This is a genomic window from Crenalkalicoccus roseus, assembly GCF_004761865.1.
Classification (GTDB): domain Bacteria; phylum Pseudomonadota; class Alphaproteobacteria; order Acetobacterales; family Acetobacteraceae; genus Crenalkalicoccus; species Crenalkalicoccus roseus.
This window is the reverse complement of record NZ_SJDM01000002.1, coordinates 328888-378325: the sequence shown is the minus strand read 5'-3', so window position 1 is coordinate 378325 and position 49438 is coordinate 328888. Positions and strand designations below refer to the sequence as shown.

The window sequence follows — 49438 nt, the reverse complement described above, 5'->3', positions numbered from 1 at the left end:
CTAGGCCCGAGTAGCTCTGGCTGGAATCGGCTTGTGATTAGCTGCGGCGCGGCGTGGTGTGATTCGTAGGTGTCCAGCTTGGGCTGGAGGCTGCGATGGCGTGGCGTCGGGGGCAGGCCTACGGGCAGGACCTGCGGGATCGGGTTCTGGCGGCAGACGGCGAGCCGATCCGCGAGGTGGCCGAGCGGCTCTCGGTCAGTCCGTCCTATGTCGTGAAGGTGCGGGTGCGGCTGCGCGAGACGGGTGAACGCGAGGCACGGCCCCAGTGCAACCAGGTGCCGCTTCGGCTGGCACCGATGCTTTCGGCACTCCGCATGAGGGCCACGTCAGATGCGACGGTGGCCGAGTTGCGGGCCTGGGCCGAGACCGAGCATGGGGCGCGGGTCAGCCATCAGGTGATGTGGAAGGTGCTCACCCGGCTCGGGCTGACGCTCAAAAAAAGCGGCTCCGCGCGGCCGAGCAGGACCGCCCCGACATAGCCGAGGCCCGCCGCGCCTGGACTAAGGCTGCTCCCCGTCTGGACCCGGCCCGCCTGGTGTTCCTCGACGAGACCTGGGCGACGACGAACATGGCCCGCACCCATGGCCGGGCGCTCCGCGGGCAACGCCTGCTCGCCGCCGTGCCGCACGGCCATTGGCACACGACCACCTTCCTCTGTGGCCTGCGCACCAGCGGACCCGTCGCGCCGCTCGTTCTGGAAGGTGCCATCAACGGTCGCGCCTTCCGCGCCTATGTCGAGCAGATGCTCGCGCCGACGCTCGGCACGGGCGATATCGTCATCATGGACAACCTCGGCAGCCACAAGGTCGAGGGCGTGCGCGAGGCCATCCAGGCGCAGGGCGCGCGGCTGCTCTACCTGCCGCCCTACAGTCCCGACCTGAACCCGATCGAACTCGCTTTCAGCAAGCTCAAGCGCCTTCTGCGCTCCGCCGCCGCCAGGACTGTCGCCACCCTCTGGGATACCATCGGCAGCCTCCTCGACCGCTCCAGTCCCAGCAAATGCGCCGCCTACTTCCAACACTGCGGCTATGCACAGTCAGGGCAATAGAGGTCTAGAGCATCCTCCGTCTGCCCTGGCTCAGGGCAAACGCTCCGGCTCGTTGATCGTGCGAGCATCTTCGCCCGTCCGGGCAAGCCCACCCGAATGGGATCTGCCCTCGCCGGGGTCGAGGACGCGCAGCCGCGGCGCCTCCTGCGGCATCGCGTTGCCTTCCTCGCGCTCGAAGCGGACGGCGTTCGGGTGCAGCACGCAGCAGCGGGCCGCCTCCTCCACGCTGCGCGCGCCGGCCTGGGCGAAGGTGGTGCGCAGCTCTTCCATGAAGGCCGCGGTGGCGTGCGCGCCCCCCTCCCTGCCCAGCGCCGCGACGGCGAGCAGGAAGGCGCGACCGGCGAAGGCGAAGTCGGCGCCGACAGCCAGGGCGCGGAACACGTCCAGGCCGGAGCGGACGGAGCCGTCGTAGAGCACCTTCGCCCGGCCGCCGAGGGCCGCGGCGATGGCCGGCACGGTGTCTATGGAGGCGGGCGCCGCGTCGAACTGCCGCCCGCCATGGTTGGAGACCCATACGCCGTCCACCCCCAGGGCCGCCGCGCGCTCCGCGTCCTCCGGATGCTGCAGCCCCTTCAGCACCAGCGCGCGCGGCCAGAGGTCGCGGAACCGGGCGATGTCGTCCCAGGTGACCCCGGTGGTCATGTGTCGGTGCACGAAGCCGGCCAGTTCGCCCACGCCGGCCTCCTCGCCCACGTATTTCCGCATGTTCTCGAAGCGCGGCTGGCCGCGGCGCAGCATCTCCAGCGCCCAGAACGGCGCGAGCGCGATGTCGCGCAGCGTGCGCGGGCGGTAGCGGAAGGGCACCACCAGGCCGTTGCGGATGTCGTGCACGCGCTTCTGGCGCATCGGCACGTCGAGGGTGAGCACCAGCGCATGCGCCCCGACCGCCTCGGCCCGCCGGATCAGGTCCACCGAGATGGCGTGGGCGTCCGCCGGCAGCCCGTAGAGCTGGAACCAGAACACGTCGGGCGCGATCGCCGCCAGCCGCTCCATGCCCACATTGGCCACGGTGGAGCTGACATAGGGGATGCGGGCCTGCTGCGCCGCGGCGGCGAGGATGGCATCCGCCTCCGGCCAGACCATGCCGACATTGCCCATCGGCGCGACGCCGAGCGGCATGGCGTAGTCCCGCCCGAACAGCCGCGTCGCAGTGGATACTGCGGACACGTCGCGCGCGTAGCGCGGCACGATCCGCACCGCGTCCATGGCGGCGCGGTTGTGCGCCACGTTGGGCGCGCCGTCTCCCACGCCGCCCGCGACGAAGTCATAGGCGAAGCGGGCGATGCGCCGCCGTGCCCGGCGGTCGAGATCGCCATAGGTCGGAAAGCGCCTGCGCAACCGGCCGGCCGGCGTCTCGGCCGCCCCCATCGCACCCCAACTGCCCTCGCCGCGCTTGGCCCCCATGCTCCGCCCCTCATTCTCGCCCGTGCCGCAGGATGCGGGGAACAGGGGGACATGCCCCGCCTCCTTCCTTCCGCACCCTCAGGCCTCGCCGCCGAGGGGATGATGCATCGCCGAGGGCAGGAGGCAAACCCGCCGGCGCGCGGAGCGCGCCATGGCCTTTCCCGCGCCGCGCCTGGCATGCTAGCGCCCGATGCGCGGCGGCGGAGTCGCCGGAGCGGTGACTCCGCCGCGCGACGAGGGGCCGGCCTCCGGCCCCGCCGGGCTTCCGGGGTGCCGCCACTCGTGCAACCATCCCGGATCGCCCGCGTCCCTCCGTGATCCGACCCAAGGCAGGAGCAGACCGGATGAACATGACGATGCGTGCGGAGCGCCGCCTTCTCTCGCAGGCGGAGCTTGAGGCGGTGGAGCCGACCCACTATCCCGCGATCTGCGCCCTCTCCCGCCAGGATCTCCTCGCCGCGGCGCGGCGCCTGCGCGAACTCCGCGACCGCGCGCGCGACATCTCGCGGCAGCAGCGGCGGGAGATGCGCGGCAAGGCGGAGGCGCGGGGCGCCTCTCCGGCCCGCGACAACACCGGGACCAGCCTCAAGAAGCAGGTGCTGGCCAAGGCGCTGAAGCGTGTGAACCGCGAGTTGCAGCGGCGCGAAGAGATCGAGGATGGCGCGCCGCCGGAGGCGCTGCACGCCGACCGCATGCGCCGCCACCCTTCGGGGCGCCGCAACGAGCCCCGGCCGGCCGCAGTCTGAGGCACCGCGCAACCCTCGGCGCAGCGGCACGTTGCGGCAGGGTCATCCCCCCGCAAGGATCGCCGAGGGTGCGGCAGGCCACAGGCAGGATCACCGTGGTGCAGGAGGGCCGGTTCCGGCTGCAGGCCGAGAATGGGCGCGGCCTGCTCTTCCTGCTGCACCATGGCGCGGCGCTCGAGCCGCAGGACCTGCCTGCGCTCAAGCATCGACGAGTCCGGATCCGCTACGAGGAGGGCAAGGACCTGATCGCGGGCATCGCCCGCGACGTGGTCCTGCTGGAGGAACCAGGGAGAGGCGCATGAGCCGTCAACCGCCCCGCCGCGGCCTCGCCGAGCGCGCCGCCGAATTCGCCCGGGAATGGTCGGTGCCACGGCAGTTGCGCGGCGCCGACCACCGGCGCGAGGCGGCGGAGGCGGCGATCTCGCGCACCCTGCGGCCGCGGCTGGAGGAGGCGGACCGCGTCGGCACCTCCATCTGCCCCTACTGCGCGGTGGGCTGCGCGCAGCTCATCTACGCCAGGGACGGCAGGCCGATCCATGTCGAGGGCGACCCGCGCAGCCCGGTGAACCAGGGCACGCTCTGCCCCAAGGGCGCCGCGACCTTCGGGCTGATGACGAGCCCGATGCGCCTCGACCGCTGCCTGCACCGCGTCCCCGGCGCGACCGCATGGCGCGAGGTGACGCTCGACTGGGCGATGGACCGCATCGCCCATCTCGTGAGGCGCACGCGCGACGAGACCTTCGTGAAGGACCTGCCGGACGGGACGCCGCTGAACCATACGCTCGGCATCGCTTCCATGGGCGGGGCGACGCTCGACAACGAGGAGAACTACCTGATCAAGAAGCTGTTCTCCGGCGGCCTCGGCATGGTGTTCGTCGAGAACCAGGCAAGGGTCTGACACAACAATTCGGTGCCCAGTCTGGGCGCCACCTTCGGCCGGGGCGCGGCGACCATGCCGCAGTGGGACCTCGCCAACTCGGACTGCGTCCTGGTGATGGGGTCCAACATGGCGGAGAACCACCCGATCGCCTTCCGCTTCGTCCTGCAGGCGAAGGCGCGCGGCGCCACCATCATCCACGCAGACCCGCGCTTCACCCGCACCAGCGCCATGGCGGACATCTACGCGCCGATCCGCGCGGGCACGGACGTGGCCTTCCTCGGCGGTATCATCCGGCACGTGCTCGAGCACGACCTCTGGTTCCGCGAATGGGCGATCCCCTACACCAACATCGCCACCATCCTCGGCGAGGACTACCGGGACGCGGAGGATGGCGACGGGCTGTTCTCGGGTTGGCAGGAGGAGTCGCGGAAGTACAGCCCGGAGAGCTGGCAGTACGAGGGGGTGACGATGCCCTCCGCCCTCGCCGAATCCTATGTGGACACCGAAGGCTTCTGCGAGGCGACGAAGCGGCTGCACGAGGGGCCGCCGCCCAGGGACCCGACCCTGCAGCACCCGCGCTGCGTCTACCAGGTGATGAAGCGCCACTTCGCCCGCTACACGCCGGAGATGGTGGAGCGCGTCACCGGCTGCCCGCGCGAGGTGTTCCTCAAGGTCTGCGAGGCGCTCGCGCGCAATTCGGGCCGCGAGCGCACCACCGCCATCTGCTACGCGGTGGGATGGAACCACCACAGCACCGGCGTGCAGATCATCCGCTCCGGCGCCATCCTGCAGGCGCTGCTCGGCAATGTCGGGCGGCCGGGCGGGGGCATGCTGGCGCTGCGCGGCCACACCAGCATCCAGGGCAGCACGGACATCCCGACGCTCTACGACATGCTGCCCGGCTACCTGCCGCAGCCCCACGCCTTCAAGCCGCACAGCACGCTGGAGAGCTACCTCGACGCCGAGACCAGCCCTACCGGCTGGTGGCGCAATTTCCCGAAATACGCCGTCAGCCTGCTCCGCGCCTGGTACGGGGAGGCGGCGGCGCCGGAGAATGGCTGGGGCTTCGACTGGGTGCCGCGCATCGTCGGCGACCATTCGCAGCTGCCGCTGACGGTCGCGATGCGCAACCGCATCATCCGCGGCCTGTTCGTGATGGGGCAGAACCCGGTGGTCGGCAGCAGCAATTCGCTGCTGGTGCAGCGTGGCCTCGCCGACCTCGACTGGATGGTGGTGCGCGACTTCGCCGAGACCGACACGGCGAGCTTCTGGCGCGACGGCCACCTGGTGCGCTCGGGCGGAATGCGGCCGGAGGACATCCGCACCGAGGTGTTCCTGATGCCCGCCGCCCTCTCCGGCGAGAAGGCGGGCAGCTTCACCAACACGCACCGCCTGCTGCAGTGGCACGACAAGGTGGTGCCGCCGCCTGGCGACAGCCGCTCCGAGCACTGGTTCGTCTATCACCTGGGGCGCCGCCTGAAGGACCTCTACGCCGCCAGCGAGCGCGAGGAGGACCGTGCCATCCGTGCCCTGACCTGGGAGTATCCGGTGGACGACGAGGGCGAGCCGGATGCCGAGGCGATCCTGCAGGAGATCAACGGCTACACCTGGCCCGACCGCACGCTCCTCCCCGACTTCGAGGCGCTGAAGGAGGACGGCTCCACCGCCTGCGGCTGCTGGATCTACAGCGGCGTCTTCCCGAAGCCCGGGGAGAACCGCTCGCGCGCCCGCAGGCCCGACGGGCCGGAAGGGCCGGGGACGCATCTCGGCTGGGGCTTCGCCTGGCCCTCCAACCGCCGCACCCTGAACAACCGCGCCTCCGCCGACCCGGAGGGCAGGCCGTGGTCGGAGCGCAAGAGGCTGGTCTGGTGGGACGAGGCGAAGCAGGAATGGGCAAGCCCGGACCAGATCGACTTCCCCAAGGACAAGCGCCCGGACTACGAGCCCGACTGGTCGCGGAAGCCCGCGGGCATGGACGCCATCTCCGGCCGCCAGCCCTTCATCATGATCCCGGACGGCGTCGCCGGCCTGTTCGTTCCCTCCGGCCTCAAGGACGGGCCGCTGCCAGCGCATTACGAACCGGTGGAGAGCCCGGTCGCCAACCCGCTCTATGGCCAGTCCATCAGCCCCGCCGCCAAGCGGTGGGAGCACGCCGACAACCCGGTGCACGGCACCGGGGATCCGCGGTGGCCGCATGTGCTGACCACCTTCCGCCTGACCGAGCACCATTCGGGCGGCACGCCGACCCGCCTCGTCCCCACCACGGCCGAGCTGCAGCCGGAGGGCTTCGCCGAGATCCCGACCGAGCTCGCGCGCGCGCTCGGCATCCGCAGCACGGACTGGGTGGTGATCTCCACCCCCCGCGGCGCGATCGAGACCCGCGCCCTGGTGACCGACCGGCTGCGCCCCTGGCGGCTGGACGGGCGCATGGTGCACCAGATCGCCCTGCCCTGGCATTTCGGCTGGGTCGGCTATGCCACCGGCGATGTCGCCAACGTGCTCACCGCCGTGGTGGGCGACCCGAACACGGGCATGCACGAGAACAAGGCGCTGACCTGCGCCCTCCGCCCCGGCAGGCTGCGCCGGGCGGGCGGCGCCGGCGTGGCGAGGGAGGCGCGGTGATGGAAGGCGGCCTGGCGCACAGGCGGGCACTCGATTACGCGGATCGCGACCCTCGGGGCCCGATCCCGCAGGAGGCCGAGATCACCACCGGCCGGCGCGTCGAGCCTGGCCGCGCCTACGGCTTCTTCACCGACACCACGCTCTGCATCGGCTGCAAGGCCTGCGAGGTGGCATGCAAGGAGTGGAACCAGCTCCCCGCCGACCATCTGGGCCTGACCGGCCACAGCTACGACAACACCGGCCATCTCGGCGCCCACACTTGGCGCCACGTCACCTTCAACGAGAAGATCGGCAAGGATGGCAGGCGCGCCACCACCATGCCGCCCTACCAGTCCCACTGGCTGATGATGTCGGATGTGTGCAAGCACTGCGATCCGGCGCCCTGCCTGGAGGCCTGCCCCACCGGCGCGCTCTTCCGCACCGAGTTCGAGAGCGTGGTCGTGCAGCAGGACATCTGCAACGGCTGCGGCTACTGCGTGCCCGCCTGCCCCTTCGGGGTGGTGGAACTCTCGGTCGAGGACGGCAAGGCGCACAAATGCACCCTCTGCTACGACCGGCTGAAGGGCGGGCTGGAACCGGCCTGCGCCAAATCCTGCCCCACCGACTCCATCCGGTTCGGCCCGGTGGAGGAGCTGCTCGAGGGGGCGAAGGCCCGCGTGGCGCGGTTGCACGCGCAGGGCCAGCCCGCGGCCTACCTCTACGGCGCCCCGGGCACGCCCCGCGCGACCGGCGGCATCGGGCGCCTCAACGCCTTCTTCCTGCTGATCGAGCGGCCGGAGGCCTACAACCTGCCGCCGGCGCCCTCGCGCCCGGCCCCTCGCGCGCTGCCCTCAATCCTGTCCGGGCTCGCCGCCGTGGCCGGCCTCGCCGCGGCAGCGCTGCTGATCGGGGTGGGGCGGCGATGAACGAGGCGACGCGCCCGGAGGGCTGGAGCGGCGAGACCTATCACGGCCGGCCCGTCACCAAGGCCAGCAGCTTCGACTGGAAGGTTTCCGCCTACATCGCCCTGCTCGGCATGGCCGGCTCGGCGCAGGTGATCGCGGCCGTCGCCCGTCGCGCCGGCGGGCGGCGGGCGCGGGGCCTGGTGCGCCGCGCGCGGCTGGTCGCGCTCGCCGGCAGCGTCGTCGGACCGCTGGTGCTGATCCAGCACCTGAAGACGCCGTCGCGCTGGTACAACATGCTGCGCATCGTGCGGCCGACCTCGCCGATGTCGCTCGGCTCCTGGCTGCTCACCGCCTTCGGGGGGCTGAGCGCGCTGACCGCGCTCGGCGCGCTGTTCGGCCACCGCTCGCGCCTCGCGCGGCGCGTCGCGGATGCGGCGCAGCTGCCGGCCGCGGCGGCGGGGGCGGGGATGAGCGTCTACACCGCCTCGCTGCTCTCCGCGACCAGCACGCCGCTCTGGGCCGCGGCGCCGGGGCCGCTGGCGGCGCAGTTCGGCGCCGCCTCCATGGCCGGCGCCGCCTCCGCCCTCGCCCTGGCGCAGCGCCGCGCCGGCGAGGTGGGCAGCGCGCGGCGGCTGGAGCGGCTGGCCGCCCTCGCCGCCGCGGGCGAGCTCGCCGCCTCGCTGCTCGCCGAGCGGCGCTGGCGCGAGGCGGGCGTCGGGCACGCGGCGCAGCGCGGCCGGGCGGCGCCGCTGCTGCAGGGCGCCAAGGCCGGCGGGATGGCGCTGCCCCTGCTCGCGCACGCCGTCTCGGGCCGCCGTTCCGGCCTGCTGCCGGAGCTCGCCTCCCTCGCCCTGATCCTCGGCGGCGCGGCGCTGCGCCACGGCGTGCTGCAGGCGGGCAACGAGAGTGCCTGCCGGCCGGAGGATGCGTTCCGCCACGCCGATCCGCGGCGGCGGCGATGAGCGGCAGCCTGCACGCCGAGGAGGCGGCGCTGCGCGCGGCGGCGCTCGCCGCGCTCGACCGGCTGATCGCCGAGGCGCCGCCCTGCACGGTGGACGAGGCGATGGAGGCGATGCGCCGCGCCGTGGCGCTGCGCGACTACCTGGTGGCGCGGCACCGCGAGGGGGCGGAGGATCCCGGCCTCGCCTCCCGCCTCGCCTGCGTGAACGCGACGCTCAGCCTGACCTGGTCGGGTGCGGTCCCGACCGAGGGCTTCCGCAAGGACCTGCTGAAGCGCGCCCGCGCCGCCCTCGCCGCCTGCGGCGATGCGGCATGAGCGACACCGGCACCCAGGCGCGCGCGGCCGGCCGGCCGGATCCGAGCCCCGACGTCCACGCGCCGCCCGAGATCGCCGAGAAGACGGCGAGGAAGGGCGAGAGCAAGGCCGGGCTCGACCTTCCGGTGCTGCTGGTGCTCGCCACGCTGGCCGGCGCCTACATCGCCTTCGGGGGGCTGTTCGCCACCGTGGCCCTGGCCGGCGCGGAGCAGGCGCTGCCCTTCGGCGTGGCGCAGGTGCTGGCCGGACTCGTCTTCTCGCTGGGGCTGATCCTGGTTCTGGTAGGCGGGGCCGAGCTGTTCACCGGCAACACGCTGCTGGTGGTCGCCTGGGCGGAGGAACGCGCGGGCTTTTCCCCGGTGCTGCACGCGCTCGGCATCGCCTGGGTGATGAACTTCGCCGGTTCGCTCGCGGTCGTCGCCCTCGCCTTCCTCGCCGGCGTGCACGAGGCGGGGGAGGGCGCGGTCGGCGCCGCGGCACTGCGCATGGCGGAGGAGAAGGCGTCCCTCGGCTTCGGCACGGCGCTGGCGAGCGGGGTGCTGGCGAACATGCTGGTCTGCCTCGCGGTCTGGCTCGCCTTCGGGGCGCGTAGCGCGGCCGACAAGGTGCTGGTGATCGTGCCGCCGATCGCCGCCTTCGTCGCGCTCGGCCTCGAGCATTCGGTGGCCAACATGTCGCTGATCCCGATGGGGCTGGCAGTGAAGGCGCTGGCCGCGCCCGGCTTCTGGGCCGAGGCGGGGCTGGCGCCGGCGGACTTTCCCGCGCTCACCCTGGCGGGCTTCGCGAACAACCTCGCCGCGGCGACGATCGGCAATGTGATCGGCGGGTTCCTGGTCGGTGCGGGATACTGGTTCGCCTATCTGCGGCCGCGCGACGCGGGGCCGGGATAGGGCGGCGCGGAACCGCTGCGCAGCCGCGCCGTTGGCGCCTCAACCTCACGCCTGCAGGGGGAAGTCCGCCGGGGATGCCCTCGATTCCATCTCTCGCCTACTGCGGTCCGCCTCCCCTGCCGGCGGAGCTGTGGAGCCGCTGGACCTTCGATCCGCTTCTGCTGCTTGGCATCGCCCTGGCAGGCGCGGCGGGGCTGTGGGCGGGGCGCCGCCTGCCCGCGTCGCGGCGCGCCGCCTTCGGCGCCGGCTGGCTGGTTGTCGCGCTCGCCTTCGCCTCGCCGCTTTGCGCGCTGGCCGTCGCGCTGTTCGGCGCGCGCGCGGGCCAGCACATGCTGCTGGCGCTGGTCGCGGCGCCGCTGCTCGCGCTCGGCCTGCCGCGGGGCGGCTGGCAGGTGCCGGGCAGCCTCGCCGCGGCAGGCTTCACCGCACTGTTCTGGCTGTGGCACCTGCCTGGCCCCTATGACGCGGCGCTGCGCGACGGGCTGATCTACTGGCTGTCGCACCTCTCCCTGCTCGGCGCCGCGCTGGCGCTGTGGCGGGCGCTGCTGCGGGAGGGCGCCGGGCCGGGCGCCTGGGCGCTCGGCGCCATGGCCTCGGCGCAGATGGGGCTGCTCGGCGCGGTGCTGGTCTTCGCGCCGGTGCCGCTCTACGCCAGCCACCTCGCCACCACCCTGCCCTTCGGGCTGACGCCCCTGCAGGACCAGCAGCTCGGCGGGCTGCTGATGTGGGTGCCGGGCAGCCTGGCCTTCCTGCTGGCCGGCCTGGGCGGCCTGCTGCGCCTTCTCGCTCCCGCCTCGGGCAGGGCATGAGGGGCGCATGGCTCGCCGCCCCGGCGGCGCTGGCGCTCGCCGGCTGCGAGGGGGCGCAATCCTGGCTCGACCCGCGCGGCGTGAACGCGCGGGAGACGCTGGACCTCTGGCTGCTGACGGTCTGGGTCTCGGCCGGCGTGATGGTGCTGGTGACGGCAACGATGCTGCACGCGCTGTTCGCCGCGCGCTGGCGCGGCGGCCGCCGCTGGCGGCTGCTCCTCATCGGCGGCTGCGGCGTGGCGCTGCCGGCAGTGGTGCTGCCGGTGTTCCTGGTCTCCAGCCTGCGCATCGAATGGCCCTATGCGCACCACCGGCCGGGCGATTTCGTGATCGATGTCGTCGCCTGGCAATTCTGGTGGGAGGTGCGCTACCCGCACCCGGAGGGCGGCCCGCCGGTGGTCGCCGCCAACGAGATCCGCATCCCGGTGGGCCGCCCGGTCCGCTTCAACCTCGCCACCGAGGACGTCATCCACAGCTTCTGGATCCCGGCGCTGGCGGGCAAGGTGGACATGATCCCGGGCCGCATCAACTCCGCCCGCGTCCTCGCCGAGCGGCCGGGCGAGTTCCGCGGCGCCTGTTTCGAGTTCTGCGGCCTGCAGCACGCCAACATGGCCTTCACCGTCCACGCCATGCCGGCGGAGGAGTTCGAGGCGTGGCTGCGGCGCGAGGCCGGCCCCGCCCCGCCTCCGGCGACCGAGGAGGCGCGGCGCGGCCATGCGCTGTTCCTCCAGCACGGCTGCGGCTCCTGCCACGCCGTGCGCGGCCACGGGGCGGAGGGCCGGGTGGCGCCGGACCTGACCCGCCTCGCCTCCCGCCCCACGATCGGGGCGGGGATGCTGCCCAACACGCGCGGATCGCTCGCGGGCTGGATCGCGGCGACGCAGCAGATCAAGCCGGGGGCCAACATGCCGTCCTTCAACCAGCTCTCGGGGCCGGAGCTGCACGACCTCGTCTCCTATCTGGAGGGGCTGCGGTGACGGCGGCGCGCCCTCCCTCGGGGCAGCGCGGCGAGGAGGAGGAGCTCGCCCGGGCCTGGTCCTCGCCGCCCGGCTGGCGCTCGCTCTCGGCGGTGAACCACCGGCCGATGGGGCGGCGCTTCGTCGGCACGGCGATGCTGTTCTTCCTGATCGCGGGCCTCCTTGCCCTGCTGATCCGCGCCCAGCTCGCCGTGCCGGAGAACGACCTGATCGGGCCGGACGCCTACAACCAGATCTTCACCATGCACGGCACGATGATGATGTTCCTGTTCGCCGTGCCGGTGCTGCAGGGCGCGGCGACCTGGCTGATACCGCTGATGCAGGGCACGCGCGACCTGCCCTTCCCGCGCCTCGGCGCCTTCTCCTACTGGTGCTTCCTGTTCGGCGCCACCATCCTGGTCTCCTCCCTGCTGCTCGGCATGGCGCCGGACGGAGGCTGGTTCATCTACCCGCCCTTCTCCAGCCGCCACTACTCGCCCGGGCCGAACATAGACTTCTGGCTGATCGGCATCACCTTCGCCGAGATCGCCGGCGTCGCCTTCGCGGTCGAGATCATCACCGCCATCCTGCGCACCCGCGCGCCGGGCATGTCGCTCGCGCGCATGCCGCTGTTCTCCTGGTTCGTCCTGGCGACGGCGGGGATGATCCTGCTCGGCTTCCCGCCGCTGATCCTGGGCTCGATCCTGTTCGAGCTGGAGCGCGCCTTCAACTGGCCGTTCTTCGACGCGACGCGCGGCGGCGATCCGGTGCTGTGGCAGCACCTGTTCTGGCTGTTCGGCCATCCGGAGGTGTACATCATCCAGCTCCCGGCGCTCGGGCTTTTGGCGATGTACCTCTCCGTGCACTGCCGCGTGCCGACCTTCGGCTACGCCTGGGTAGTGGCGGCCGCGCTCGGCACCGCCTTCCTCTCCATGGGGCTCTGGGTGCACCACATGTACGCGGTGGGCATCCCCCAGCTCTCGCTCGCCTTCTTCGCCGCGGCGAGCACGCTGGTCGCGATCCCCTCCGGCATTCAGGTGTTCTCGGCGATCGCCACCATCGGCTCGGGCCGGCCGGTGTTCCGCACCCCGCTGCTCTTCGCCTGCGGCGGCTTCCTGTTCATCTTCACCCTCGGCGGCCTGACCGGCGTGATGGTGGCGCTGGTGCCCTTCAACCTGATCGCGCACGACACCCAGTTCGTGGTGGCGCACCTGCATTACGTGCTGGTCGGCGCCGCGGTGTTCCCCCTCCTCGGCGCGCTGCACCACTGGTGGCCGGCGGCGGTCGGGCGACAGCCGAGCGAACGCGCCGGCAAGTGGTCCTTCTGGCTGCTCTTCATCGGCTTCAACCTCACCTTCTTCCCGCTCCACCACACCGGCCTCGCCGGCATGCCGCGGCGCGTCTACACCTACCCGGCCGGGCTCGGCTGGGAGTGGACCAACCTGCTCGCCTCGATCGGCGCGGCGATGTTCGCGCTCGGCGCCCTTCTCTTCCTCGGAAGCCTGCTCGCCACGCTGCGCCGCGGCGCGGCGCGGCCGCCCGACGACCCCTGGCAGGCCGGCACGCTGGAATGGTGGCGCACCCCGCCGCCGGTGTACAATTTCCGCGCCATCCCGCAGGTGACGGAGCGCTACCCGCTGTGGCAGCAGCCGGGGCTCGCCGCCGCCATCGGGCGGGGCGAGGGCTACCTCGCCGATCCGCAGGGCGGCCAGCGCCTGATCGCCATCACCTCCGAGGTGGAGGCGCGGCCGGAAATGGCGTCCGCCCTGCCCGGACCCACCTGGATCCCGATCATCACCGCCGCCTGCTTCGCGGTGCTGTTCCTCGGCGTGCTGACGCAGGTCTATCCGCTGGCGGTGCTGGGCGGCATCGCCGCCTGGATCGCCGTGGTGATCTGGATGTGGCCGGATCCGGACGCGGCCCACCCGCCGACGGTGCGCGCCACCGCCGAGCTGCGCCTGCCGCTCGACCGCGGCCATCACCAGGCGCCGGGATGGACCGCGCTGTGGCTGACGCTGGCCGCCGATGCGGCGCTCTACGCCTCCCTGGTCTTCGCCTTCTTCTTCCTCTGGGGCTATGCGGCGCAGTGGCCGCCCGCCGTCGCGGCGCCGCCCTCCCTGCTGCTGCCGGCGCTCGCCTGGGCGCCGCTGCTTGCCGCCCTCGCCGCCGTGTGGTGGGGCGAGGCGGCGATCCGCCGGGGCGACCGCGGGCGCCTCGCCCGCGCCTGCTGGATCGCGGTCGGCGCCGGCGCCGTCTTCCTGGCGATGCAGGCCTCGGTCGCCGCAGGCCTCGGCCCGCCCGAGCGGCACGCGCGCGACGCGCTGTCGCACTTCACCGTGCTCTACCAGGGCTTCCACGTCGCGGTCGGCATGACCATGGCCGGCATGGTGGCGCTCCGGGCGCGGCGGGGCGACTTCGCGCCGCAGCGCCACCTCGCCGTGCGCATCGCCACCCGCTTCTGGTCCTACGCGGTCCTGCTGTGGATCGTCGGCTTCCCGCTGGTGCACCTCGCGCCCTGGCTGTTCGCGCGATGAGCGCCGCCCTCGCCCTCCTTGGCCCGGCCGTGCTCTGGGCCATCCACTTCCTGGCGGTCTACATCTTCGTCTCGCTCGCCTGCCTGTGGCGCTGGCAGGACGCGACCCTTCTCGGCCTGCCGCTGATCGAGGCCGTGGTGGCGCTGCTGACCCTGGCCTTCATCGGCGCCATCGCGGCCTGCGGCTGGATCTGGGGATGGAGCGACGGGTTCCGCGGCCGCGTCGGCATCGGCATGACCGCGCTCTTCGCCGTCGCCACGGCCATGGTCGGGCTGCCGACGCTGCTCACCGCCGCCTGCGTCGGGCTGCCGGTGCAGATCGGCGGCGGCTGAGGGAGGTGCCGATGCGGCCGCTGCTGCGCCTGCTTCCGCTGCTGTTGCTCGGCGGCTGCCTCGGTGAGGGCGAGCCCCCGTCCCATCTCGCGGTGCCCGGTGCCGACCCGGCGCGCGGCCAGGCGCTGATGCGCGAGCACGGCTGCGGCGCCTGCCACCGCATCCCCGGCGTGCGCCAGGCGCGGGCGATGGTGGGGCCGCCGCTCGACGACTATGCGCTGCGCGGCTACGTCGCCGGTGTGCTGCCGAACCGGCCGGCCAACCTGATCGCCTGGCTGCGCGATCCGCCGGCCATCACCCCGGCCACCGCCATGCCGAATCTCGGCCTCACCGAGCAGGAGGCGCGCGATATGGCGGCCTATCTCTACACGCTCGGCGCGCGCAGGGCGACGGTCTATCCCCCCGGCGTGCAGCCGCACCGTGCCGCCGGGCCGGGCCGCATCGCCGGGCCGCCGCCGGCGCCGCCCTGAGCGGACCGCGCCCGGCCGGGGCAACCGCCGGGGCGGCGGGGCACGATCCCGCCGGGCGCGGGCTGCGCGCGGCAGGTGGCCGCCGCTCCGGCACGATTCCGCCAGGATGGGCCGTGCCGCGGCCTCACGCCGGGCGCAGCCGCCCCGCCAGCCGGGCGCGACGCAGCGCCGGCAGCCACCACATCGTCCAGGCCACGCCGATCACTGGCAGCACCAGCGCGTCCAGCCAAGGTGGCGGCGGAATGCCCGGCGCGTCCGGCCGCAGCAGCCACAGCATGTGCCCGACCTGCGCCGCGAGCACCAGCGCCGAGACCACCGCGACGCGCCAGGGCCGCCATTCCGGCGGGCCGCCGAACACGATGGCCAGCACCAGCGCCGGCACGACGAAGCCGAGCTTGAACCAGCCCCAGCCATCCATGCGGCGCAGATACCAATGCGCCTCCTCCGGCAGGTCGGCGGCGTAGGCGACGACGAACTGCACGAACCACAGCCACAGCGTGGCGACGGCCAGCGTCAGCAGCGTTCGCTCCAGCCCCCGCGCGCGCTCCTCCTCCGGCAGGCCGCGGCGCGCCACCATCAGCAGCAGCGCCAGCGCCATCGCCGCCGCGCCCTGCTGCACGATGAAGGCAACGCCCTGCAGGCTGCCGTACCAGGTGGGGTCGCGCGACATCACCCAGTCCTGCGCCGCCAGCGCGCTGCTCGGCACCAGCAGGATCAGCCCGATGGCGGCCCTCCAGGGGTGGATGCCCGGCCGCGCCATCCACCAGGCGAGCACGGCCCAGAGCGCCAGCGCGAGCAGCGTGCGGAGGCGGAACAGCCCCGGCTGGAACCAAGCCTCCCGCCAGGGCGGCACCGCGAGCCAGCCCGCACCGTCTCCCGCCCAGGGGTAGAGGTGCTCCACGCCGAGCAGCACCGGCAGCGCCAGCAGCGCCGCCACCGGCACCGCGCCGGCCAGCGCCTCGAGCGTCGGCCGCACCGCCGGCAGCCCCTTGCTGTGCAGCAGATGGCCGAGCATCAGCATCCCAAGCGCCCCGGCCGAGATGCCCGCCACCAGCACGAAGCCGAGCAGCCACGCCTCCAGCAGCGCCGGGCTGCCGAGCAGCGCCACCAGCGCGCCGAGGCCGAACGTGGCCAGCGCGGCGGCGAGGCGGCTCACCGCCCGCCCTCCCCTCGCAGCGCCTCGACATGGCGGGCGATGGCCCAGCGCTCGCGCGGCGGGATGCGGTCGTCGAAGGGGTGGCTGCCGGCGAGGTTGCCGGCGATCGCCGCCATGCTGCGCTCCGCCTCCGCCGGCAGCGGCGCCGGGCGCGGGAAGCCGCGCGCCACCACGGGGCCGTCCCCCATCCCCGAGGGGCCGTGGCAGGGGGCGCAGAAGATGGCGTAGCGCTCGGCGCCGAGGCGGAGCAGCGCCGCGTCCACCTCGGGCCCCGGCGGGGCCAGCGCGGCGAGCCGCGCCCCCTCCCCGCGCGCCACCGCCCCGGGCGGCAGGGGCTGCGGCGGTGGTGGCGGCAGCGTCTCCCACCAGTCGCAGGCGGCGAGCAGCAGCAGCAGCGGCAGCACGGCGCGGCGGGCGGTCATGCGCGCGGCACCTCGGCGATGCGCAGCGGCCGATGGTCGCGCAGCAGCGCCGCCGCCGCCTCCGGCCCGAATCCCGGCCGGCCGGTGAACAGGCAGACGAAGAAGCGGTCCTGGCTGGCGCGCTCGAAGCCGGGGGCGGCGAAGACCGGGTGGTGCAGGCGCGGCAGGCGGTTCAGCGCCAGCATCCCGACCAGCGCCGCCACCGCGCCCCACAGGATGCCGACGATCATCGCCGAGGGCAGGAAGAGCGGCCAGGCGAAGAGCGGGCGCCCGCCGACGTTCAGAGGATAGTCGAACACGTTGAGCCAGACCTGCACGCCGAATTGCAGCGCCGCGCCGAACAGCCCGACCCCGACCGCGATCCAGCCCACCGGCGCGCCGTGCGCGCCCAGGATCTTGGCGGCGTCGGGCACCGGATAGGGGCTGTAGGCGTCGAGATCGGGCCAGCCCGCCGCGCGCGCCGCGCGCAGCGCCCCGATCATCGGCTCCGCGCGGTCGAACTCGGCGATGACGCCGCAGATCGGGGGCGCCGCGCTCATGGCGCCTCCCGCTCGCTTTCCTCGTGCCGCGTCTCGAACATGGAGATCACCGGCACGAAGCGGGCGAACAGCAGCAGCGCCAGGACGAACAGGCCGAGGGTGCCGATCAGCAGGATCCATTCCGCCGCGGTCGGCGCGTAAAGCGGGCCGATGCGCGGCAGGTGGTCGCGCACCAGCCCGCCCGCGACCAGGGAGAAGCGGTCGAGCCACACCCCGGCGGCGGCGCCGAGGCCGAGCGGCACCGTCACCAGCGGGATGTGGCGCAGCCTCCGCCACCAGAGAAGCTGCGGCAGCAGCGTGGTGAGCACCGCCGCGCCCCAGTAGAGCGGCGCGTAGTCGCCGAAGGCGCGGGAGAGGAAGGCCTCGCGCGTGCGCGGGTTCTCGAGCAGCGCGGTGACGATCTCGCCGGCGTAGATCAGCGCGCAGGCCAGGGCCGAGGCGGCGAAGAGCCGGCCCAGCAGGTCCATGTCGGCATCGTCTATGTAGCGCTCGAGGCCGAGCGTGGCGCGCAGCAGCACCGCCAGCACCAGCACCACGCCGAGGCCGGAGGGGATGCCGGTGCCGACCACATGCACCGGCAGCCGCGCCTGGTGCCAGTCCGGCACCAGGGTGACGGCGAACTCCAGCGCCACGATGGTCTGCGCCGCCAGCAGCAGCGGCAGCACCAGCGCCGCCACCAGCCGGTAGGCCGCCTGGTGCCGCGCCCAGTGCTGCACCGAGCCGCGCCAGCCCAGCGCGAACAGGCCGTAGACCCGCCGCTGCCACTCCCGCCGCGCCCGGTCGCGCAGCGTGGCGAGGTCGGGGATCAGCCCGACATACCAGAACAGCGAGGTGACGACGACATGGGACATGATGCCCCAGAAGTCCCAGATCAGCGCGCTGCGGAATTGCGGCCAGACCTCGTAGGTGGCGGGATAGGGGAAGACCCACCAGAACAGCCAGGGCCGCCCGAGATGCAGGATCGGGTAGAGCGCCGCGGCGAGCACCGCGGCCAGCGCCGCCGCCTCGGCGAAGCGGTTGACCGCGGTGCGCAGCCCGTGGCGGCGGATCACCAGCACGGCGGCGAACAGGCTCGCCGCGTTGGCGATGCCGATCCACCAGACGTAGTTGATCAGGTCGAAGCCCCAGACGAAGGGCACGTTGGTGCCCCACACCCCGAGGCCGACCACGAGCAGCACCACCACCGCGTAGCACAGCAGCAGCACGCCGAGCGCGGCGGCGGCCAGCGCGGCCAGGAAGCCCCGTCCGAAGCGCGGCGCCAGCGCGACGTCGGCGATGCGCCGGGTGTCGATGCCGCCCTGCGCGCCGCTCATGCCGCGGGCCCCTCCGGCGCCTGGGCGACGCGGGCGAGGTAGGTGGTGCGCGGCCGGACGTCGAGCTCGCCGAGCAGCGCGTAGTTCCGCCCCTCCCGCTTCGCCCGCGCCACCGCGCTCTCCGGGTCGTTGATGTCGCCGAACAGGATGGCCTGGGTCGGGCAGGCCTGGGCGCAGGCGGTCACCACCTCGCCGTCGCGCAGCCGCTCCCGCCCCTCCGCCCGCGCCTGGGCGCGCGCCGCGCCGATGCGCTGGACGCAGTAGGTGCACTTCTCGATCACGCCGCGGATGCGCAGCGGCACCTCCGGGTTCGCCACCCGCACCCCGTCCCCGCCGCGGGCGTAGTCGAACCAGTTGAAGCGGCGCACCTTGTAGGGGCAGTTGTTGGAGCAGGTGCGGGTGCCGATGCAGCGGGGGTAGATCATGGTGTTCAGCCCCTCCGCGTCGTGCACCGTGGCGTTGACCGGGCAGACCACCTCGCAGGGCGCCTTCTCGCAATGCATGCAGGGCACGGGCTGGAAGGCGGTGTCCGGGTTCTCCGGCGCGCCGATGAAGTAGCGCTCCACGCGCAGCCAGTGCATTTCCCGCCCGCGCGCCACCTCCTCGGGGCCGACCACGGGGATGTTGTTCTCCGCCTGGCAGGCGACGACGCAGGCGTTGCAGCCGATGCAGGAATCGAGGTCGATCGCCATGCCCCAGGCATGGCCGGGATAGGGCCAGGGCGGGTAGAAGGAGGGGCCGGGCCTGTGCGGCGGCAATTCCTCGCCCGGGGCGACGGTGCGGATGATCTCCTCGCCGCGGATCTCGTGGTGGTGGTCGGTGGCGATCGGCATGCGCCGCCCGCCAGTGCGCCGCAGCACGAGGCCATGCGCCGTCCAGGGCGCGTCGGCGGGGCGCAGGCGATAGGCGTCGAAGCCACCGCCCCCTTCCAGCCCGGCGGTCGGGCGCCCGTGGCCGAGCGGCAGCGTCACCGTGTCCGGCGCGTGGCCGGGCATGGGCCAGGCCGGCAGGGCGAGGCGGCGGCCGCGCAGCTCCAGCTCCACCTCGTCGCCCGGGGCGAGGCCGAGCGCCTCGGCGGTCGAGGGGGCGAGCAGCGCGGCATTCCCCCAGGCGAGCCTGGTCAGAGGCCTGGGCAGTTCCTGGAGCCAGGCATTCTCCGCCATGGCGCCGTCCCACAGCCCGGGATCGGGGGCGAAGAGCGCAGCCAGCGTTCCGGCCGGCGGCGCGGGGGCAGGGCCGGGGTCCCAGCCCTCGCGCAGCCGCGCCGGGCGGTCGCGCAGGGCGGTGCCCTCCACCACGCCCTCTTCCAGCGCAGCTCGCCACCGCGCCTCGAACTCCGCCTCCTGCCAGGCGGCGCGCCAGGTCTCGCGCACCAGCGCCTCGCCCAGGCCCGTCGCCCCCTCCTGGCGGCGCCCGAGCAGCGCGGCGAGGATCTCCTCGGCGCCGCGTGCCGCCTCTACCAGCGGCACGGTGGCGGGCTGGCGGATCGTCGCCGTGCCGTCGAAGGCGCGGCTGTCGCCCCAGGCCTCGAAGGGATGGCGCAGCGGCAGGTGCCAGCGGCAGGCAAGGCCGGTCTCGTCGAGATAGAGGCCGGCATGCAGCGAGAAGGGCAGGCGGCGGATCAGCCCCGGCAGGCCGAGCTCCGGTGGGGCGGTGTGGACGGGGTTGGCGTCCAGCACCAGGAGATGCGTCACCTCCCCCGCCGCCATCGCCTCGGCCAGGGCGCGGAGCGAGGCGCCGGCCTCCTCCGGCCGCGCATAGGGAGAGTCCGCGTAGCGCAGCGTGGTGCCCGGCGCATCGAGCGCGACGTTCATCGCATGCGCCAGCGCGTGCACCGCCGCCGGCTGGCCGCGCCCGGCGAGCACCACCGCCTCCGGCCCGGCGCGGCGCAGCGCGGCGGCGATGCGCGGGGCGTCCGGATGCGCCGCCGCGGCCGGGGCGGCAAGCGGCACCCCGAGGGCGGCCGCCACGGCGCGGGCGAAGGGCTCGATCTCCTGCGGCCGCAGCACCAGGCGGCGGTCGGCCTTGGCGCCGGTGAGGCTCGGCGTCGCCTCCGCCACCAGCAGGCTCGGCAGATGGCCGGCCCGCCGCCCCGCCTCCCGCGCCGCCGCCCAGTCCCGCGCCAGGCGGAGCTGGGCCGGCCCCTCTTCCAGCACCCCGCCGCCGAGGGAGAGGATGGCGCGCGCGCGGGAGAGGTCCGGCAGCACGGCCACCGGCGCGCCGAAGGCCAGCCGCGCCCCGGCGAGGGCGCCGTCGTCGGCGAGCGGGCCGTACTGGTGCCAGGCCGCGCCGGGGAAGGCGTCCAGCACCTCGCCGATCAGCCGCGCCAGGGTGGGGGAGGCGACGAGGCCGGTGAGGATGCGCAGCCCCGCCCCACCCCTTGCCGCCAGCGCCTCCCGCGCCTCGGCCAGCGCCGCCTCCGCCGCCAGGGGCGGGCGCGGCCGGCCGCCCTCCCGCGCATGGCGGGAGCGATAGGGGTCGTGCAGCGAGAGGATGGCGGCCTGCATGTAGGTGTCGGTGGCGCCGAGGCTCGCCGGATGCGCCGGGTTGCCCTCCACCTTCACCGCGTGCCCCGCCTGGTTGCGCACCAGCACGCCGCGCCCCAGCCCCTCCAGCTCCAGCGCGGTGGCGAACCAGGACACTTCCCGCGCCACGCCGCGCGGGCGCGAGTAGAGCGGCTGGCCGAAATTGTCCGGCGCGTCGCACCCCGCCGCCGCGGCCAGCGCGAGGGAGGCGGCGGCGCCGCGCAGCACGGCGCGGCGGTCCGGGGCGGGGATGGCGCTCGGCTGCGGCGGCTCGGGCAGGGCGTGCAGCGCGCGCCAGGGGCGGGGCGGGTCCTCGCGCATGTCAGCGGTGGCAGGTGTAGCAGTCGGTGATGCTGCCGGCGGTGAGGCCGACATGCTCGGCAAGGCCGCCGGGCGCGGCGCCCGCCCAGCCGCGGTCGAACACCGCCTCGCGCGGGCGCAGCGCGGGTTCGGGGTTGCGGTGGCAGTCGAGGCACCAGCCCATGGACATCGGCTCCACCTTCACCGTCTGCGGCATCGCCCAGACCGCGCCGTGGCAGGTCTCGCAGCCGACGCCGTTCTGCACGTGCACCGCGTGATGGAAGCGCGCATGGTCCGGCAGGCGGTGCAGCGAGCGCCAGGCGATCGGGATGTCGAGCTCGATCGCACTGCGCAGCGGCGCCAGCACCGCGGCGCCGGCCCAGACCTGCTCGTGGCAGCCGAGGCAGAGCTCGGCCGTCGGCATCCCCGCGCCGGCGGCGCGCTCCACCGTGGAGTGGCAGTAGCGGCAATCCATGCCGAGGCCGCCGGCGTGCAGCGCGTGGCTGAAGGGGATCGGCTGCGCGAGCGGCTGGCGCACCCCCCAGGCACGGTCCGAGCGCGCGAGGCTCCACGCCAGCACCAGGGCGGCGACCAGCGCCAGCAGGCCGAGCGCCACGGCAAGCCTCAGGGTGCTGTCGGCCTGGGGGGAGAAGATCTGCGGCATGGGCGTCCCGGCAGGCGAGGCGAGGTCCGGCCGATGCAAGCCGGAACGGGCAGCCATGTGAAGCCGCGGATGCGGCAAAGGTTCCCGCCGCGCGGGCGGCTCCCGTGCCGGACGCTTCAGGCGCCGCCGCGCTCCCCCCGCCCGGGGCGGCGCCGGCCGCCATCGCGCCAGGCCAGCAGGGCCGGCGTGAGGAGCAGCGTGATCGGGGTCGCCACCGCCAGGCCGCCGGCGATCGCCGTCGCAAGCTGGACCCAGTACTGCGTCGAGGGCGCGCCGACATGGATGTCCCGGCCGACGAAGTCCACCGTGAGCCCGAGCACCATCGGCATCAGGCCGACGATGGTGGTCACCGCCGTCAGCAGGACGGGCCGGAAGCGCTGGGTGCCCGCCAGCACCGCGGCCTCACGGGGCGGCAGGCCGCGCCCCCGGTACTCGTTGTAGGCGTCGATCAGCACAATGTTGTTGTTCACCACGATGCCGGCGAGCGCCACCGCGCCGATGCCGCTCATGACGACGCCGAAGGGCTCCTGGCGGATCATCAGGCCGAGCAGGATGCCCGCCGTCGAGAAGACGATCGCGCTCAGCACCAGCAGCGCCTGGAAGAGGCTGTTGAACTGCGTCACCAGGATGAGGAACATCAGGGCGACCGCGGTGGCGAAGGCCGCCACCAGGAAGCTGCCGGCCTCCGCCTGGTCCTCGGCCTGGCCCCGGAACACCACCTCCACCCCGGGATCCAGGCCGGCCTCCGCGATGGCGGAGCGCAGGGCCTCGATCTGCGCGCTCACCAGATGCCCGGGCGCCGCGTCGGCCGAGATGGTGTGCACCCTCCGCCCGTTGACGCGGCGTATGACGCCGGTGCCGGGCGCCGGCTCGAAGGAGACGAAATTGGCAATCGGCACCAGCCCGCGCGCCGTGGAGACGCGAAGGTTGCCGAGCTGGCCGAGGGTGCGCGCCGCGGGCGGGAAGCGCAGCCGGATCTCCACCTCCTCGTCGGTGAAGTCGGGCCGGTAGCGGCCGAGCAGCACGCCCTCGGTCAGGAGCAGCACGGCGGAGCCGAGGGTGGCGATGTCCGCCCCGTACCGCGCCGCCTCCTCGCGGTCTATGCCGAGGCGCAGCTCGATCCCCGGCAGGGGGCGGTCGTCGGAGACGTCGGCGAAGCCGCCGATCCCGTCCATCAGGGCGCGGATCCGCTCGACCGCCGGCGCGATGCGCGCCGTCTCGCGCGAGGCCACCTCGATCTCGATCGGCCGCCCGGCCGAGGGGCCGCGCTCCTGCTCGCGGAACTGGACGAGCAGGCCGGGGAGATCCGCGACCCGCTCGCGCAGCCGCTCCACCAGGCGCGAGGCGGGCTCGCGCAGGCGCCAGTCCACGAGATCGAGGCGGATGGTGCCGATGGCGTCCTCGGGCAGGTTGGCCTGCAGCCGCGCCTGGACGGAGCCGATGGTGCGCGCATAGGCCGAGGCCACCTCCGGCACGCCGAGCAGCCTCTCCTCCACCAGCCGCATCAGCGCGTCCGCCTCCCGCACCGAGAGGTTGCCGCGGGTCTGCACCTGGACCTGCAGGAAGTCCGGCTCCACCGCCGGGAAGAAGTCCACGCCGCGCCCGAGCGCGGCATAGGCCGCGACGCCCCCGAGCAGCAGCCCCGCCGCGCCGGCGAGGGTCCATCCCGGCCGCGCGACGAGGCGGCGCAGGACCCGGCGGTAGCGCCGCGCGAGGCGGCCCGGCGGCTCCTCCGCCGCCTCTCCCGCCGCCGCGGCGGGGCCCTGCCGCCCGCCGGCCAGGGCGGCGCCCAGCACGGGCACGAAGACGAGCGCCATCAGCAGCGATGCGGTGAGGGTGACCAGCACCGTCACCGGCAGATAGAGCATGAACTGCCCCGCCGTGCCCGGCCAGAACAGCAGCGGGACGAACACCGCGAGCGTGGTGGCGGTCGAGGCGGTGACAGGCCAGGCCATGCGCGTCGCGGCACGCAGGAAGGCCTCCCGCCGCCCCATGCCGGCGCCGATGTGGCGGAAGGCCTGCTCCACCACCACGATCGCCCCGTCCACCAGCATGCCGATCACCAGGATCAGGGCGAACAGGACCACGATGTTCAGCGTCAGGCCGGCCGCGTGGATGGTCAGGATCCCGGCCAGGAAGGCGCCCGGAATCGCCACCGCGACCAGGAACGACGCGCGCACCCCGAGCGCCAGCACCACCGTCAGCATCACCAGCACGACCGCGGCGATGACGTTGTTCTCGAGGTCGCCGAGCAGCGAGGCGATGTCCTGTGCCTGGTCCTGCAGGAAGCGGACCGAGATCTCCGGCGGCCAGCCGGCCCGCTCCTCCTCCACCGCCGCGCGGACGGCGGCGACGGTGGCGATGACATTGGCGCCGCTCGCACGCCGCACCTCGAGCGCCAGGGCCGGCTCGCCGTCCACGCGGGCAAAGCCCTGGGGATCGCGGAAGGCCTGGCGGACGGTGGCGACATCGCCGAGGCGCACGACCGTGCCGTTCGTCACCCGCACGGGCATGTTCAGCACGTCCTCCGGCCCCTCGATCACGCCGGGGATGGAGACGGGTATGCGCCCGGCGCCGGTGTCGAAGGCGCCGGCGGCGATCAGGCGGTTGTTGCGCTCCACCGCCTGCATCACCTCCTCGTAGGAGATGCGGTAGGATTCGACCGCGACGGGATCCACCAGGATCTCCATCAGGTCCTCGCGCTCCCCCGCGATGTCCACCTCGAGCACGCCGGGCAGCGCCTCCAGCCGGTCGCGCAGGGCGCGGGCGGTGCCCAGCAGGGCCCGCTCGGAGACGGGGCCGGAGAGGGTGACGGTGACGATCGGGAACAGCGCCAGATCCACCTCGGTCACCAGCGGCGGGTCGGCGCCCGGCGGCAGCTCGGCCCGGCCGATGTCCACCCGGTCGCGCACGTCGGTCAGGGCGCGCTGGTGGTCGGCGCCGGGGGCGAATTCCAGGGTCAGGGTGGCGAAGCCCTCGCCCGCCCGCGCCGTCATCAGGCGCAGCCCCTGCATGCCCTGGAGCTGGCGCTCCAGGGGCCGCACCAGCAGCCGGGCGCTGTCCTCGGCGGAGATGCCGGGATAGAGCACGCTGACATTGAAGATCGGGATGTCGATCTCCGGCGCCGCCTCCTTCGGAATGCGGATGTAGGAGAGGGCGCCGGCGGTGAGGATCAGGACCAGCAGGAGGAGCACGGTGCGCGGCCGGGAGAAGGCGGCCCCGATCAGCGTCCTCACCGCGAAGGCTCCCCGGCGGGGACGAAGTAGCCGGGCGGGGTCTCGCGCACCTCCACGCGCTGCCCGGGCGTGACGAAGCCCTGGCGCGCCGTGATCACCCGCATCCGCTCCGGCATCCCGGCCACCCAGATCGCGTCCGCCTCGGCGCGGACGAGCTGCAGCGGGTGGAAGACCACGATGCCCTCCTCGTCCACGGCATGGACGCCCGGCACGCCCCGCGCGTCGAGGCTGACCAGGGCGGGGGAGAGGCGGTGCGCCGGCACCGTCTCGGTCGGGATCACCACCTCGGCGCTGACGCCCGAGGGCAGCGTCCGGTCCGGGTTCGGCACCTCCACCTCGACGCGGAAGGTGCGCGTGGCGGCGTCGGCGAGCGGCGCGACGAAGCGGACCGTGCCGGGGACGGGCTCGCGGCCGATCAGGCTCACCCGGGCGGGGCCGCCCGCCCGGACGCGGCCGATGGCGTGCTGGGGCACCTGCACCACCGCGCGGAGCGGGTGGTTGTCCACGATCTCCGCCACCTCGCCGCCGACGCCGACATAGTCCCCCGCCTCGGCGAGCAGGCGGTTGACCACGCCGAGGATCGGCGCGCGCACGGTCGTGTTGTCGATCTCGTGGCGGATGGAGGCGAGCTGGGAGCGCGCGGCCTCGAACTCGGCCAGCGTGGCCTCCTCCCGGGCGCGGGTTCCGACCCCCTGCTCGGCGAGCTGGCGCGCCGCGCGCCAGTCCCGCTCGGCGGTCGCGACCCGCGCCTCGGCCTGGCGCAGCCGCGCCTCGCGGTCGCCGAGGGCGATCTGCGCCAGCACCTCGCCCGGCGCCACCTCCGCCCCGAGCCGGGTGGCCACCGCCTCGATCTGGCCGGCGGTCTGCGCGCGGACCACCACCACCTGGTTCGGCACCACATCCCCGTAGAGGGTGAGGATCCGCTCGACCGGCACCGCCTCGCTCCAGCTCGCGGCGACCGTCATCGGCCGGCGCTCGTGCGGGACCGGCGGTGCGGGCGGCGGGCGCGAGAGGACCCCGCTGCCGATCCAGAGCGTGGCCGCCAGGAGAATGCCCAGAAAGACCAGAAGCCTGGTGTTGATCCGCCCCATCCCGCCCTGCCGATCCTCAACGGGCGACGACGCCGCGGAAGGGGCCGCCGCCCGCCGCCGGTGCGCATGCGGCGCCGGGCGGCCGCGTCACTCCTACCATACCGTCCGGACGGTGCAATTCGCCGCGCAGCTCCGCGCGCCCCCCCTCGACGCAACGGGGCGGGGGCCGCTCCCGGCCGCCCCCGCCCCGCCGATGCGCTCGGCTCAGTCCTCGAGGATGAAGGTAACCTCCATGGTCACGCGGTATTCGGCGATCTTGCCGTTCTGCACGCTCGCCTTCTGCTCGATGACGTGCAGGCCGGTGATGCCGCGCAGCGTCCGGCTCGCGCGCTCAAGCCCCTCGCGGACCGCGGCATCGAAGCCCTGCGTGGACGCCGCGGTGATTTTCGACACGCTGGCAACGGCCATGGGTTCCTCCCATTGCTGCCGGCCCGGCCCGATCCCGGGCGGCAGGGGCACGATAGCCCTCTCCGATCACGCGCCGTGAGCGCGTGATCAGGATCTCACGGAACCGTATGGCGGCGGCGGGGCCGCCCCCGCGGGTCAGTCGATCCGCAGGTTCAGACGCTCCGCCATTTCCTTCTCGTAGGCGGCGCGGCGGCGGATGTAGTCCTGATAGTCCTCGGTGTTGTAATATTCCAGCGGCATGTCGAATTGCGCCCGCACCGCGGCATTGGCCGGGTCGAACAGCGCGTCGCGCAGCGCGTCGTGCAGGATCCGCACCACGCCGGGGTCCATCCCGCGCGGCCCCGACAGGCCGTAGGGAGAGGTCACCACCATGTCGATGCCGAGCTCGCGCAGCGTCGGCGCCTCGGCGAAGCGCGGGGAGCGCTCGGCGGACCAGACGCAGAGCACGCGCAGCCGCCCGCCATCCACCAGCGGCGCCCAGGCGGAGCTGTCGGCGGTGCTCATCACCTCGCCCTGCGCGACGGCGAGCGCCGCCTCGTTGGAGGAGCGGTAGGGCACGTGGGTCAGTTCCACCCCCTTCTGCCGCGCCAGATCCTCCATGGTGATGTGCGGCGTCGTCGCGATGCCGCTGGTGGTGTAGGTGAGGCGCCCGGGGTTCTTCCGCGCGTAGTCCCAATAGTCGTCCATGGTGCGGATCGGGCTGTCGGCCTTCACCACGATGCCGAACAGCCAGCCGGCGAGACCGATGATGTGGGTGAAGTCGTTCACCGGATCCCAGGGCGGGTTCCGCACGATGAAGGGCCGGCGCACGATGGAGAGGTGCATCTGGCTGATCGTGTAGCCGTCCGGCCGCGCCTGGTGGACGAGGTGCATCGCCCCCATGGTGCCGGAGGCGCCGGAGCGGTTCTCGACGATGATGTTCTGGCCGAGGCTGCGCCCGGCGATCTCCGCCAGGGAGCGGATCTGGGCGTCGGCGGAGCCGCCGGGGGGCCAGGGCACGATGATGCGGATCGGCCGCTCCGGGAAGCGGCCCTGGGCGCGGCCGATGGCCGGGGCGGCGAGGGCACCGGCGGCGAGGCCGAGGGCGGTGCGGCGGGCGATGCGGGTCATTGCTCTGGCTTTCTCTCCCAAGGTCGGGCCGGTTCGCGGACCGGCCGGCGCGGCGCCCCGCCCGGGGCGTGGCGCGGCCTCTCCGAGGTGTCGCGGCCCGGGGCCGGCGTGTCAAACCGCCCGCCGCCCGCCCCTACCGGCCGTCCGGGGCCGGCAGCAGCCGCCCGCCGGGCAGCGGCCGCGGCGCCCCGGTGGTGCCCGGGAAGGTCAGCGGCAGGCCCCGCGCCACCCGGGCGGCGAGCAGGCCGAAGGCCTGCGCCTCCAGCGCGTCGCCGTCCCATCCCACCGCCTCCACCGGCCGCACCGGCCCCTCCAGGGCGCCGGCGAGGGCGCGCATCATCGCCGGGTTGCGCCGCCCGCCCCCGGTGACGAGCCATTCCCGCGGCGGCCGCGGCAGGTGGCGCGCGGCGGCGGCGACGCAGCCGGCGGCGAAGGCCACGAGGGTGGCGGCGCCGTCCGCGGCCGGCAGCGCCTCCAGCCCCGCCGCCGCGAGCGCGCGGCCGAACTCCAGCCGGTCCAGCGACTTGGGCGGGGGGGCGGAGAGGTAGGGGTGGGCGAGCAGCCGTGCCAGCACGGCCGCCTCCGCCCGCCCCGCCAGGGCCAGCGCGCCGTCCTCGTCGCAGGCGGCGCCGGTGTGGCGGCGGGCCCAGTCGTCGAGCGGGCCGTTGGCCGGGCCGGTGTCGAAGGCGAGCAGCTCCCCATCCTCCCCGATCCAGGTGACGTTGCCGACCCCGCCCAGATTCAGCACGGCGAGCGGCTTCGGCAGGTCCCGCGCCAGGGCGGCGTGCAGCGCCGGCGCGAGGGGTGCCCCCTGCCCGCCCGCCGCCACGTCGGCACCGCGGAAATCGTGCGCGACCGCGAGGCCGGTGAGGCGGGCGAGCAGCGCCGCGTCGCCCACCTGCCAGGTCCGGCCCTCCCGCGGGCGGTGCAGGATGGTCTGGCCATGGAAGCCGAGCAGGTCGGGCCGCTCTCCCGCCACCCGGCACAGCCGCTCCACCGCCTCGGCATGGCGCTCGGTCAGGCGGCGCACGCAGTCGGCGAGGAAGGGGTCGTCCAGGGCGAGACCGGGCGCGAGATCGAGGAGCCGCCGCAGGTCGCGGCGCAGCCCGGGCTCGTAGGGCAGGGTCAGGGCCGGGCCGGCGCGGGCGATCGCCTCCCCGTCCGTCTCCACCCAGGCGGCGTCCACGCCGTCGAGGGAGGTGCCGCTCATCAGCCCGATGGTTCTAAGCATCCCGCCCCTGTGCTAGGGGTCCGCCCCCCGGTCCGGCAAGAGCCCAGAGACGCGCGATGAGCGGCCCCAAGAGCGACTTCCTCCACGCGGCGCAGGAGCGCGGCTACATCCACCAGGTCACCGACGCCGAGGCGCTGGACGCCCGGCTGCGGCAGGGGCGCGTCACCGCCTATGTCGGCTTCGACTGCACGGCGGACAGCCTGCATGTCGGCCACCTGCTGTCGATCATGCTGCTGCGCCTGTTCCAGCGGACCGGGCACCGCCCGGTGGCGCTGATCGGCGGCGGCACGACCAAGGTGGGCGACCCCTCGGGGCGGGACGAGGCGCGCCAGCTCCTGAGCGACGAGGCGATCGAGGCGAACAAGCGCGGCATCCGCCGCACCTTCGACGCCTTCCTCGACTTCGGCCCCGGCCGGGCGCTGATGCTCGACAACGCCGAGTGGCTGGACGGGCTGCGCTACATCCCCTTCCTGCGCGACATCGGGCGGCACTTCTCGGTCAACCGCATGCTGACCATGGACAGCGTGCGCCTCCGGCTGGAGCGAGACCAGCCGCTCTCCTTCCTCGAGTTCAACTACATGCTGCTCCAGTCCTACGACTTCCTGGAGCTGTACCGCCGCCACGGGGTGATCCTGCAGATGGGCGGCTCCGACCAGTGGGGCAACATCGTCATGGGCGCCGACCTGGTGCGCCGCATGGAGGGGGCGGAGGCCTTCGGCCTGACCACGCCGCTGCTCACCACCGCCTCCGGCGCCAAGATGGGCAAGACCGCGGCGGGCGCGGTGTGGCTGAACCCGGACCGGCTCTCCCCCTGGGACTACTGGCAGTTCTGGCGCAACGCCGACGACGCCGATGTCGGCCGCTTCCTCGCCCTCTTCACCGAGCTGCCGATGGACGAGGTGCGCCGCCTCGCCGCGCTGCGCGGCGCCGAGATCAACGAGGCGAAGAAGGTGCTGGCCACCGAGGCGACGGCGCTGCGCCACGGGCGCGAGGCGGCCGAGGCGGCCGCCGAGACCGCGCGCCGCACCTTCGAGGAGGGCGGGGCGGCGGAGACCCTGCCCACCATCACCGCCGCCCTGCCCGCGGCGGTGGTGGACCTGCTGGCGGCGGCGCGGCTGGTGGCCAGCAAGGGCGAGGCGCGGCGCCTGGTGGCGCAGAGCGGCGTGCGCCTGAACGACGCGCCGGTGACCGACCCGCTGCGGCAGGTGACGGCGGCGGACCTGCGCGACGGCGCGGCCAAGCTCTCGCTCGGGCGCAAGCGGCACGTGCTGGTGCGCGCCGGATAGGGCGCCCCGCTACACGCCGCCCGTGTCCATCGCCAGCAGCGAGGCGTTGCCGCCCGCGGCCGCGGTGTTGACGCTGACCGAAAGCTCGGTGGCGAAGCGGATCAGCGTCACCGGCCCGCCGGCCTTCGGCCCGGTGCCGGACAGGCCGTGGCCGCCGAAGGGCTGCACCCCCACCACGGCGCCGATCTGGTTGCGGTTGACATAGGCGTTGCCGACGCGCAGCCGCTCCACGACGTGGCGCTGCACCGCCTCGATGCGGCTGTGCACGCCGAGCGTCAGGGCGAAGCCGTGGGCGGCGATGTCGTCGAGCAGCGCGTCGAGCCCGCCGCCCGGCCAGCGCACCACGTGCAGCACCGGCCCGAACACCTCCCGCGTCAGCGCCCGCGCGGAGGGCAGCGCATAGGCGCGCGGGGCGAAGAAGCAGCCGCGCTCGAGGCCGGGCGGCAGCGGCACCTGGAACAGCGGCGCCGTGCCGAGGCCGCGGCACCACGCCTCCAGCCCCTCCCGCGCCGCCTCCTCGATCACCGGGCCGATGTCGGTCGCGGGGTCGAGCGGGTCGCCGAGGCGGAGCTCCGCCGCCGCGCCGGCCAGCATCTCCAGCACGCGGTCCGCGATCTCCTCCTGCAGGCAGAGCAGGCGCAGCGCCGAGCAGCGCTGCCCGGCCGAGCCGAAGGCGGAGGTCAGCGCGTCCTGCACCACCTGCTCGGGCAGCGCGCTGCTGTCCACCACCATGGCGTTGATGCCGCCGGTCTCGGCGATCAGCGGCACCAGCGGGCCGGGGCGCGCGGCGAGGCTGCGCGCGATCGCCTGCGCCGTCTCCGTCCCGCCGGTGAAGGCGACGCCGGCGACGCGCGGATCGGCAACGAGCCGCGCCCCGACCGAAGGGCCGTCCCCGGGCAGCAGGTGCAGCACCTCGCGCGGCACCCCGGCCTCGTGCAGCAGCCGCGCCGCGAGGGCGGCGACGAGCGGCGTCTGCTCCGCCGGCTTGGCGGCCACCGCGTTGCCTGCGGCGAGCGCGGCGGCGACCTGGCCGACGAAGATCGCCAGGGGAAAGTTCCACGGGCTGATGCAGGCGAAGACGCCGCGCCCGCCGAGCGCCCAGGTGTTGCGCTCCCCCGTCGGGCCCGGCAGCTCGCGCGGGGCGCCGAACCACTCCCGCGCGCGGGCGGCGTACCAGCGGCAGAAATCCGCCGCCTCGCGCACCTCGGCCACGCCGTCGGCCAGGGTCTTGCCGGCCTCGCGCGCCAGCAGGGCGAGGAAGTCGTCGCGGTGCGACTCGATCAGCCCGGCCGCGCGCTCCAGCACCTCGGCCCGCGCCGCGCCGCCGCGTGCGTCCCAGCCGCGCCAGGCGGCGGAGGCGGCGTCGAGCGCGGCCACGACATCGGCGTCGCCCGCCTCCCACACCGTGCCGACCAGCAGCGCCCGGTCCGCCGGGCTGCGCACCTCGCGCAGCGCACCCCCGCGCAGCGCGGGATCGCCCGAGGCCTGCCCCGCCGCCGCGCGCACCGCGCGCAGCGTCGCCTCCCGCACCACCGGATCGGCGAGGTCGAGGCCCGCCGAATTGCGCCGGTCGGGGAACAGGTCGCGCGGCAGCGGGATGCGCGGGTGGCGCGGCGGGCCGTGCCGCGCGGCCTCCACCGGGTCGGCGACGATCGCCTCCTCCGACACGGCGGGATCGAGCAGGCGGTGGACGAAGGAGGTGTTGGCGCCGTTCTCCAGCAGGCGGCGCACCAGGTAGGCCAGCAGGTCCTCGTGCGAGCCGACCGGGGCATAGACCCGGACTGGCGCCTCCCGCCCCACCACCTGCTCGTAGAGCGCCTCGCCCATGCCGTGCAGACGCTGCGCCTCGAACCCCTCCCCGCCGGCGAGTTCCAGCACGTAGGCGAGGCTGTGCGCGTTGTGGGTGGCGAAGGCGGGGCGCAGCAGGCCGCGCAGCGCCAGCATCCGCCGCGCGCAGGCGAGCCAGGAGACGTCGGTCGCCGCCTTGCGCGTGAAGACGGGGTAGTCCGGCAGGCCCTGCAGCTGGGCCTGCTTGATCTCGGCGTCCCAGTAGGCGCCCTTCACCAGCCGCGCCGGGATGGCGTGGCCGGTGCGGCGGGCGAGGTCCGCCACCCACTCCACCACCGCCGGCGCCCGCTTCTGGTAGGCCTGGATGGCGAGGCCGAGCCCCTCCCAGCCGGCGAGTGCGGGGTCGGCGCGGAGCGCGGCGAAGATGTCGAGCGTGATCTCCAGCCGCTCCGCCTCCTCGGCGTCCACGGTCAGGCCGATGTCCTGCTCCTTCGCCGCGCGCGCCAGCGCACCGAGCGCGGCGATCAGCGCCGGCACGCAGCGCTCCGCCTGCAGCGCCTCGAAGCGCGGGTGCAGGGCGGAGAGCTTCACCGAGACGCCCGGCCCCTCCACCGGCCCGCGCCCGGCCGCGGCGCGGCCCACGGCACCGATGGCGTGGCGGTAGGCGGCGAGGTAGCGGGCGGCGTCGGCGGCGGTGCGCGCCGCCTCGCCCAGCATGTCGAAGGAGTGGCGCCAGCGCCGCCCCTCGTTGGTCGCGGCGCGCTCCAGCGCCTCCTCGATGGTGCGGCCCATGACGAACTGCCGCGCCAGCACGCGCATGCCGCGGCGCAGCGCGGCGCGGATCACCGGCTCGCCGAGGCGGCGGATGGTGCGGGCGATGGCCGCGGGCACGCCGCGCCGCTCCTCGAGGTTCAGCACCCGCCCGCTCAGCATGAAGGCGAAGGCGGAAGCGTTGACCGCCAGGCTGTCGGCATGGCCGAGATGCGCCCGCCAGTCGGCCTCGCCGAGCGTCGCGTCGATCAGCGCGTCCTGGGTGGCGGAGTCGGGAATGCGCAGCAGCGCCTCGGCCAGGCAGAGCAGCGCCACGCCCTCCCTGGTATCGAGGCCGAACTCGGCGAGGAAGGCGGAGACGTCGGCGCCCGGCCGCCCCGCCGCGCGGGCATGGCGGACCAGCGCCAGCGCCCGCTTATGCACCCGCTGCCCGGCCTCGGGCGGCAGGGCGGCGGCGGCGAGCAGCGGCGCCAGCGCCTCGGCCTCATCCAGCCGGTGCAGGCGGCGCAGCGCGGCGCGGTCGTCCTCCGAAGCGGCGAGGGTCTCGGGCAAGGCATCCTCCGGCGCCGGTGCCTCCCCCAGATGGGCCCGCGCCCCGGCCCGGTCATCCCTTCCGGGTGGAGAGCAGCAGGCTGGTCTCGGTGGCGGCGACGCCCTCCAGCATGCGGATGCGGTTCAGCACCCGGTCGAACGCCTCGAGACTCCCGGCCTCGAGTTCCGCGATCACGTCCCAGCGGCCGTTGGTGGTGTGCAGCGTCCGCACCTCGGGGAAGCCGCGCAGCGCCCGCAGCACCGCCTCGGTGGCGCGGCCGCGGATCTCGATCGCCATGATGGCGCGCACCCCGTCGCGGCCGGCGCCCGGGCCGAGGCGGATGGTGAAGCCCTGGATCACGCCCTCGCGCAGCAGCCGCGCGATGCGGTTCTGCACCGTGCCGCGCGAGACCCCGAGCGCGGCGGCGAGGCTCGAGGCGGGGCGGCGCGCGTCGTCGCGCAGCAGGGCGATCAGGCGCCGGTCGGTCTCGTCAAGCTCCATGGCCGCCCTCCTGGCGATCCGCCAGCCTTCCCTGGCGATCCGCGCGGAAGATGGGCGCGCGCTGACGCTTTTCCCGCGCCGCCCTGGCGTGCCCCTCGCCCATCTTCGGGTCCGGAGGAGCCCCGCATCCGGCACGCCGGGAGACGCCATGACGCCACGCTTCCTGATGACCGACCCCGCCCATTTCGAGGTCGCCTACGTCATCAACCCCTGGATGCGTCCCGACGCCTGGCGGCGCGACCCCGAGGGCAACCGCCGCGCCGCCCGCGCCGCCTGGGAGGCGCTCGCCGCCGCGTTGCGCGGAGCTGGGGCGGCGGTGGAGGTGCTGCCGGGCGCGCCGGGCCTGCCGGACATGGTGTTCCCCGCCAACGCCGCGGTGGTGCTCGACGGGCGGGCGCTGCTCTCCCGCTTCCGCTGCCCGGAACGGCGGCCGGAGGAGCCGCGCTTTTGGGCCGCCTTCCAGGCGCTGCGGGCACGGGGGCTGCTCGACGCGGTGGCGGCGCTGCCGGAAGGCGTGTTCCAGGAGGGCGCCGGGGACTGCCTCTGGGACGCCGCGCGCGGGCATTTCTGGGCCGGCCACGGCCAGCGCAGCCTGCGCGAGGCGATCCCCTATGTGGAGGCGTTTTTCGGGCGGGAGGCGGTGCCGCTGGAACTCGCCGCGCCGCGCTTCTACCACCTCGACGTCTGCTTCTGCCCCCTGCCGGGGGGCGAGGTGCTGTTCCACCCCGGCGCCTTCACCCCCTCCGCCCTCGGCGCCATCCGCGCGCGCGTGCCCGCGGCGCTGCGCATCGAGGCGACGGCGGAGGAGGCCGGGCTGCTCTGCCTGAACGCGGTGGCGATCGGCCGCACGGTGGTGATGGCCCGCGCCTCGGCGCGGCTGCGCGCCCTCCTCGCCGAGCGGGGCTACCGCTGCGTGGAGCTCGACCTCTCGCCCTTCCTCCTCGCGGGCGGGGGCGCCTTCTGCATGACGCTGCGCCTCGACCTCCGCGCGGCGGCCCCGCCGCGGGCGGCGCCGCGCGCCGCCCCCGTGCCCCTCGGCGCCTGACCACGACCGCAGCCGGAGCCACACCATGCCGGACACCGCCATCACCCCCGACCCCCGCGCTCCCTACGACCACATCGGCGTCGAGGAGCGCCTCGGCGCCCACAATTACCGCCCCCTCGACGTGGTGCTGGCCCGCGGCCAGGGGGTGTGGGTGTGGGACGTGGAGGGCAACCGCTACCTTGACTGCCTGGCCGGATACTCGGCGGTGAACCAGGGCCACTGCCATCCCCGCATCCGCGCCGCGCTGATCGAGCAGTCGGGCCGGCTGACCCTGACCTCCCGCGCCTTTCGCAACGACCAGCTCGCGCCCTATTTCGAGGAGCTCTGCGCGCTCACCCGCTCGCACAAGGTGCTGCCGATGAACACCGGCGCCGAGGCGGTGGAGACGGCGATCAAGGCGGTGCGCAAATGGGGCTACGAGGTGCGGGGCGTGCCGGAGGGGGAGGCGGAGATCATCGTCTGCGCCGGCAATTTCCACGGCCGTACCATCACCGTGATCGGCTTCAGCAGCGATCCCGAGACGCGCGGCGGCTTCGGCCCCTTCACGCCCGGCTTCGTCACCGTGCCCTTCGGCGACGCTGCGGCGCTTGCGGCCGCGATCACGCCCCGCACCGTCGGCGTGCTGCTGGAGCCGATCCAGGGCGAGGCGGGGGTGATCATCCCGCCGCCGGGCTACCTGCGCGCGGCGCGGGAGCTGTGCACCCGGCACGGCATCACGCTGATCCTCGACGAGATCCAGACCGGGCTCGGCCGCACGGGCAAGCTCCTGGCCGAGGAGCATGAGGGGATCGAGGCCGACGTGACGCTGGTGGGCAAGGCGCTGTCGGGCGGCTTCTACCCGGTCTCGGCGGTGCTCTCGAACACCGAGGTGCTCGGCGTGCTGCGGCCGGGCCAGCACGGCAGCACCTTCGGCGGCAACCCGCTGGCCTGCGCGGTGGCGCGCGCGGCGCTGCGGGTGCTGGTGGAGGAGGGGATGATCGGGAACGCGGCGCGCATCGGCGCGCGGATGCTCGCCGCGCTGCGGGGCCTCGGCGCGCCGCGGGTGCGGGAGGTGCGCGGGCGCGGGCTGATGCTGGCCGTCGAGCTGCACCCCGACGCCGGCGGGGCGCGCCGCTTCTGCGAGGCGCTGCGGCGCGAGGGCCTGCTGTGCAAGGACACGCACGGCCACACCATCCGCCTCTCGCCCCCGCTGGTCATCACCGAGGCGGAGGCGGACTGGGCGCTGGAGCGGCTGGCGCGGGTGCTCGCCGGCCCGACGCCGGAGGCGCCGCCGCCGGGCCGCTGAGCCCCCCGGCGAGGAGGGGCGCGCTACTCCGGCTCGATCCCGGCGGCGCGGGCGAGGTTGCCCCATTTCTCGATCTCGGCGCGGATGAAGGCGGCGAACTCCTCCGCGGTCGAGGTCCTGGCTTCGAAGCCGATCCCGGCCAGGCGCCGCACCGTCTCCGGCCGCTCCCAGACGCGGCGGAAGGTGGCGTTGATGGCGGAGACGGTCTCCGCCGGCAGCCGCGCCGGCCCGACCAGCCCCGCCCAGGCCACGATGTCGAAGCCCTCGAGGCCGAGCTCGTGCAGCGTCGGCACCTCGGGCACGAGCGCGCTGCGCTCCCGGCCGGTGGTGCCGAGCGCCCGCAGCCGCCCTGCCTGCACATGACCGAGGGAGGCGGAGACGTCCACCACCATCGCGGTGACCCGCCCCGCGATCACGTCCGTCATCGCCGGCGGCGTGCTGCGGTAGGGCACATGCGTCATGTCCACCCCGGCCATGCGGGCGATGGTGGCGCCGGCGACGATGCCGGTGGAGTTGCCCGAGGCGTAGCTGAGCTGCCCGGGCCGCGCCCGCGCCTGCTCCAGCAGCTCCTGCAGCGAGCGGATGGGCGAATCGCCCCCCACCACCAGCCAGAAAGTGTAGTTCCCGGCCCGGCCGATGGCGGTGAAGTCGCCGACCGGGTCGTAGTCCAGCCGCCGCATCAGCGCCGGGTTGGAGCCGTGCGGCGTGTTGGTGGTCATCATCAGCGTGTGCCCGTCCGGCGCGGCGCGGGCCGCGTGCGCGGCGGCGAGCGCCCCGTTCGCGCCGGCCCGGTTCTCGACCACGATGGGCTGCCCCCATTCCGGCTCGAGCAGCGTGGCCAGGATGCGGGTGATGGCATCGGTCCCCGATCCGGCGGCGAAGGGGACGAGGATGGTCACCGGACGCGAGGGCCGCCAGGCGGCGGGGGCCTGGGCCAGGGCTGGCGCGGCGGCAAGGCCGGCGGCGGCGGCGAGCAGCGTGCGGCGCGTGGGCGCCGGCAGGGTGGGCATGGACGGCCTCCTCGGTCGGGTATCGCTGCCGCGCGGCGGATCCGCGGCGGCGCCGAGGGTAGGCCGCCGCGCCTTCCGCGCAAGCCCCGCCCGCTCCGGCATCCGCCTCCGCGGATCGGGCGACCTTCGGGCGACCGATTCACCGCTCCGGCGTCCGCCTCCGCGGATCAGGCGACCTTCGGGCGACCGATTCACCGCTCCGGCGTCCGCCTCCGCGGATCAGGCGACCTTCGGGCGACCGATTCACCGCTCCGGCGTCCGCCTCCGCGGATCAGGCGACCTTCGGGCGACCGATTCACCGCTCCGGCGTCCGCCTCCGCGGATCAGGCGACCTTCGGGCGACCGATTCACCGCTCCGGCGTCCGCCTCCGCGGATCAGGCGACCTTCGGGCGACCGATTCACCGCTCCGGCGTCCGCCTCCGCGGATCAGGCGACCTTCGGGCGACCGATTCACCGCTCCGGCGTCCGCCTCCGCGGATCAGGCGACCTTCGGGCGACCGATTCACCGCTCCGGCGTCCGCCTCCGCGGATCAGGCGACCTTCGGGCGACCGATTCACCGCTCCGGCGTCCGCCTCCGCGGATCAGGCGACCTTCGGGCGACCGATTCACCGCTCCGGCGTCCGCCTCCGCGGATCAGGCGACCTTCGGGCGACCGATTCACCGCTCCGGCGTCCGCCTCCGCGGATCGGGCGCTGGCCCTCCGCCCGCCGCCGCCCTACTCTCCCCCTGCACCGGGAGGAATGTGCATGCCAGAAAGCCCCGTGGACCCGCAGATCATGCAGGAGAGCCGGCTGCCGCTCGCGGGCCTGCGCGTGCTCGACCTCACCCTCGCCCGCGCCGGCCCGACCTGCGTCCGCCACCTCGCGGATTGGGGCGCGGAGATCATCCGGGTGGAGCCGCCGGGGCAGGGCGACGGGCTCAGCGGGGCGCGGGACGGCTTCGACTTCGTCAACCTGCACCGCAACAAGCGCTCCATCGCCCTCGACCTCAAGAACCCGGCGGGGCACGCGGCCTTCCTGAAGCTCGCCGCCACCGCCGACGTGCTGGTCGAGAACATGCGCGTGCAGGTGAAGCACCGGCTGAGGATCGCCTATGAGGACCTGAAGGGGATCAACCCGCGGCTGGTCTACGCCTCGATCTCCGGCTTCGGCCAGACCGGCCCCTACGCCGCACGCGGCGGGGTGGACCAGATCGCACAGGGGATGGGCGGGCTGATGACCATCACCGGCGAGCCGGGCCGCGGCCCGATGCGCGTCGGCATCCCGATCAACGACCTCACGGCGGGCAACCTGCTCGCGCTCGGCATCATGATGAAGCTCTACGACCGCGAGCGCACGGGCGAAGGCGGCTACGTCCACACCTCGCTGCTCGAGGCGCAGGTCTTCATGCTCGACTTCCAGGCCACGCGCTGGCTGATGGATGGCGAGGTGGCGGGGCAGGCCGGCAACGACCACCCGGTGAACATCCCGATGGGCGTGTTCCCGACCGCCGACAAGCCGATCAACATCGCCGCCTCCTCGGCCAGGCTCTGGGAGAGCTTCTGCAAGGCGGCCGGCCACGAGGAATGGCTGGAGGTGCCGGAGTGGCAGACTCCCAAGGGCCGCAGCCAGGACCGCGCCCGGGTCAACGCCACCATCGCCGAGGTGACGCGCACCAGGCCCTCCGAGTGGTGGATCGCGCGGCTGGAGGAGGCGGGCATCCCCTGCGGCCCGGTGAACACGATCGACGAGGTCTTCGCCGACCCGCAGGTGCGGCACCTGGAGATGGCGCTGCCGATGCGCCACCGCCGCCGCGGCGATATCCGGGTGGTCGCCAGCCCGCTGAACATCGAGGGAATGGAGACGGGGGTCTACCGCGACGTCCCCGAACTCGGCGAGCACGGCGCGGAGATCCTGGCCGAGGCCGGGCTCTCCGAGGCGGAGATCCGATCGCTGCGGGAGAAGGGAGCGCTGGGCGGGTAATGGGCCGGATGGAATTCGCGAACGGGAAGATCCTCGCCAGCATCGAGGACGGGGTCGGCCGGGTGGTGTTCAACCAGCCGGAGAAGCGCAACGCCATGTCGGTGGACATGTGGGGCGGCCTCGCCGACGCGCTCGACCTGTTCTCCGAGGACCCGCAGGTGCGCTGCGTGGTGCTGCGGGGCGCGGGCGACAAGGCCTTCGTCTCGGGGGCCGACATCAGCCAGTTCGAGAAGACTCGCGCCGACGCCTCGGCGCAGCAGGAATACGACCGGCTGACCAGTGCCGGGCGCGCCAGGCTCGCCGCCTTCCGCAAGCCGGTGATCGCGGAGATCCGCGGCTTCTGCATGGGGGGCGGGCTCGGCATCGCCATGTCGGCCGACATCCGCATCGCCTCGGAGGACAGCCAGTTCGGCATCCCGGCGGCGAAGCTCGGCATCGCCTACGGCTTCGACATGGTGCGGGCGCTGGTGGACCTGGTCGGGCCCGCCCACGCCCACATGATCCTGATGACCGGAGAGCGGTTCGGCGCCGCGGAGGCGGAGCGGATCGGGCTGGTGAACAGGGTGGTGCCGGCGGCCGAGCTGGAGGCGACGGTGGCGCGGCTTGCCGCCACCATGGCCGCCAACGCCCCCCTCTCCCTGCTGGCCAACAAGCTCACGGTCAAGACGGTGCTGAAGGACCCGGCCGAGCGGGACATGGCCGCGCTGCGCGCCGCCATGGCCGCCTGCTTCGACAGCGCCGACTACCGGGAGGGGCGGCGCGCCTTCATGGAGAAGCGCAAGCCGGCCTTCACCGGACGCTGAGGCGTGCCCATCTCCCGGTCCCGGACGGGATCCGTCGTTCTTTCCGGTCGGCGCGCAGAATTGCTGTGCGTCCGCCGGGCGTTTCGACTAAATGAGAAGGCGACAAGAAATCCGTCCCGGACCGGAGGAGGCCCGGCGGAGGCGGCGCGGGGGATGAAAGGCTCGCAATGGACGGCAACATAGAGGCGCATCTCACCACGGTGCGGGCGCCGGGCAGCACTCCCGTGCAGGCGCCGGGCGTCGTGGACGAGGCAAGCGCCCCCATCTCCCGCATCGTGGCAGAGGTGGCCGCCCGCTGCCCGGGCGAGCGCATCACCCTGGGCGAGATGGCGGAAGCCTTCGGCGACCGGGCCTTCGGCCTGCTGATCCTGCTGCTGCTGCTGCCGGCCCTGCTGCCCGGCATGGCCACCGTCTTCGGGCTGCCGCTGCTGATCCTCGGCATCCAGATGGGCATCGGCCGGCAGGTGCCGAAGCTGCCGCAGGTGGTCGCCCGGCAGTCCATCCGGCGGGAGGACCTGCTGCGCCTGGCCAGCCTCTCCTCCTCCTGGCTGCGCAAGGTGGAGCGCTACATCCGCCCGCGCCCCGGCTTCTTCACCTCCCCCGCCGGCGACCGCCTGGTCGGCTGGCTGACCGCCTACGTGGCGCTGATGCTGATCCTGCCCGGACCCGGCACCAACGGCCCGCCCGCCTTCGGCAACATCGTCATGGCGCTCGGCCTCGTGGAGCACGACAGCCGCGTCACCGCCTGGGGCGCGGGGCTCACCGTCGCCGGATGCGCCTTCGCCACCGGCGTGCTGGTCGCCATCGCCTGGCTCGGCGTGAAGGCCCTGGGCTGGCTGTTCTGAAGCTGCTATCAGCCGGCCATGCGCCGGTGGCCCGCAAGGGCTGAAACGGGAACGCGGTGCGCGGCGGCCATGGCCGCCGCCAGTCCGCGGCTGCCCCCGCAACTGTAGGCGGCGAGCCCGGTCCCCGAATGCCATTGCGCCCCGCGGGGCGCGAGAAGGCGGGACCGGGCAGGGACGAGCGCGGCGGCCATCGCCGCGCCGGCCGCAGCCGCGAGCCAGGAGACCGGCCGGCGCAGAGCCGTCTCGCGCGTGCCGGGCGGGGTGCACCGGCGCAACGGCCCGAGGCCGCCCCGCCATCCGGCGGGGGCGGCGCCGCATGCGAGCACGACGCCCACCTGTCCCGCGCCGGCCGCCCGGCGCGGGGCGTGCCGCCTCGTTCGCGCGGAGAGACGCCCGATGCGAATTCCCCTGGCAGCCCTCGCCGGAGCGCTGCTCGCCCTCCCCTCCCCCGCCCCGGCCCAGCAGGCCATCCCGGAGACCATCGTCACCGCCACCCGCGTGCCGACGCCGGAGGAGCGCGTGCCGGCCGCCATCACCGTCATCACCCGCCGCGAGATCGAGGAGCGCGGCTACCAGACCCTGGCCGAGGCGCTGCGGGAGGTGCCAGGGCTGCGCCTGGCGGCGACCGGCGGGCCCGGCGCCCAGGCCAGCGCCTTCCTGCGCGGCGCGGGCAGCCGCAACGTCCTCGTCCTGCTCGACGGGGTGCCGGTGAACGACCCCTCGGAGCCGAACGGCGCCTTCAATTTCGGTCAGGACCTGCTGTTCGACGTGGAGCGGATCGAGGTGGTGCGCGGCCCCGCCTCCGTCCTCTACGGCTCGGCCGCGATCGGGGGCGTGGTGAACCTCGTCACCCGCCGCGCGCCGCGCGACCGCGCCTTCGCCCCCTATGGGGAGATCGCCGGCGGCACGCAGCGCACCCTGCGCGGCGGGCTCGGCGCCACCGGCACGGTGGGCGCGGTGGACTACCTGCTCTCCGCCAACAGCCTCTCGACGCGCGGCTTCAACGCCCTCGCCCCGCGCCTGCCGAACATCGGGGAGCGCGACGGCTTCCGCGGCGCCGCCACCACCGCCCGCCTCGGCTGGACCCCGGCGGAGGGCACCCGGCTGGAGGCGCTGCTGCGCTGGCGGCAGAACAATTTCGGCCTGGACGACATCCCGCGCGACGACCCCAACTACTCCGGCGAGGATCGGCGCTGGTACGGCCAGCTCCGAGGCGAGACGCGGCTGCTCGGCGGCGCCTGGACCACGGGGCTGCGCCTCTCCGCCACCGAGGACCGGCGCCGCTACGTGAACCTGCCCGACCCCTTCAGCCCCGCCACCGCCGACGATCTCTACCGCGGCAGCCGCATCCTGCTCGACTGGGGCAACGCGCTGCGCCTGCCCGCCTTCGGCGCGCTGTCGGACGGCGCGCTGGCCTTCGGCATCACCCACGGCGTGGAGGAGGTGCGGAGCACCAGCGGAGCCCCCTTCTTCCGCACCACCGTGGACGCGGCGCAGCACGCCACCGCCGGCTATCTGACGCTGCAGTACCGCGCCTTCGGGCGGCTGGACCTGACCGCGGGGCTGCGCCACGACGCGACCACGGGCTTCACCGACGAGACCACCTGGCGGCTCGGCGCCGTGCTGGCGCTGCCCGAGCTGCACAGCCGGCTGCATGTCGCCGCCGGCACCGCCTTCGCCGCCCCGTCGCTGTTCCAGCGCTTCGGCGTGATCGGCAGCATCTTCCGCGGCAACCCCGACCTCAGGCCGGAACGCAGCTTCGGCTGGGAGGCGGGGATGGAGACCGACCTTACCGCCTTCGGGCAGCGCCGCTTCGCCACCCTGGGCTGGACCTTCTTCCACAGCCGGGTCCGCGACCTGATCAATTTCGCCCCGCAATTCGACACGCTGGTCAACGTGGACCGGGCGACCATCCACGGGGCGGAGCTTGGCCTGACGCTGCGCCCGGCGCCCTGGATCGAGGCCACCGCCGCCTGGACCATCACCCAGGCCTTCGACCCCCGCACCGGCACGCGCCTGCCGCGGCGCCCGGAGCATGTGGTGAGCCTCACCGCCGCGATGCGCCCGGCGCCGCGCCTGGTGATCGCGCCCACCCTGCTGTTCACCGGCCGCAGCCCGGAGGGCCCCTTCGCCCGCTACGACGACACCGGCGCCGTCATCGCCGCGGCCGGCACCAACCCGGCCGGGGTGGTGGTGAACCTCGCCGCCACCTGGCAGGCGCGGGAGCAGGTGGCGCTGTTCCTGGAGGCGCGCAACCTCACCGACAGCCGGTGGGAGCCGGTGAACGGCTTCGCAACGCCCGGCCGCAGCGTGCTGGTCGGCACGCGCTTCGCGCTGTGACGGCGGCCCGTGCTCAGCGCGTGGCGCCGGGCACCCAGGTGACGTCGCGCGTGCCGTTGTCGTTCAGCCGCCGCGCCAGCACGAAGAGGTGGTCGGAGAGGCGGTTCAGGTAGCGCACCGCCTCCGGGTTCACCGCCTCCGCGGCGGCGAGGGCGACCACGCGCCGCTCCGCCCGCCGCGCCACGGTGCGGGCCAGATGCGCCGCCGCCGCGCCCGGGGAGCCGCCGGGCAGCACGAAGCTCGCGAGCGGCGGCAGCCCGGCGTTCAGGGCGCGGATCTCCGCCTCCAGCCGCGCGCACTGGGCGGGGGCGACGCGCAGCCGGTCCTCCCCCGTGCCGGGGACGCAGAGATCGGCGCCGAGGTCGAACAGGTCGGACTGGATGCGCCCGAGCATCGCATCCTCCTCTCGCCCCGCCGTGTGCAGGCGGAGGAGGCCGATCGCGGCGTTCGCCTCGTCCACGGCGCCGATCGCCTCGATGCGCAGCGCGTCCTTGCGCAAGCGGGTGCCGTCGCCGAGCGAGGTCTCCCCCCCATCGCCGCCACGGGTGGTGATGATGTCGAGCTTCACCATGGGCCTCGTCCTCAATCCACCAGCCGCCAGGTCAGGGCGGCGGTCACGCTGTCCGCCACCGGCAGCCCATCGGCGCGGCGCGCCGGGCGGAAGCGCCAGCGCGCGAAGTAGTCCTGGGCGGCACGGTCCAGCTCGGCATGGCCGGAACTGCCGAGGAGGTCCACGCGGGCGACCCGGCCGCGCTCGTCCACGTGCAGCCGCACGCGCACGGTGCCGGTCTCGCCCCGTCGGCGCGCACCCTCGGGGTAGCGGGGCTCCTCCGGGCGGTATTCGGGGGTGGGCTGCGAGACCGCGCCGAGCACCAGCGCCCCGCCGCCCAGCATCGGCGGCCGCGGCCCCTCCCCCGGCAAGGGCGGCGCGGCGGGGGGCAGGGCGGGCGCCGGCCGGGCCGGGGCGGAGGGCGGAGGCGGCGGCATGGGCGGGGGTGGCAAGGGCAGGGGCGCTTCCGCCGCGACGATGGCCGCCGGCGCATCCCCCCTCCCGGGCGGCACGGGCTCCAGCGGCGGCGTCCCGGCCTGCGGGGCGTGCTCCGGCGGCCCATGCCCCGCCTCGGCCGGCAGCGCCTCGGGTGGCGGAGACTGGGGTGGCGCCTCGGCGGAGGGTGGGTCCGGCGCCGCCTCCCCCGCCGCCGAATCCCGCGCCACCTCGCGGTGCCAGAGGATTTCCACCCCCCGCTCGGCGCCCGGCGCCGGCGGCGCGTCGCGGTCCGCCAGCAGCATCCCTGCCACCGCCCCGCCATGCAGCAGCAGCGACAGGGCCACGGCGCGGAGCGGCGGCGCGGCGGAGCGGAGCGCCGCCGGACGGCTCACAGCACCACCACCCCATGGTGCTTGGCCTTGCCCTCCGGCTCCACATGGATGGTGATGACGGCGCCCTCGATCTCCGCCTTCAGCGCCGCCTCGATCCGGTCGCAGATGTCGTGCGCCTCCACCACGCGCATGTCCCCGGGCACCACCAGGTGGAATTCGATGAAGGTGAGGCGCCCGGCATGGCGGCTGCGCAGGTCGTGCGCCTCGATCGCCCCGGCGGCGTGCACCGACACGACGCGGCGGATGCGCTGGAGCAGCTCGGGCGGGACCGCCTCGTCCATCAGCCCGCCGACCGAGGCGCGCACCAGCCGCCAGCCCGACCACAGGATGTTCGCCGCGGTCAGCGCCGCCACCAGCGGGTCGAGCCAGAGGAGGCCGGTCAGCGTCACCAGCGCGACGCCGAGGATCACGCCGAGGGAGGTGACGATGTCCGCCGTGAGGTGCCGCGCATCGGCGAGCAGCGCCGGGGAGCGGACCTCTCGCCCGCGACGGAACAGCACCCGCGCCCAGGCGATGTTGATTGCGGTGGCGAGCGCGGAGACCGCGAGGCCCTGCGCCGGCATGTCCGGCGGCCGCGGCGCCAGGAAGGCGCCCCAGGCCTCGTGCAGGATCACCGCCGCCGCGACGACGATCAGCACCCCCTCGAGCACGGCGGAGAAGTACTCCACCTTGGTATGGCCATAGGGGTGGTTGGAATCCGGCGGCAGGGCGGAGAAGCGGATGGCGGCCAGCGCCGCGAGGGCGGCGGCGACGTTGACCACGCTCTCCAGCGCGTCGGCGAGCAGCGCCACGCTGCCCGTCAGCCACCAGGCGACGAGCTTCAGGGCGAGCACGAGGCAGGCGACGGCGACGCTCCCCGCCGCGGTGCGGACGGCCCGGCTCATGGCGCCTCAGCCCGGCGCGAGGCCCCGTCGGGGACGGAGGCGGTAGAGAGGGTCAGGGACCAAGCGGCGCGGCTCCCGTTCGGCGGGTGGGTTCATGCCCCTTCGGGCACCGCCCCCGCAACCCCCCGCGTCGCGTCAGACCGAGAAGTACTTGGCCCGCGGGTGGTGCAGCACGATCGCGCTGGTGGACTGCTCCGGGTGGAGCTGCCACTCCTCGCTGAGGGTCACGCCGATCCGCTCCGCGCCGAGCAGGCGCAGCAGCGGCGCCTGGTCCTCGAGCCGCGGGCAGGCCGGGTAGCCGAAGGAGTAGCGCCCGCCGCGATAGCCCTGGGCCAGCATCCGGTCCATGTCGCGGTCGTCCTCGGCGGCGAAGCCCCATTCGGCGCGGATGCGCTTGTGCACGTACTCCGCCATCGCCTCGGCCATCTCCACCGACAGGCCGTGGAGGTAGAGGTAGTCCTGGTAGCGGTTCGCCTCGAACCACTGGCGGGCCACCTCGCTCGCCCGCTCGCCCATGGTGACCACCTGCAGGCCGATGACGTCGCGCGCGTTCGGCCCGTCCTCCACGTCGCGCACGAAGTCGGCGATGCACTCGCCGTCCTGCTTCGGCTGGCGCGGCAGGGTGAAGCGCGCGGCCTCGGTCACGCCGTCGGGCTCGAACAGGATCAGGTCGTTGCCCTGCCCGGCGCATTTCCAGTAGCCGTAGATCGCCCGCGGCGTCAGGATGCCCTCGGCCTCGGCCAGGGCCAGCATGCGCCGGAGCACGGGGCGGAGCTCCTGCTTCGCCCAGCCGAGGAAACCCTCCAGGCTGCGTCCCTGCTTGCGGAAGCCCCACTGGAATTGGAACAGGCTGCGCTCGTTGATGAAGGGCACGACCGCCTTCGGCGCCGCCTCGATCAGGCGCGGCCCCCAGAAGGGCGGATCGGGCACCGGCACGCCCGCGGTCAGGCGGCGACGGCGCGACTGGGCGTAGCCCAGGTCCACCGGGGCGAAGCCGCGCGGATCGGCCTGGCCGAGCACGCGGCTCTCGTTGCGCGTCTTGCCCCTGCGCTTCGCCTGCACGGCGGCGAGGTAGTCGTCGAAGCCGTTGCCCGTCACCTTGTCCATCAGGTGCAGGCCGTCGAAGGCGTCCCTGGCGTAGGCGACGCGGCCGCAGGCATAGGCGCGGACGCAGTCCTCCTCCACGTAGGTGCGCGTCAGCGCCGCGCCGCCGAGCAGCACCGGGATGTCGAGGCCGATGCGCGACATCTCCTCAAGGTTCTCGCGCATCACCACGGTGGACTTGACCAGCAGGCCGGACATGCCGATGGCGTGCGCCCGGTGCTCCCTCGCCGCGGCGACCATCTCCGCGAGCGGGACCTTGATGCCGAGGTTCACCACGCGGTAGCCGTTGTTGGTGAGGATGATGTCCACCAGGTTCTTGCCGATGTCGTGCACGTCGCCCTTCACCGTGGCGAGGACGATGGTGCCCTTCTCCTGCCCCTCCACCCGTTCCATGTGGGGTTCGAGGTAGGCCACCGCCGCCTTCATCGTCTCGGCCGACTGCAGCACGAAGGGAAGCTGCATCTTGCCCGCGCCGAACAGCTCGCCCACCACCTTCATGCCGTCGAGCAGGATGGTGTTGATGATGTCGAGCGGGGCGTGGCCCCTGGCCATGGCCTCGGCGAGGTCGTCCTCCAGCCCCTTGCGGTCGCCGTCCACGATGCGGTCGCGCAGGCGCTCCTCCACCGTCTCGGCGCGCTTCCGCGCGGCGGCGTCGGCGGCCTTGCGGCCGGCGAAGATCTCCAGCATGCGCTGCAGCGGGTCGTAGCCCTCCCGCCGCCGGTCGAAGATCAGGTCCTCGGCGACCTGCACCTCCTCGGGCGCGATCTGGTGCAGCGGCCGGATCTTGCTGGCGTGCACGATGGCGCCGGTCATGCCCGCCCGCACCGCGTGGTCGAGGAACACGCTGTTCAGCACGTGCCGCGCCGCCGGGTTGAGGCCGAAGGAGATGTTGGACAGGCCGAGGATGATCTGGATGTCCGGGAACTCCTCCCGGATCATGCGGATCCCCTCGAGCGTCCACAGGCCGAGCTTCCGGTCGTCCTCGTTGCCGGTGGCGATGGTGAAGGTCAGCGGGTCGATCAGCAGGTCGCTCTGCGGCAGGCCGTGGCGGCCACAGGCGAAGTCCACGAGGCGCCGCGCGATGCGCAGCTTGTCCTCGGCGGTCTTGGCCATGCCCTGCTCGTCTATGGTGAGCGCGATGACGGCGGCGCCGAACTTCCGCGCCAGCGCCATGCGGTCATGGGCGTGCTTCTCGCCGTCCTCGAAATTGATTGAGTTGATGATCGGCTTGCCGCCGTGCAGCTTGAGCGCCGCCTCGATCACCGACGTCTCGGTGCTGTCGATCACCAGCGGCGCGTTGACGGAGGAGGTGAAGCGGCGCACCACCTCGGCCATCTCGGCGAGCTCGTCGCGGCCGACGAAGGCGGTGCAGAGGTCGAGCGCGTGCGAGCCTTCGGCCACCTGCTCGCGCCCCATGGCGACGCAGCCGTCCCAGTCATGCGCCGCCTGCCGCTCCCGCCAGGCCTTGGAGCCGTTGGCGTTGCAGCGCTCGCCGATGGAGAAGTAGGCGTTCTCCTGCCGGAGCGGCACCGCCGAGTAGAGGCTTGCCACGGAGGGCACCCAGGCCACGCTGCGCCGCGCCGGCGCCGGGCGGAAGCGCCCGCCGTCGAGCCGGCGCAGCATCGCGTCCAGCGCCTCGATGTGCGGCGTCGAGGTGCCGCAGCAGCCGCCGATCAGGTTCAGCCCATCCTCGGTGACGAAGCGCTCCATCCAGGCGGCGAGCTCGGCGGCGCCGAGCGGGTAGTGCGTCTTCCCGTCCACCAGCTCGGGCAGGCCGGCATTGGGCTGGCAGGAGAGGAGGCCGGGCCAGTTCCGCGAGAGCCAGCGGAGGTGCTCGGCCATCTCCTGCGGCCCGGTCGCGCAGTTGAGGCCGATCAGCGGCACGTCGAGGGCGTGCGCCACCGTCGCGGCGGCGGCGATGTCGGGGCCGACCAGCAGCGTGCCGGTGGTCTCCACCGTCACCTGCACGAGGATCGGGATGTCGGAGCCGGCCTCGGCGCGGGCGCGCTTCGCGGCGTTGACCGCGGCCTTGATGTAGAGCGTGTCCTGGTTGGTCTCGGTCAGCAGCGCGTCGACGCCGCCGGCGATCAGGCCGCGACACTGCTCGGCGAGCGCGGTCTCCAGCGCGTCGTAGCCGATGTTGCCGAGGGAGGGCAGCTTGGTGCCCGGTCCGATGTCGCCCACCACCCAGCGGTGGCGCCCGTCGGCGAAGCCTTCCGCCGCTTCGCGCGCCAGCTCGGCGGCGACGCGGTTGATCTCGAAGGCGCGGTCCTCGAGGCCGAATTCACCGAGCGTGACCGGGCTGCCGCCGAAGGAATTGGTCAGCACCATGTCGGCGCCGGCCTCGAAATAGCCGCGGTGGATGTCGCGCACGATGTCGGGGCGGGAGAGGTTCAGCACCTCGGTGCAGTTCTCCCTGCCCCAGAAGTCGCGCTCCACGTCGAGCGCCATGGCCTGCACGCGGCTGCCCATGCCGCCGTCGCAGAGCAGCACGCGGTCGCGGAGCGCGTCGAGGAGGTGCGGTCGGGCCATGCGGTGCGGCCTCTCAGAAGGCGAGGACGGAGACGGGGCCGCGCACGCGCCGCCGCGCCGGCCAGAGGCGGACGGGAAGCGGGCCGTCCACGGTGATGGCGTCGGCGAGCGCGCAGCCGGCCTCGCCGAGCCATCCAGCGAGTTCGGCGTCGTCGAAGCCGGGCCAGCGGTGCCGGTGGCGCTCCATCACCTCGGCGCGGTCGTGCGGGGCGAGGTCCACCACCAGCAGCGCGCCGCCCGGCTTGAGCACCCGCGCCGCTTCGGCCAGCGCCGCCGCCGGATCCTCGGCGTAGTGCAGCACCATCTGCAGCGTCACGGCGTCGAAGGCGGCGTCGGGCAGGGGCAGGCGGTACATGTCGGCCTGGCGCACCGCGCAGCGGCCGGCGAGGCCGCGCTCGGCGAGGCGGGCGCGGGCGAGCGCCAGCATCTCGCGGCTGGCGTCCACGCCGAGGGCGCTCTCGACACGGGGTGCCACCAGTTCGAGCAGCCGGCCGGTGCCGGTGCCGATGTCGAGCAGGCGGCC

40 protein-coding genes and 1 riboswitch (1 of these 41 cut by a window edge) are annotated in these 49438 nt (G+C 74.3%); of the genes, 20 read left to right on the top strand and 20 right to left on the bottom strand.

From position 1 onward, the window contains the following. Window positions 1-95 precede the first annotated feature (95 nt). A protein-coding gene (locus ET526_RS03880) for an IS630 family transposase (RefSeq protein ID WP_135466336.1) occupies window positions 96-1048 on the top strand; the annotation gives its coding sequence in 2 pieces (ribosomal slippage) (window positions 96-432 and window positions 432-1048; 954 coding nt in all). 30 nt (window positions 1049-1078) lie between these two features. On the opposite strand, the gene ET526_RS03875 is transcribed toward ET526_RS03880, so the two are convergent. Further along, window positions 1079-2452: an alpha-hydroxy acid oxidase gene (locus ET526_RS03875; protein WP_135466335.1), complete on the bottom strand. Its 1374-nt coding sequence runs from the start codon at window positions 2450-2452 to the stop codon at window positions 1079-1081. Between the two features lie 344 nt (window positions 2453-2796). On the opposite strand from ET526_RS03875, the gene ET526_RS03870 reads away from it, so the two are divergent. The 12 genes from ET526_RS03870 to ET526_RS03810 all read left to right on the top strand — a co-directional run bounded on the left by ET526_RS03870 (window position 2797) and on the right by ET526_RS03810 (window position 14851). Further along, complete coding sequence (locus ET526_RS03870; RefSeq protein WP_135466334.1) at window positions 2797-3198, top strand: hypothetical protein; 402 nt, start codon at window positions 2797-2799, stop codon at window positions 3196-3198. A 68-nt stretch (window positions 3199-3266) separates the two neighbouring features. Then, window positions 3267-3500: a hypothetical protein gene (locus ET526_RS03865; protein WP_135466333.1), complete on the top strand. Its 234-nt coding sequence runs from the start codon at window positions 3267-3269 to the stop codon at window positions 3498-3500. Beyond that, the gene (gene fdh, locus ET526_RS03855; RefSeq protein WP_158295484.1) at window positions 3497-6700 is read left to right on the top strand and encodes a formate dehydrogenase; all 3204 of its coding nucleotides are present in this window, start codon (window positions 3497-3499) and stop codon (window positions 6698-6700) included. Before ET526_RS03865 ends, fdh begins: the two co-directional genes overlap by 4 nt. Beyond that, window positions 6700-7605, top strand: coding sequence for a 4Fe-4S dicluster domain-containing protein (locus ET526_RS03850; RefSeq protein ID WP_135466331.1), 906 nt, complete (start codon window positions 6700-6702; stop codon window positions 7603-7605). Before fdh ends, ET526_RS03850 begins: the two co-directional genes overlap by 1 nt. Further along, entirely contained in the window at window positions 7602-8546 is a 945-nt protein-coding gene (gene nrfD, locus ET526_RS03845) for an NrfD/PsrC family molybdoenzyme membrane anchor subunit (protein ID WP_135466330.1), read from the top strand. Before ET526_RS03850 ends, nrfD (ET526_RS03845) begins: the two co-directional genes overlap by 4 nt. Further along, entirely contained in the window at window positions 8543-8860 is a 318-nt protein-coding gene (locus ET526_RS03840; protein WP_135466329.1) for a hypothetical protein, read from the top strand. The genes nrfD (ET526_RS03845) and ET526_RS03840 overlap by 4 nt, the downstream gene beginning before the upstream one ends. Continuing rightward, window positions 8857-9750, top strand: coding sequence for a formate/nitrite transporter family protein (locus tag ET526_RS03835; RefSeq protein ID WP_135466328.1), 894 nt, complete (start codon window positions 8857-8859; stop codon window positions 9748-9750). Before ET526_RS03840 ends, ET526_RS03835 begins: the two co-directional genes overlap by 4 nt. 74 nt (window positions 9751-9824) lie before the next feature. Continuing rightward, the gene (locus ET526_RS03830) at window positions 9825-10559 is read left to right on the top strand and encodes a cytochrome c oxidase assembly protein (protein WP_135466327.1); all 735 of its coding nucleotides are present in this window, start codon (window positions 9825-9827) and stop codon (window positions 10557-10559) included. Beyond that, window positions 10556-11536 carry a cytochrome c oxidase subunit II gene (locus ET526_RS03825; protein WP_135466326.1) on the top strand — a complete coding sequence of 327 codons (981 nt, stop codon included), beginning with the start codon at window positions 10556-10558 and terminating at the stop codon, window positions 11534-11536. Before ET526_RS03830 ends, ET526_RS03825 begins: the two co-directional genes overlap by 4 nt. Continuing rightward, on the top strand, window positions 11533-14049 hold the full coding sequence (locus tag ET526_RS03820) for a cbb3-type cytochrome c oxidase subunit I (protein ID WP_204623469.1): 2517 nt from the start codon (window positions 11533-11535) through the stop codon (window positions 14047-14049). Before ET526_RS03825 ends, ET526_RS03820 begins: the two co-directional genes overlap by 4 nt. After that, window positions 14046-14381, top strand: coding sequence for a hypothetical protein (locus tag ET526_RS03815; protein WP_135466325.1), 336 nt, complete (start codon window positions 14046-14048; stop codon window positions 14379-14381). The genes ET526_RS03820 and ET526_RS03815 overlap by 4 nt, the downstream gene beginning before the upstream one ends. A gap of 11 nt (window positions 14382-14392) precedes the next feature. Beyond that, the gene (locus ET526_RS03810) at window positions 14393-14851 is read left to right on the top strand and encodes a c-type cytochrome (protein ID WP_135466324.1); all 459 of its coding nucleotides are present in this window, start codon (window positions 14393-14395) and stop codon (window positions 14849-14851) included. 124 nt (window positions 14852-14975) lie between these two features. Here the strand turns inward: ET526_RS03810 and ET526_RS03805 are convergent, their stop codons facing one another. The 11 genes from ET526_RS03805 to ET526_RS03755 all read right to left on the bottom strand — a co-directional run bounded on the left by ET526_RS03805 (window position 14976) and on the right by ET526_RS03755 (window position 28846). Further along, complete coding sequence (locus tag ET526_RS03805) at window positions 14976-16007, bottom strand: hypothetical protein (RefSeq protein ID WP_135466323.1); 1032 nt, start codon at window positions 16005-16007, stop codon at window positions 14976-14978. After that, window positions 16004-16429 (bottom strand): c-type cytochrome, encoded by a 426-nt coding sequence (locus ET526_RS03800; RefSeq protein ID WP_135466322.1) that lies wholly within the window; start codon window positions 16427-16429, stop codon window positions 16004-16006. Before ET526_RS03800 ends, ET526_RS03805 begins: the two co-directional genes overlap by 4 nt. Then, window positions 16426-16968, bottom strand: coding sequence for a DUF3341 domain-containing protein (locus ET526_RS03795; protein WP_158295483.1), 543 nt, complete (start codon window positions 16966-16968; stop codon window positions 16426-16428). The genes ET526_RS03800 and ET526_RS03795 overlap by 4 nt, the downstream gene beginning before the upstream one ends. After that, window positions 16965-18281, bottom strand: a complete 1317-nt coding sequence (gene nrfD, locus ET526_RS03790; RefSeq protein ID WP_135466320.1) for an NrfD/PsrC family molybdoenzyme membrane anchor subunit — start codon at window positions 18279-18281, stop codon at window positions 16965-16967. The genes ET526_RS03795 and nrfD (ET526_RS03790) overlap by 4 nt, the downstream gene beginning before the upstream one ends. After that, window positions 18278-21127, bottom strand: a complete 2850-nt coding sequence (locus ET526_RS03785) for a 4Fe-4S dicluster domain-containing protein (RefSeq protein ID WP_135466319.1) — start codon at window positions 21125-21127, stop codon at window positions 18278-18280. Before ET526_RS03785 ends, nrfD (ET526_RS03790) begins: the two co-directional genes overlap by 4 nt. 1 nt (window position 21128) lies before the next feature. After that, on the bottom strand, window positions 21129-21770 hold the full coding sequence (locus ET526_RS03780; protein ID WP_158295482.1) for a cytochrome c3 family protein: 642 nt from the start codon (window positions 21768-21770) through the stop codon (window positions 21129-21131). A 116-nt stretch (window positions 21771-21886) separates the two neighbouring features. Further along, a complete protein-coding gene (locus tag ET526_RS03775) occupies window positions 21887-25006 on the bottom strand; it encodes an efflux RND transporter permease subunit (RefSeq protein WP_135466317.1) in 3120 nt (1039 codons plus the stop codon). After that, window positions 25003-26097, bottom strand: coding sequence for an efflux RND transporter periplasmic adaptor subunit (locus ET526_RS03770; protein ID WP_135466316.1), 1095 nt, complete (start codon window positions 26095-26097; stop codon window positions 25003-25005). Before ET526_RS03770 ends, ET526_RS03775 begins: the two co-directional genes overlap by 4 nt. Window positions 26098-26301: 204 nt before the next feature. Further along, window positions 26302-26556 carry a dodecin family protein gene (locus tag ET526_RS03765; protein WP_204623467.1) on the bottom strand — a complete coding sequence of 85 codons (255 nt, stop codon included), beginning with the start codon at window positions 26554-26556 and terminating at the stop codon, window positions 26302-26304. Between the two features lie 84 nt (window positions 26557-26640). Then, complete coding sequence (locus ET526_RS03760) at window positions 26641-27615, bottom strand: tripartite tricarboxylate transporter substrate binding protein (protein ID WP_135466315.1); 975 nt, start codon at window positions 27613-27615, stop codon at window positions 26641-26643. A gap of 133 nt (window positions 27616-27748) precedes the next feature. Then, entirely contained in the window at window positions 27749-28846 is a 1098-nt protein-coding gene (locus tag ET526_RS03755; RefSeq protein WP_135466314.1) for an anhydro-N-acetylmuramic acid kinase, read from the bottom strand. A gap of 56 nt (window positions 28847-28902) precedes the next feature. Between ET526_RS03755 and tyrS the strand changes: the two genes are divergently transcribed. Beyond that, window positions 28903-30132 carry a tyrosine--tRNA ligase gene (gene tyrS, locus ET526_RS03750; RefSeq protein ID WP_135466313.1) on the top strand — a complete coding sequence of 410 codons (1230 nt, stop codon included), beginning with the start codon at window positions 28903-28905 and terminating at the stop codon, window positions 30130-30132. 9 nt (window positions 30133-30141) lie between these two features. Here tyrS and putA read toward each other — a convergent pair whose 3' ends face one another. After that, entirely contained in the window at window positions 30142-33243 is a 3102-nt protein-coding gene (gene putA / locus ET526_RS03745; RefSeq protein ID WP_135466312.1) for a bifunctional proline dehydrogenase/L-glutamate gamma-semialdehyde dehydrogenase PutA, read from the bottom strand. Window positions 33244-33295: 52 nt separating this feature from the next. Next, on the bottom strand, window positions 33296-33724 hold the full coding sequence (locus ET526_RS03740; protein ID WP_135466311.1) for an Lrp/AsnC family transcriptional regulator: 429 nt from the start codon (window positions 33722-33724) through the stop codon (window positions 33296-33298). A 148-nt stretch (window positions 33725-33872) separates the two neighbouring features. Between ET526_RS03740 and ET526_RS03735 the strand changes: the two genes are divergently transcribed. Further along, a complete protein-coding gene (locus ET526_RS03735; RefSeq protein ID WP_135466310.1) occupies window positions 33873-34769 on the top strand; it encodes a dimethylarginine dimethylaminohydrolase family protein in 897 nt (298 codons plus the stop codon). Window positions 34770-34794: 25 nt separating this feature from the next. Continuing rightward, window positions 34795-36054 carry an ornithine--oxo-acid transaminase gene (gene rocD, locus ET526_RS03730; RefSeq protein WP_135466309.1) on the top strand — a complete coding sequence of 420 codons (1260 nt, stop codon included), beginning with the start codon at window positions 34795-34797 and terminating at the stop codon, window positions 36052-36054. A 23-nt stretch (window positions 36055-36077) separates the two neighbouring features. On the opposite strand, the gene ET526_RS03725 is transcribed toward rocD, so the two are convergent. After that, complete coding sequence (locus ET526_RS03725) at window positions 36078-37064, bottom strand: Bug family tripartite tricarboxylate transporter substrate binding protein (RefSeq protein WP_135466308.1); 987 nt, start codon at window positions 37062-37064, stop codon at window positions 36078-36080. A gap of 748 nt (window positions 37065-37812) precedes the next feature. Between ET526_RS03725 and ET526_RS03720 the strand changes: the two genes are divergently transcribed. The 4 genes from ET526_RS03720 to ET526_RS03705 all read left to right on the top strand — a co-directional run bounded on the left by ET526_RS03720 (window position 37813) and on the right by ET526_RS03705 (window position 43015). Next, window positions 37813-39027, top strand: a complete 1215-nt coding sequence (locus ET526_RS03720) for a CaiB/BaiF CoA transferase family protein (RefSeq protein WP_204623465.1) — start codon at window positions 37813-37815, stop codon at window positions 39025-39027. Between the two features lie 8 nt (window positions 39028-39035). Then, complete coding sequence (locus tag ET526_RS03715) at window positions 39036-39830, top strand: enoyl-CoA hydratase (protein ID WP_240048235.1); 795 nt, start codon at window positions 39036-39038, stop codon at window positions 39828-39830. Window positions 39831-39997: 167 nt separating this feature from the next. Continuing rightward, entirely contained in the window at window positions 39998-40675 is a 678-nt protein-coding gene (locus tag ET526_RS03710; RefSeq protein ID WP_135466306.1) for an exopolysaccharide biosynthesis protein, read from the top strand. Between the two features lie 7 nt (window positions 40676-40682). Then, window positions 40683-40921: riboswitch (cobalamin riboswitch) on the top strand. A gap of 150 nt (window positions 40922-41071) precedes the next feature. After that, window positions 41072-43015 carry a TonB-dependent receptor plug domain-containing protein gene (locus ET526_RS03705; RefSeq protein ID WP_135466305.1) on the top strand — a complete coding sequence of 648 codons (1944 nt, stop codon included), beginning with the start codon at window positions 41072-41074 and terminating at the stop codon, window positions 43013-43015. A 13-nt stretch (window positions 43016-43028) separates the two neighbouring features. On the opposite strand, the gene ET526_RS03700 is transcribed toward ET526_RS03705, so the two are convergent. The 5 genes from ET526_RS03700 to ET526_RS03680 all read right to left on the bottom strand — a co-directional run. Next, complete coding sequence (locus tag ET526_RS03700) at window positions 43029-43586, bottom strand: cob(I)yrinic acid a,c-diamide adenosyltransferase (protein WP_135466304.1); 558 nt, start codon at window positions 43584-43586, stop codon at window positions 43029-43031. Between the two features lie 11 nt (window positions 43587-43597). After that, complete coding sequence (locus ET526_RS22315; protein WP_135466303.1) at window positions 43598-44395, bottom strand: energy transducer TonB; 798 nt, start codon at window positions 44393-44395, stop codon at window positions 43598-43600. After that, window positions 44392-45279 (bottom strand): cation diffusion facilitator family transporter, encoded by an 888-nt coding sequence (locus ET526_RS03690; RefSeq protein WP_135466302.1) that lies wholly within the window; start codon window positions 45277-45279, stop codon window positions 44392-44394. Before ET526_RS03690 ends, ET526_RS22315 begins: the two co-directional genes overlap by 4 nt. Before the next feature lie 135 nt (window positions 45280-45414). Continuing rightward, entirely contained in the window at window positions 45415-48915 is a 3501-nt protein-coding gene (metH, locus tag ET526_RS03685; protein ID WP_135466301.1) for a methionine synthase, read from the bottom strand. A gap of 13 nt (window positions 48916-48928) precedes the next feature. Next, a protein-coding gene (locus tag ET526_RS03680; protein WP_135466300.1) for an ArsR/SmtB family transcription factor crosses the window boundary here: on the bottom strand, window positions 48929-49438 show its 3' portion. It continues 435 nt past the right edge of the window; the window shows 510 of its 945 coding nt (coding positions 436-945); its start codon lies off the right edge, out of view; its stop codon occupies window positions 48929-48931.

Bases quoted from the DNA above. Each gene is read 5' to 3' on its own strand.
- ET526_RS03875 (WP_135466335.1), bottom strand. From the start codon at position 2,452: ATGGGGGCCAAGCGCGGCGAGGGCAGTTGGGGTGCGATGGGGGCGGCC.
- ET526_RS03870 (WP_135466334.1), top strand. From the start codon at position 2,797: ATGAACATGACGATGCGTGCGGAGCGCCGCCTTCTCTCGCAGGCGGAG.
- ET526_RS03850 (WP_135466331.1), top strand. From the start codon at position 6,700: ATGGAAGGCGGCCTGGCGCACAGGCGGGCACTCGATTACGCGGATCGC.
- nrfD (WP_135466330.1), top strand. From the start codon at position 7,602: ATGAACGAGGCGACGCGCCCGGAGGGCTGGAGCGGCGAGACCTATCAC.
- ET526_RS03840 (WP_135466329.1), top strand. From the start codon at position 8,543: ATGAGCGGCAGCCTGCACGCCGAGGAGGCGGCGCTGCGCGCGGCGGCG.
- ET526_RS03835 (WP_135466328.1), top strand. From the start codon at position 8,857: ATGAGCGACACCGGCACCCAGGCGCGCGCGGCCGGCCGGCCGGATCCG.
- ET526_RS03830 (WP_135466327.1), top strand. From the start codon at position 9,825: ATGCCCTCGATTCCATCTCTCGCCTACTGCGGTCCGCCTCCCCTGCCG.
- ET526_RS03825 (WP_135466326.1), top strand. From the start codon at position 10,556: ATGAGGGGCGCATGGCTCGCCGCCCCGGCGGCGCTGGCGCTCGCCGGC.
- ET526_RS03815 (WP_135466325.1), top strand. From the start codon at position 14,046: ATGAGCGCCGCCCTCGCCCTCCTTGGCCCGGCCGTGCTCTGGGCCATC.
- ET526_RS03810 (WP_135466324.1), top strand. From the start codon at position 14,393: ATGCGGCCGCTGCTGCGCCTGCTTCCGCTGCTGTTGCTCGGCGGCTGC.
- ET526_RS03800 (WP_135466322.1), bottom strand. From the start codon at position 16,429: ATGACCGCCCGCCGCGCCGTGCTGCCGCTGCTGCTGCTGCTCGCCGCC.
- ET526_RS03795 (WP_158295483.1), bottom strand. From the start codon at position 16,968: ATGAGCGCGGCGCCCCCGATCTGCGGCGTCATCGCCGAGTTCGACCGC.
- nrfD (WP_135466320.1), bottom strand. From the start codon at position 18,281: ATGAGCGGCGCGCAGGGCGGCATCGACACCCGGCGCATCGCCGACGTC.
- ET526_RS03785 (WP_135466319.1), bottom strand. From the start codon at position 21,127: ATGCGCGAGGACCCGCCCCGCCCCTGGCGCGCGCTGCACGCCCTGCCC.
- ET526_RS03780 (WP_158295482.1), bottom strand. From the start codon at position 21,770: ATGCCGCAGATCTTCTCCCCCCAGGCCGACAGCACCCTGAGGCTTGCC.
- ET526_RS03770 (WP_135466316.1), bottom strand. From the start codon at position 26,097: ATGGGGCGGATCAACACCAGGCTTCTGGTCTTTCTGGGCATTCTCCTG.
- ET526_RS03760 (WP_135466315.1), bottom strand. From the start codon at position 27,615: ATGACCCGCATCGCCCGCCGCACCGCCCTCGGCCTCGCCGCCGGTGCC.
- ET526_RS03755 (WP_135466314.1), bottom strand. From the start codon at position 28,846: ATGCTTAGAACCATCGGGCTGATGAGCGGCACCTCCCTCGACGGCGTG.
- tyrS (WP_135466313.1), top strand. From the start codon at position 28,903: ATGAGCGGCCCCAAGAGCGACTTCCTCCACGCGGCGCAGGAGCGCGGC.
- ET526_RS03740 (WP_135466311.1), bottom strand. From the start codon at position 33,724: ATGGAGCTTGACGAGACCGACCGGCGCCTGATCGCCCTGCTGCGCGAC.
- ET526_RS03735 (WP_135466310.1), top strand. From the start codon at position 33,873: ATGACGCCACGCTTCCTGATGACCGACCCCGCCCATTTCGAGGTCGCC.
- rocD (WP_135466309.1), top strand. From the start codon at position 34,795: ATGCCGGACACCGCCATCACCCCCGACCCCCGCGCTCCCTACGACCAC.
- ET526_RS03725 (WP_135466308.1), bottom strand. From the start codon at position 37,064: ATGCCCACCCTGCCGGCGCCCACGCGCCGCACGCTGCTCGCCGCCGCC.
- ET526_RS03720 (WP_204623465.1), top strand. From the start codon at position 37,813: ATGCCAGAAAGCCCCGTGGACCCGCAGATCATGCAGGAGAGCCGGCTG.
- ET526_RS03715 (WP_240048235.1), top strand. From the start codon at position 39,036: ATGGAATTCGCGAACGGGAAGATCCTCGCCAGCATCGAGGACGGGGTC.
- ET526_RS03710 (WP_135466306.1), top strand. From the start codon at position 39,998: ATGGACGGCAACATAGAGGCGCATCTCACCACGGTGCGGGCGCCGGGC.
- ET526_RS03705 (WP_135466305.1), top strand. From the start codon at position 41,072: ATGCGAATTCCCCTGGCAGCCCTCGCCGGAGCGCTGCTCGCCCTCCCC.
- ET526_RS03700 (WP_135466304.1), bottom strand. From the start codon at position 43,586: ATGGTGAAGCTCGACATCATCACCACCCGTGGCGGCGATGGGGGGGAG.
- ET526_RS03690 (WP_135466302.1), bottom strand. From the start codon at position 45,279: ATGAGCCGGGCCGTCCGCACCGCGGCGGGGAGCGTCGCCGTCGCCTGC.
- metH (WP_135466301.1), bottom strand. From the start codon at position 48,915: ATGGCCCGACCGCACCTCCTCGACGCGCTCCGCGACCGCGTGCTGCTC.